Source organism: Vibrio sp. 10N.247.311.14 (genome assembly GCF_041467715.1).
GTDB lineage: Bacteria > Pseudomonadota > Gammaproteobacteria > Enterobacterales > Vibrionaceae > Vibrio > Vibrio crassostreae_C.
The window spans coordinates 1-47,572 of the sequence record NZ_JBFSVE010000042.1 but is presented as its reverse complement, the minus strand read 5'-3'; the positions used below and the strand labels follow the sequence as shown (position 1 = coordinate 47,572).

At 45.2% G+C, this 47,572-nt stretch carries 25 protein-coding genes and 2 pseudogenes; 14 read left to right on the top strand and 13 right to left on the bottom strand.

Annotated features, from left to right (window positions below):
• Positions 1–40: 40 nt before the first annotated feature.
• Positions 41–466, bottom strand: a complete 426-nt coding sequence (locus tag AB6F11_RS15405) for a hypothetical protein (RefSeq protein WP_102394642.1) — start codon at positions 464–466, stop codon at positions 41–43.
• Positions 467–665: 199 nt separating this feature from the next.
• Between AB6F11_RS15405 and AB6F11_RS15400 the strand changes: the two genes are divergently transcribed.
• On the top strand, positions 666–1,553 hold the full coding sequence (locus AB6F11_RS15400) for a site-specific integrase (RefSeq protein ID WP_017080449.1): 888 nt from the start codon (positions 666–668) through the stop codon (positions 1,551–1,553).
• The gene (locus AB6F11_RS15395; RefSeq protein WP_102394641.1) at positions 1,550–2,602 is read left to right on the top strand and encodes a transposase; all 1,053 of its coding nucleotides are present in this window, start codon (positions 1,550–1,552) and stop codon (positions 2,600–2,602) included. The genes AB6F11_RS15400 and AB6F11_RS15395 overlap by 4 nt, the downstream gene beginning before the upstream one ends.
• A 265-nt stretch (positions 2,603–2,867) precedes the next feature.
• Here AB6F11_RS15395 and AB6F11_RS15390 read toward each other — a convergent pair whose 3' ends face one another.
• A complete protein-coding gene (locus tag AB6F11_RS15390) occupies positions 2,868–3,860 on the bottom strand; it encodes a hypothetical protein (protein ID WP_102394640.1) in 993 nt (330 codons plus the stop codon).
• A 392-nt stretch (positions 3,861–4,252) separates the two neighbouring features.
• Here AB6F11_RS15390 and AB6F11_RS15385 point away from each other — a divergent pair, with 392 nt between their 5' ends.
• Positions 4,253–5,635 carry an MATE family efflux transporter gene (locus tag AB6F11_RS15385; protein WP_102398230.1) on the top strand — a complete coding sequence of 461 codons (1,383 nt, stop codon included), beginning with the start codon at positions 4,253–4,255 and terminating at the stop codon, positions 5,633–5,635.
• 96 nt (positions 5,636–5,731) lie between these two features.
• Here the strand turns inward: AB6F11_RS15385 and AB6F11_RS15380 are convergent, their stop codons facing one another.
• The 6 genes and pseudogenes from AB6F11_RS15380 to AB6F11_RS15355 form a co-directional block, all read right to left on the bottom strand.
• The gene (locus tag AB6F11_RS15380; RefSeq protein WP_061031336.1) at positions 5,732–6,274 is read right to left on the bottom strand and encodes a hypothetical protein; all 543 of its coding nucleotides are present in this window, start codon (positions 6,272–6,274) and stop codon (positions 5,732–5,734) included.
• 390 nt (positions 6,275–6,664) lie between these two features.
• Entirely contained in the window at positions 6,665–7,291 is a 627-nt protein-coding gene (locus tag AB6F11_RS15375; protein ID WP_102394638.1) for a LysE family translocator, read from the bottom strand.
• A 253-nt stretch (positions 7,292–7,544) separates the two neighbouring features.
• The gene (locus AB6F11_RS15370) at positions 7,545–8,405 is read right to left on the bottom strand and encodes a delta-class carbonic anhydrase (RefSeq protein ID WP_102394637.1); all 861 of its coding nucleotides are present in this window, start codon (positions 8,403–8,405) and stop codon (positions 7,545–7,547) included.
• A gap of 357 nt (positions 8,406–8,762) precedes the next feature.
• On the bottom strand, positions 8,763–9,224 hold the full coding sequence (locus AB6F11_RS15365) for a hypothetical protein (RefSeq protein WP_102394636.1): 462 nt from the start codon (positions 9,222–9,224) through the stop codon (positions 8,763–8,765).
• 226 nt (positions 9,225–9,450) lie between these two features.
• Entirely contained in the window at positions 9,451–10,251 is an 801-nt protein-coding gene (locus AB6F11_RS15360; protein WP_065583740.1) for a hypothetical protein, read from the bottom strand.
• Between the two features lie 209 nt (positions 10,252–10,460).
• Positions 10,461–11,090: pseudogene (locus AB6F11_RS15355) on the bottom strand (D-serine ammonia-lyase); the annotation flags it as partial.
• A 133-nt stretch (positions 11,091–11,223) separates the two neighbouring features.
• On the opposite strand from AB6F11_RS15355, the gene AB6F11_RS15350 reads away from it, so the two are divergent.
• Positions 11,224–12,417: a CynX/NimT family MFS transporter gene (locus AB6F11_RS15350; protein ID WP_102394635.1), complete on the top strand. Its 1,194-nt coding sequence runs from the start codon at positions 11,224–11,226 to the stop codon at positions 12,415–12,417.
• A gap of 30 nt (positions 12,418–12,447) precedes the next feature.
• On the opposite strand, the gene AB6F11_RS15345 is transcribed toward AB6F11_RS15350, so the two are convergent.
• A complete protein-coding gene (locus AB6F11_RS15345; protein WP_102331900.1) occupies positions 12,448–13,245 on the bottom strand; it encodes a helix-turn-helix transcriptional regulator in 798 nt (265 codons plus the stop codon).
• Between the two features lie 56 nt (positions 13,246–13,301).
• Positions 13,302–13,835, bottom strand: coding sequence for a YbhB/YbcL family Raf kinase inhibitor-like protein (locus tag AB6F11_RS15340; protein ID WP_102394633.1), 534 nt, complete (start codon positions 13,833–13,835; stop codon positions 13,302–13,304).
• Between the two features lie 243 nt (positions 13,836–14,078).
• Between AB6F11_RS15340 and AB6F11_RS15335 the strand changes: the two genes are divergently transcribed.
• From AB6F11_RS15335 to AB6F11_RS15315, 5 genes and pseudogenes are all read left to right on the top strand, one after another.
• Positions 14,079–15,488 (top strand): DUF3404 domain-containing protein, encoded by a 1,410-nt coding sequence (locus tag AB6F11_RS15335; RefSeq protein ID WP_102394632.1) that lies wholly within the window; start codon positions 14,079–14,081, stop codon positions 15,486–15,488.
• The gene (locus AB6F11_RS15330) at positions 15,466–16,113 is read left to right on the top strand and encodes a response regulator transcription factor (protein ID WP_081229763.1); all 648 of its coding nucleotides are present in this window, start codon (positions 15,466–15,468) and stop codon (positions 16,111–16,113) included. The genes AB6F11_RS15335 and AB6F11_RS15330 overlap by 23 nt, the downstream gene beginning before the upstream one ends.
• Positions 16,113–16,925, top strand: a complete 813-nt coding sequence (locus AB6F11_RS15325; RefSeq protein WP_102394631.1) for a DUF2861 family protein — start codon at positions 16,113–16,115, stop codon at positions 16,923–16,925. Before AB6F11_RS15330 ends, AB6F11_RS15325 begins: the two co-directional genes overlap by 1 nt.
• A 103-nt stretch (positions 16,926–17,028) precedes the next feature.
• Positions 17,029–19,440: pseudogene (locus AB6F11_RS15320) on the top strand (glycoside hydrolase).
• Positions 19,441–19,687: 247 nt separating this feature from the next.
• Entirely contained in the window at positions 19,688–20,545 is an 858-nt protein-coding gene (locus AB6F11_RS15315) for a polysaccharide lyase family 7 protein (RefSeq protein WP_017060503.1), read from the top strand.
• A gap of 160 nt (positions 20,546–20,705) precedes the next feature.
• Here the strand turns inward: AB6F11_RS15315 and AB6F11_RS15310 are convergent, their stop codons facing one another.
• Positions 20,706–21,617, bottom strand: a complete 912-nt coding sequence (locus tag AB6F11_RS15310) for a LysR family transcriptional regulator (RefSeq protein WP_102320423.1) — start codon at positions 21,615–21,617, stop codon at positions 20,706–20,708.
• A 128-nt stretch (positions 21,618–21,745) separates the two neighbouring features.
• Here AB6F11_RS15310 and AB6F11_RS15305 point away from each other — a divergent pair, with 128 nt between their 5' ends.
• The 5 genes from AB6F11_RS15305 (at position 21,746) to AB6F11_RS15285 (ending at position 27,879) form a co-directional block, all read left to right on the top strand.
• A complete protein-coding gene (locus AB6F11_RS15305) occupies positions 21,746–22,810 on the top strand; it encodes an HlyD family secretion protein (RefSeq protein WP_102394630.1) in 1,065 nt (354 codons plus the stop codon).
• 3 nt (positions 22,811–22,813) lie between these two features.
• Entirely contained in the window at positions 22,814–24,364 is a 1,551-nt protein-coding gene (locus AB6F11_RS15300; RefSeq protein WP_102394629.1) for a DHA2 family efflux MFS transporter permease subunit, read from the top strand.
• Between the two features lie 289 nt (positions 24,365–24,653).
• Positions 24,654–26,243, top strand: coding sequence for a response regulator (locus tag AB6F11_RS15295; protein WP_102394628.1), 1,590 nt, complete (start codon positions 24,654–24,656; stop codon positions 26,241–26,243).
• A complete protein-coding gene (locus AB6F11_RS15290) occupies positions 26,237–26,569 on the top strand; it encodes an Hpt domain-containing protein (RefSeq protein WP_017060508.1) in 333 nt (110 codons plus the stop codon). Before AB6F11_RS15295 ends, AB6F11_RS15290 begins: the two co-directional genes overlap by 7 nt.
• Before the next feature lie 413 nt (positions 26,570–26,982).
• On the top strand, positions 26,983–27,879 hold the full coding sequence (locus AB6F11_RS15285; protein WP_102394627.1) for an RNA polymerase sigma factor RpoD/SigA: 897 nt from the start codon (positions 26,983–26,985) through the stop codon (positions 27,877–27,879).
• 182 nt (positions 27,880–28,061) lie between these two features.
• On the opposite strand, the gene AB6F11_RS15280 is transcribed toward AB6F11_RS15285, so the two are convergent.
• Positions 28,062–28,415: a hypothetical protein gene (locus tag AB6F11_RS15280; RefSeq protein WP_017072193.1), complete on the bottom strand. Its 354-nt coding sequence runs from the start codon at positions 28,413–28,415 to the stop codon at positions 28,062–28,064.
• A gap of 206 nt (positions 28,416–28,621) precedes the next feature.
• A partial coding sequence (locus tag AB6F11_RS15275) for a tandem-95 repeat protein (RefSeq protein ID WP_372130431.1) occupies positions 28,622–47,572 on the bottom strand: 18,951 nt, incomplete at its 5' end.

Genomic DNA, 47,572 nt, shown 5'->3' with positions numbered 1-47,572 from the left:
TGCCTTGGAACTTCAAACACTGACAAGTCGCCCCGTGGGTTCATGGGGCGGATACTTTCGAACCAGCATCTTTTGCACCTTGGTTTATGGTATCTACAAGCTTGTCCCCTAGATTTTGACTAACTTCTAAAGAATTCGGAACTAACTTGAGAAGCTCCAATCCTTTTGGAGAAAGAGTTATATCAATACATTTCTTCGATGTATAAAACCCAGCCACTTCATTTTCTATTTTCCCGTATAAAAAGCCTGAATCAATTAGCCAAAGGGCTGTATCAAGTAAAAAATCAACCTCTTGGCATTTATTTGCATATTCTTCATATCCCTCATTATCCTCAAGGAATGAATGATGCTCATAGTTGATCCCAAGAAACTCAAAAGCATCAATTTCTGTTCTTCGAGGAAAGTTTTCATACAGATGAGCTAGTAGCATTGCCACCAACTCGTCGAACTTTTGAATGTTGTTCATATTTTATCAACTCGTGTAACGCCGAATTAAGCGGACTATAATTGTTGGCTATAAACTGGAGTAAGGCGAAACTGAGCCAACTGTTATAGTTCCGTTTAAAGCGCTTGTTGAACGAAGCCGCTACGCGGCAGAGTAAAACGAGTGCGAACCATACTCTTGTAACACCATCACCCTGATGGTCGTTCACAGGAGTAACCCCATGAAACCCGATGACTTAAAACGTTACAACACCCTTTATGAACAACACCTTACCAACCTAAAGCTGCAAGGTAAACGACCCGCGACCATTGATGCCTATTCCCGTGCGGTTCGTCGGATCACCGCTCATTTCGACCGAGCCCCTGATACATTAACGACCTCTGACCTCAAACAGTTCTTCGCGTCTCTTATTCAAACCCACTCGTGGAGCACCATAAAACTCGATCGTAATGGCTTGCAGTTTTTCTATCGCTACACGCTCGATAAACAGTGGGAGTGGCTCAATATCGTCAAGCCGCCACAAGTAAAACGACTGCCCGACATACTGACACCACAGCAAGTCAGCTCGCTGATTACTCACACTCGACAAGCACGTTATCAGGTGTTTTTTCTTACTCTGTACAGCATGGGGTTACGACTCAGTGAGGGATTAAATCTTACGGTTCATGATATCGACAGCCAAACAATGCGCGTTCACATACGGGAAGGAAAAGGCGGAAAAGACCGAATGGTGCCGCTTCCGCAGCGAACGCTTAAGGCACTCCGCACGCACTGGCTTACCCATAAGCATCCTTGCTACTTATTTCCTGGACTTGGTACATGTCACGACACCCCCATGGATCGTGGCGGAATTCAAAAGACGATGAAACTTGTACTTAAAGAGTGTGGTATCAAAAAGCATGCGAGTCCTCATTCACTCAGACATTGCTTCGCAACGCACTTACTTGAGCAAGGAGTCGACCTGCGTTCACTGCAATCACTGCTCGGTCATGCAAGCCTCAACACCACGGCACGATACACCCGAATGACTCAGATAAAGCAGCGTGATGCGGCAATGGCCATCAACCAATTAACGGATGATCTAGACTTAACATGGAGCATAAAATGAGTACTTTCATTGAACTGCTTCGCCAGCATCATCGTGCGCTTAAGCATCACTATCATGCGCAGATAAATGGCGATATGCATCGAGCTATTGGGGCGATGCTCCGTTGCAAAACAGAGCAACAAGGACGCTCACAATGGTTCTGCAGTCACTGCCATCACGATGACCGATTGCCTCTTTCTTGTGGTCATCGCCATTGCCCTCAATGCCAACAACGCACCACTTCTGACTGGCTACAGCGTCAACAGCAAAAACGGTTACCTGTTCACTATTTCATGGTGACCTTCACTTTACCGTATCAATTGAGAGTGCTGGCAAGACATCAACCTAAAGCGATATATAACGGTATGTTTAAGGTGGCATCAGGGGTATTAAAGGATTTTGCCAACCGACAACGGCAAGGTGAACTTGGTTTTACCGCCGTGTTGCATACTCACAGCCGACAACGAAACTTGCACCCACATCTGCACATTATCGTGGCGGCAGGCCAATACGACGCGTCGAGGCAAACGTGGCACAAAGGCAACAAGCATTACCTCTTCAACGCGTTTGCTTTGGCCAAAGTATGGCGAGCAAGAATGCTAGAGGCCATTAATCAACACCCAACGTTGTGGCTGCCGAGTGGCATACCCAAACAATGGGTGGTCGATTGCAGACAAGTAGGATACGGTCAGGCTGCACTCAACTATTTGGCGCGCTATCTCTATCGCGGTGTGCTGCCTGATGAAGACATCATCAGTATCACAGATGATACTGTCACCTTCCGCTATAAAGAGAGTCAGACCAATGCATGGCGAACGCGCACCTTGCCCATTCTGAAGTTTTTGCTGCTCATTTTGCAACACGTGCTGCCCAAAGGGTTGCAGAGAGTACGAGACTACGGATTTTTACGTGGTCAAGCTCACGCCTTAAGAGCCCGCATTCAACTGCTGTTATTGAACTTGGTCTATATGATGATGCCGCTAACGGCACCGATAAGGAGCAAAGCGATAAGAATCTGCCCTTGCTGTGAGCATGAGATGGCGTGTGTTGGAGTGAGCCGACCCATGTAGCCGAAAGGCATTTGATAATAAGGAGAATGGCATTGACGAAATCAAAGGAGATGTAACGACGAAAGAAACGAAAAATAGCTAACTGATTGATATGATTGCTATCGCAACCTTATCTTAGCTTCGCTCGCTTTGAGAAAAGCCTCAAAGCGATGTGCCCTTCAAGTTCAATCGTACAATTTACTTAATAAAGTGGCTTCGGGCTTGTTCAACACTCGGGATTTAGTGTTGGCTGCGCAACACCTTAATCCTTATTTGTTATAACCTATTACAGTAAAGCCTGAAGTTTGGTTAAAATGGACTCGGAATATAGCCCAGCTAAAACACCTATAATTAACCCTCCTGTAAGGTCCTCTACAGTAATAGCTTTAGTTGCCTCAGGTTTTCTGGACGCAAGCAGACTGATCACTAACCCCAACGCTATACTTCCACCTAAAACACCCCAATTAATTAGCGCTCCGTCAGAAGTTGATATAAGCGTATTTTTTATAATATACCCTACCGTAGCTCCGATCATTCCACCTGTAGGTACGGCAAAAGCAGAAGGAAAAATAGAAACCCTTGAAGTTGCTGTACGAGTGTGCACAACATCATCATTTAATTTATAAGTTGCTTTAAATGAAACATCCATTTTCTTTGATTTTAAGAGGTGAGGTGCTCTGTATGAAAACGGAAAAGTAATCGTGCTTCCAACAGGTAGAGAGATCCCTTTTGAAAACTGTTTACCTTGAACCTTTTCAAGACGATCCATCACTCTTTTTAATTTATCTTTATTTATAGAAAACGCTTTGGGTAAAAAGGATTCCTCAGGCTCAAAGCTTATTACTTCTTTCTCAAGTCGTTCTACATCTTCCCATTCATCGATTTTTAAGGCTTCTTCTGCCCAATAAGGAGTTGTTGGCTGTGTTTTCTTTTTAGAAAAAATAGAAGCATATCCATCTACAAGTTCGACAATGGCTAATGCAATAGCCTCAGTGAATGTAAGCTTCTTTCTACGTTTTCTCGCATAAGCACTTTCCACCCCTCTTTCTAACTCCCTGATTAAACGCCTTTTCTTATCTTCAAGCTCTGTTAAATTAGTCGCATCAAGGTCATCATTTATTGATAGCTCTCGACCAGCCGAAAGAGTGTTAAAAACCTGCAAATCAGATATAGGTTGACCAGAAATATTCGTAACATTTAAGCTCACTGAATACTCTTGGCTACCTGCAATATACTCTTGGGACACCAAATTAATGGCGATACTTTCTGAATCTTTCACCACTTCTCCTTGAGGTCATAGCAGCTATTCGATAGAAAACTCTGCATCTAAATACAGAATTTTTCATCTAGATTGTTATGCACCCGATTGTACTAGCCTTTGCCTTTTCATTACAATCACTTACACCGTAACCTTAGTGATAAGCGTAGCAAATACAGAAATTACCTAACCAATATAACGCCCAAAAAAATCATAAACTTATGCGCTTTTCAACTGTGTTTTAACCATCAGAACCCTTCCCTATTTCAGAGCTAATTGAACTCTATAGATCCAATGCTTGACCCTATACGGTAAGGTGTTTATATTGTCGCCCGTCCAACGGGGCACATCCTAAAATGCACACCGGCCATCCTGCCATCACTGGTGCATTTATATTGGTGTTTTGAACTTCCATGCTAACGAAACTTCGTCCTTTTACTCGTGAATCGGGTGCGCTTATGCATCTTTCGATTCCAATCATTTTGACTCAAATAGCTACCCAAGCGATGGGATTTGTCGATACGACAATGGCTGGCCAAGTAAGCCCTGCTGATCTTGCCGCTATTGCACTCGGCACCAGCCTTTGGATTCCTGTGTTGCTGTTGCTGCGTGGTGTGATTATGGCGTTAACGCCTGTAGTCGCTTATCACCGAGGCGCTCGCGACTTCCAAAGTATCTCTGTTGAATTCTTCCAGATGGTTTGGTTGGCATTAATTGCTAGCGTACTACTCATCGCTTACCTCGTAAGTGCCAAACCGATCTTGGAATGGATTGGGGTTGCCGCTGAAATCATCCCTATCGGCAGTGACTATGCCTTTGCCCTCGCCTTCGGTGTGCCGGGTATTGCCCTGTTCTACACCTTGAACGGTTTCTGTGAAGGTATGAACAACACCAAAGTGCCAATGATCATTTCTGTGGTTGGTTTATTGGTCAATATTCCGGTCAACTACGTGCTTATCTACGGTAAGTTCGGCTTCCCTGAAATGGGCGCTGTAGGTTGTGGTTGGGCGACAAGCTTGGTGTACTGGTTAATGTCGGGAATGCTGTATTCCTACATTAAAGGTCATCACCACTACAAGACCATCATCAAGTTTTCAGATGCGAAGCCAAAAGCAAAAGAGATGCTTCACCTTCTAAGATTAGGTTTACCCATCGGGATGAACATTGCAGTGTGTGGCAGCATCTTTGCGGTAATCGCACTGATGATTGGTCGTATTGGCGCTGAGAACGTAGCAGCCGCGCAAATTGCACTTAACATTTCGAGCCTAACTTATGTGATCCCGATGAGTATCTCGTTTGGCATTACGATTCGTGTTGGGCACGCTCTAGGTGAAAAAGACGAACTCGGTGCGATTGAACGCAGCAAAGTCGGTATCTTGGTTGCGGCGTTGATTTCATTACTTTCGGTTGCGATGTTCCTTCTGTTCCCTGAGTGGATCATTAGGCTTTACACAACCGACCCTACAATAAGCGCGACAGCAGCAGTATTGTTGACCTTTACCGCTATGTACCAATTCAGTGATGCATTGCAAACCTCTGCTAACGGCGCACTGCGTGGTTATAAAGATACTAAGATCCCGATGATCTTAGCTATCGCTTCATACTGGGGCTTAGCGTTACCACTGGGTATGGTGTTGGGCTTAACAGACCACATTGTTCCAGCAATGGGTGAAGAAGGCTTTTGGATTGGTATTCTAACGGGCTTGAGTGTTTCAGCAGCTCTGATGCTACTTCGCTTACGATACGTGATTAAGAAGCGTGACTTGCCGCCAGCAGATGCAGCAATAGCAAACTAAGAAAAATCATCAAACTAATACAAAAAAAGCGCGTTATTGCTACTCGGCAATAACGCGCTTTTTTATTCTGTCTCTAAAATCTAATGATGAGTTCGCTTAACAGTTGTTGTTCACAATACGAACTGTACACTCACATCCTTCATCAGGACATTGGCTGCCATTTGTTCGGCCAAAAGAGTCATAAAGAACAAAGCAACCTTGGCGCGTCTCTAGATCCGCATCCGTTATGTTCGTACTATCTAATTCAGCTTGGGTAAAGTCGTATTCATACCCGATCACAGTGTGTCGATTACCAAAATCAGAAGTTAAGCTGTCATCATCTGATAAGGTCATAAAATCGATCATCGTCAATTTGTCGCCCGACTCCCCTCGGCTTTCCGGACAAAGTGTGCCCCAGTCAACCTCAACACTGCCGATACCAAAATCGATCACGTAGTTGCTCTGATCTCCTGGGTTTGATGCATCAGGGTTAAGCCCAGCGATAATAGCTTTAGACGTTACCTGTGTGATTACTCCTTCCATTGCACCCGCAACCCCCTCAAGTACCGCTTCTCTCGCCGACTCTTGGATATTAAGAAACCTCGGCGCTGCTGTTACAGCAATAATACCGATTATCACGATCACAACGATTAATTCCATTAACGTAAAGCCGTTTTTCTTCATAACACCCACATCATGCGACACCTTAAAGATTCGATAGCTCAATCATTCAATAACTTAATGAATTATCATTAACTATACATCCTGAATAGCGCACTTAAAACTCGACTTAGAGCGTGATAACACAGTCAACCTCAAATCATTTTATATACATTAAGTTGATATAATTCTTTGAAGCGTTATCACACAAGGGTTAAATCGGTTTTCTACATGTAGTTCTGTTGAGTTAGCTGAGGCTAAACAGGGATCGATTTTAATCCAAATATTTGAGCTAGCGCATGAACGACTAAATAGAGAATGCATACAGATAACGCAAAGGCGAACCAATTGGTCCGCCTTTTTTAAAGATTTGAGCTTAACAAGACATGTTTATCGATTAATCGCCAGATATGAGCCTGCAGCAATCATTATTCCACCAGCACTTTGATTTAAGCGTTTATGCGCGCGCGGCGTTTTAAGCAAAGTCACCATGCGTCCCGCTCCCATCGCAATCAGCATTAAGCCAGCCATTAGTGCAATAGAAGCTAATACAGAAACTAAGACAATATCCTGTGAGCGTAAAACCGTCAGATCAACAAACGTGGGTAAAAAGGAAATATAAAACAGAATCACTTTAGGGTTTGACGCTGAGATCAGAAAACCTTGCGCGAAGCTAGTAAGTTCTGATTTCTGACTTTTTCTGGCTGCATGCTCTGCCTTACCTTGCACTTCAGGTAAGGCCTTAAACATTTTGTACCCGAGGTAAATAAGGTAAGCTGCGCCGACATAACGAATGACCTCGAAAGCAAATGACCAGTTCTCCGCAATGGTTGCTAAACCAAAACAAGCAAGCGCTAGATAAATAAGATCACTGCATATCATGCCTAAAGAAAGGGAAATGCACTTTCGCCATCCATCGACCATTCCACGAGCCAAAATCGCAAACACACCGGGCCCTGGAGTAATGCCAAATATAAACATGGCAATAAAGAATGTAACCGCACCTTCAAACGACATTGGCTTGTCCTTATTCATAGCTCAACATGATATTTGCTGAACGTAACATGCGTCCTTAAAGGGAGTAAAGAAACTATTCACCGATCCTTTACTTGCGGTATCAAGGCGTTTAAATCTGCTTTTATTACTCGCTTAGAATATTCACCTAATGACAGTCGCTCGCTAATTAAAAACGTTCAAAACCTTTAACACTAAAAAAGCGAACCGTATGGCTCGCTCTTTATACTTCAGCTTCAGTTGAAAAGAAACTTATCTAGTTCGCGATTGGCGACAGTAACTTAGGGTTTACGACTAAGTTTCTCACACCGTGTGCGTGGTCTTCATTAAAGTCGTTCCCCTCACACCAGCTACCAACCGTTGCGATGTTCACTTTCGCCACTTGTGGTCTCACGCTCCATGTGACTTGGAACGGTGAACCTTGTTCGTTGTAACCTGGGCCCGTAGTCGAGCCTGCATATTGAATGGCAGAACCTGTATTTTGTGGAATGTTCGTCGCTTGGTGCAAACCATTCACTTTAGAGTGCTTAGCTAGCTCTTCAAAATCGAGCGCTTTGTTATCATTCACTAAGACGTAGACTTGGGTTTCTACACGTAGCTGAGGGTTAGTAATTGCATCATTGAAACACGCCCCTAATGTTTCACCCGGCTCCACTTGCGCCGTTGAGTACACATAATGCACTTCAATAGTATCACCGGAATGAAGCGAACCATGATCGCTCGGACAAACCTTACCCTCAAATGGTTTTAGTTCAGCCTCGCTTAGCTTACCTGTGTATTTGAATCCACTTTGGAAACCTTTGCCGTCACCATTACCCGCATACTGGGTAAACTCACCGCCTTTGTGCTCTGCATTTTTATGAAAGTGAATATTACATAAGTTCATCGCGGTTGAATCAAGGGCATCCGAGAACAGCCTAGTATTTGTACCTTCTAATGAACCCAAATCTCTTGGAGCTTGCGGTCCAAAACCTTGTCCTTGGGTATTTTCAGAAAGCTTTGCTCTTTGTTCTGCGATAACACCATCTGATACAGACTCATGGTTCGCGTCTGATGCACTTGCATGACCTGACAACATCACCAATGCGGCACTTAAAAACACACTCTTATTCTTCATTTTTCTTCCCTAGAATATTGATAACTAAACCCAAACCGACTTAACAGCAAACATCTTACTATGCTCATAAGTGAATATAAGGCTTGTCTTTGTAAGATTAGATTTCATTGCTTACTTTGGGATGAGTATTAGAACCCTTGATGCATATAACAAGTCAAACAGGGTAAATTCGGCGAGTCCCTTCCAGAACGAATAATTTCCTATTTACGTTAACCGTCGCCTGACTCAGCGCTCAGATAAGTGAGCACGATTCTTAGGAAGAACGGTGGCCAGATTTAGAAGATCAAAAAAGGCGAACCATCTGGCTCGCCTTCACGTTTCATTCTATCTATTAGGTTGTGGTTCTAAGTTAACGATTTAACCGTTACCGGTGGCAAATATCCCAAACGTCATGACGTTCAATGCATCTGTCACGCCCTCTAGTGATTTAATCACCGTCTTAGTCGGTTTATTATGACGAATAAAATAGCTTCCGATGCCTTTTTCACCGCCACTCTTAGCATCGCTTTCAGTTGTTTCTGTCGCTTCTATTTGAGAAGGCTCCACTGATTCTGGCTCTGCATTGGCGTGAGCTATCGTGTCTTTATTTGAATCAAGGTTAGTGAGTGGTTGATGATCAACGATTGAATCATGGGAAGAATCAACGCTGGTCTCAGCGTTTGTATCCTTTGAAGTCTCGAGATTACTCTCTCCCTCTATACTTTTCGACATAGCGTCTTCGTTGCTCAATGTCTCGTCGTCTAGCTGATGATTACTCGTTGAAGAACAGGCTGTTAAGAAGAACAGGCTAACGATGAATATGAGTAAGTTTCTCATCATAATGATAAAGCACGAATTAATAAAACATTGTTCGATTGTATTTTATTTGGCTGACGACATCCAGTGATAAACGGAGTAAACACGAACAGTCACGGTCTTGAAGAGTAAACAAAAGCGTACGGGTTTAGTGCTTAAGAATAATAATTCGAGAGCTCAATTAGGTTGCCCGCCGCTTATCATCTGAAAGGTGGTGTCAGTTAGGCTTGGGGATTCACACGCTATAAGCTTAATCTTTACTGGAACACAGTTCAGAGATTCGGTCACACATGGCTTGGTTGACTGCGAAGTGGGTGTTGAGGAATGCTAGTTGGGCAAGTGCCGATTCAGCGGTGCGCTCGTAGCCTTGGGTAAAGGTTGGTAGCAATTGGGCAAACTTAGGGAAGCGTGCTTCTAGCCTTCTATCCGACATAAATTCATCAACGAATTCAGGCTCAGACTGTTCAGTTTGATCCACAAGATCGATCAAACGATCGAGTGCGTAAGATTGAACGAACCGACTGCCCGACAGCTTTTCGCCTCGGTTATAACGAGACATACCCACATAAAGATTGGTTAGAGCCTCACCAATGATCCAATCTTGGGAATTAGTGTCTGTCTCCCCTTTTATTGGTGAAACACAACACTGTGTATCAAATTCATGTTGCTGCCAAACAATACGCCCTTCAGCAAACGGAATGTGCGCTAACTCGTGGGGTTCAAACACTGCAAACTCACAAAAGATTCCGTCAGCGTACAGAACTTTATAGCCATCGACGGTATTTCTCACTGCGTAGTCGATTGAGTGAATATCAGATAGCCAATGCAAACTGTCTAAGAAATACTGCTTGTGCCCTGTTTGCACTATTGCGAAAAAATCGACATCTGAATACTGATCAAGTCGTTCTGTTTCAATACCTACTGAGCCCAATCCCAGCAAAGCATGAGCCTTACCCGATGCTTCCAAAGACTCCCCAATCGCATCTAAACGCTGGAGTAATTTTTCTGGTGTGTTTATGTGTCTTGTCTGTATCACTTTGTCCGTCTGCATTGCTCAATCCCTATCAAGTTGAATGCCACTCAACCTAACTGATAGTTAGAACATCTAAGAAGCTTAATTTATAAAATGTGTGTTTTGGATAACGATCTGTGCAAGTTATTGTTTGAATTAAGGTGGGATTTAGAGGTGAGAAAGAGTGTGTACAAGCTATAAACAACACTCTTCTATCATGACTTATCTTTTTAGCAGCTCATATTTGCAACAACGTTGACGCCATGCTCACGAAGTTTGCTTTTCTTCCAAGATCTCGCGTCTGCCGACATATGAACAGAGACCGTAAAACCCAATTTGGCACTCATGATACCGATCGACATGCCTAGATTACCCGTGGATCCTACCGCAATGCTGTATTGTTGGAAGAAGTTACGAAACTCAGGTTCGAGCAGCTTGCTGTAGTCATCGCTCTCACACAGTAACCCCGCTTCAATCGCAAGCTTCTCGGCATGTGTTAGTACTTCATAAATACCACCACGCGCTTTGATTGAACCTGAAATCGGCAAATGGCTGTCTTTCTTAATCATCAAACGCCCTTTTATTGGCTGCTGATAATGTGCTCCCAATGCTGATTTCATAGATGGAATGTCAACAAGCTCAGACTCGATGATGCCATTGGTCGCTTGAGTTTCAGGAAACGCCTTGGCTAGATAAGGAGCAAACCTTTGCAGCCTCATGCTCGCATCGTGAATATCTTTTTCGCCTAATCCCACATAGGGTAAACCTTGCTCCAAAGTCGTGATGTTTGGGTTAAACCAAGTCACTTCTTCGAGACTCACTAATTGTTGTAGCAGTGGGAAGTCTGAGATGAGCTTGTCGATATTCAATACAGTCATGGGTGACCTTTTCTGGCTAAGCGCGTACTGCGCAGGTTCAATCATTAGTAAACCTATTTAAACGGTATTTGTGTAATCATTCAATGATCTGTAGGCTAGCCTGTCTTCTCATAAGCAAACAGTAGAACAACCTATGAGCGCCTCTCTTCGTAATAGCATTTTCGTCATGTTAGGGATTCTATTCCTAGCACTTAACCTTCGTGGGCCTTTTACGAGCTTGGCTCCTGTACTTTCTCAGGTTATGGAAGGCCTCAACCTTACGTCATCGGCTGCTGGCTTCTTAACAGCTTTACCACTGTTAACTTTTGCCTTGTTCTCACCATTAGTCACCAAGATATCCCAACGAATTGGTCTAGAGCCTAGCCTACTATTAGGCTTAGTCCTGATCACGTCCGGGATTACACTGCGCTCTGCTGGGTTAATCCCAACTTTGTATATCGGCACGGTGATGATCGGGCTTGGTATCGCAATTGGTAATGTGTTGTTACCCGTTGTAGTGAAAATTAGCTTCCCGACACGCATCGCTACTGTGACTTCTTTGTACATCTTTACGATGGGCATCGGGTCGACGTTAGGCTCAAGTTTGATGGTGCCATTTTCAGAACTCACCTTGTTCACTATGACAGGTTGGCAATTAGCGCTGTTAATGAACTTGGTATTTCCAATATTAGCTTTACTGATCTGGTTACCTAAAATCAGAAAACGTTCATCTTCTGCTAACGATAACAAGCAACAAGACAGACCTCTGCCGATGAAGAAGATGATTAAAAGCGGCGTTGCGTGGCAAGTAACGTTAGCGCTTGGGCTTAACTCATTTACCTTCTACTCTTTGGCTGGCTGGTTGCCACAGATCTTGAGCGACCTTGGCTACAGCGAAATAGATGCAGGCTACATTTATGGATTTTTGCAGTTTTCGACTATGGTTCCGGGGCTGCTGTTACTGCCGTTCTTAGCCAAAAGTGACAATCAACAATGGCTCATCACTCTGTGTGCATCGAGTGTATTTGTTGGATTGATTGGCCTATTGTATTTGCCTGAGTTTGCGATTTTTTGGGTGGGACTGTTTGGATTAGCCAACTGCTCGACGTTTATTATCGCGCTCTCTTTTGTTGGCTTGCGAACATCGAATAGCAGCCAAGCCGCATCATTGTCGGGTATGGCTCAGGGAATCGGCTATGCGTTGGCAGCCACTGGTCCAACGCTGGTGGGTAAGCTTCACGCTCAGACAGATTCTTGGAGTGTGCCGATTCTGTTGGTCGCATCTGTTGCCTTTGCGTGCACGATTTTCGCGGCATTGGCAGCACGTGATAAGAAAGTGAGCGTTTAGGCCAAACAGAATGATTATGGCGTCGCGACTTTATTTGCTCGCGACTCTATGGCTGACGACGGTTTTGATGTATTCACTTGGCGACAAACCAAACTTCCCTTTGAAGCGCTGACTAAAACGCCCTTCCGATTGGTAACCGCAAGACTGAGCCAACATCGCCACATTCTGTTGTCCGTTTTGCATCAGATAAAGCGCGTGACTTAACCGAACTTCAGCTAATACCTCTCGATATTGCATACCTTCCAGTTTGAGCTTCCGAATCAATGTCCCTCGGCTCATCGCAAAACGCTCCGCCACCGACTCTAATGGATGCTTCTCGTCTGGTGAATGTGAAAGATAATGGCTGAGCTTTTGGCTAAACGAGACGTTGGCACTGGTAAACAGCCGATGCAATACTCCTTTTTCGGCCAATTGCTGGTACAAGCCCTGCAACCAAAACTGCTGAGTCTCTTTGCTCATGCTCTGTGTATCAAACGAAAACAGCGCATTAAGTGAGTCTTGTAAGTTTCGCTCCGCTTTTACTGTAGGCAGTCCCAGATCATTCGACCGTTCCTCACTTAAATCAAGCATCGCCTGAGAAGGTTGGAATTGAAAGCTGAACACTCGCGACAAGAAGCGCCCTTTGTGGGGCATGTTCTCAAAACTTAGTGAAGCTGATGCCTCACACAATAACAGCTCAGAATGTGAGAGCTCTGCCGCTGAATCTTTCCAAAACAGGCGCTTACTGCCTGTAATGATCTGAATGATACTAGGGGATAGAATCCTCACATTACGCAGTTTTTGTAACTGCTCTGCACGAAAGATCGTCACTTGATATTGATGATTCATCTCATCCCCTTGTTTACTTATTATGTACGTGTATAAGCTTTAACGTACATAAGCTATTAACGTGTATAAGTTGCGGTCAGTTTAGCTTTGTCTAAAGCCATGATGTTCAACGTGAATCCAACCACAGCCGACGGCGTATTTTCGTCGAGGTTAAGTTTGTCCGTTGGTAATGCCCAAACCGTGAACTGGTAACGGTGCATACCATCTTTTTCTGGAGGACAAACGCCACCGTAGCCAACTGTACCGTAATCAATGCGACCTTCTTTGCCACCGACTTTAGAGATGTCGACACCGCGAGGTAGCTCGTTCACAGTTGCAGGGATATCAAACGCAACCCAATGCCAGAAGCCACTTTCAGTCGGTGCATCTGGATCATAAGCTGTGATAGCAAAGCTTTTGGTACCTGCTGGTGCATCTTTCCACATCAATTGTGGTGATTGATTATCGCCGTCACAACCCCAACTAGAGTATTCAAAAGTCTTTGCCATTGGGTGACCTTCTTGAATATCGTTGCTGGTTAATTCGAACGCATGAGCAGAGCCTGCAGCCAAAATACTGATTGCCAATACTGATTTGATGATGAGTTTCATAATGGTTCCTCTTATTAGGTATGAGCCCAGTATAGTCCCCTCAACCTGTCCAATAATGACAGTAAGTACACAATTATCTAGTTTATTTCAAACAAATGATACTTACTGTATTTGTACTTTATTATTTAAAAGCATGACCCACTCGACAATTTGTTGTTAAAAGAACACTTGTTGACATTCAGGTTACAAATCTAATCCAAAAGTCTTTAGACTCGCCTCACGACTTTTAATGAGAATGATTGGATGCGCAGGTTTACCTTAGCCCTTTGCTTGATCTTTTGGCTCCCAACTCTCGCCAATGCCCAAAGTTTGCAAGATAAGTGGCAAACCCTGTATCAACTGAGCTGGCAATCATCTCCAATCTTAGTATCTCAACAAGAGTTGGCTCAATATCCGAAAGTTCTGCTCCATGAACGTAGCCGCTATCCTGATTTCAACCAATTCAGTTGGGACGACATCGCTGCATTAGCATCAATACAAGATCACTGCCAAGCGATTGAAAACAGTAACCCTTCATTACATGACGCCATCGAGTTTGAGCTCGCTTTGTGTCAGCAACAAGCATTGGATTCGATTTGGTTTGCAGCACACTCCAAACGTCACCCTGCTGGTGGCAGCTTTGCTGATCGTTATTTGGCAGCTTACCCAGACGTAAGCGAGCAAATACGCCCGTTTTTGAGTATTACCAACCCACAGCACCCTTTATATACCAAGCTAGAAGCACTCACGGCACAAGGCAGAGAAGCACTGCTCAATGGATACCGCGCTTGGCAACAAGATGATGTGCTTTGGTTAAGTGGCGAACAAGGCTGGAAAGCCATTCCCTTAGATGTTTGGCAACCTATCGCAGAGCAACAAGAGGTATCTTTGGCAGGTGAAACCTGTACTTTTCGTTACAGCAACGTTTGCTTAAGCGAGCCTAGCAATGACAATCTGATCATGAAAACCTTGATATTTTCATTGCTGTTAACGTTGCTTTCCGGCCTCGCTAGAGTCTTATACCTAAGAACAAAACAACGAAAAGAGAGGCAGTTCGTTTTACAGCTTCTTACTCATGAACTGCGCACGCCCATTACTAGCCTAGGTCTAACCGTCGAGATGTTCAGAAATCGCTACGATGACTTTTCGGATGAAACTCAAAGTGCGGTTTGGCGTTTAATATCTGACTATCAAAGGCTTTCTCAGCTCACCGAAAACAGCAAAGTGTACCTAAGTTCGGATCAGTCAGAGCCTTTGTTAAAGCAAAACGCATCATTAGAAGAGTGGCTTGATCATGTATGTGAAAAGCACAATATTTCTTATCAATGTGAAGCGCGTGAAGTTGAACTGAACCTTCCCTATTACTGGCTAACCATCTGCTTGGATAATCTAATCAAGAATGCCAAACAACACGGTAAAGGTGAGGTTTTGGTAAAGGTCGAACTCGAAGACAAGCTGACGATTGAGGTACAAGACGAGGGGCACTTCCCTTCGCCGATACAACGACTCATGTCTCGTTTCACGCCAAGTGAAACGCACAAACTGGATAACATGGGCATTGGCCTGACTATTGTCGAGCACTTGATGAAGCAAGCGAATGGCCGCCTTATTATTCTTCGTAACCCAACCCGATGTATTCTGGAAATTGCTTATGAACACCCTACTGCTGATTGAAGACGACCAACTGCTTGGACAAGGCCTCGTCAGCTTCTTTGAATCCAATGGTTACCAATGCCTTTGGGCGAAGGATTCAGAGAGTGCCAGTAAGCAATGGTTTCGAGCCGATCTTGTGATACTGGATCGACAGCTTGAAGATGGTGACAGCTTGCAACACCTTCCAAACTGGTTACTCCTCAAAGCGCTGCCTGTGATTGTGCTGACCGCTAAAGTAGAAGTTCAACAACGTGTTGAAGGATTAATGGCGGGTGCCAAAGATTACGTGACTAAGCCATTTTCTAACGACGAATTGCTCGCTCGAGTCATTACCCAGCTTCGTCCGTTAGGTGTGAGCCTCTTAAATTACGCGAATATCCAAATCAACTTGTCGGAACGGATCGCTTATCTGGATGAAAGCCCAATCACGTTGAAACCTAAGGAATTTCAGCTATTGGTACTGTTTGTTCAGAACCAAAGCCGTGTGTTTCACCGAGATGAGTTACTCAATAAGATTTGGGGTTATCAGGCCTTTCCTAGTACCCGAACTATTGATAATCACATACTGCGCTTACGCCAGAAGCTGCCCACATTGAATATCGAAACGCATCGCGGCGTTGGTTACCGCTTGGCCGGGGAATCATAATGAAAGTTACTTCGTTAACCGCACTGCTCTGCACATTGCCGCTCACAAGTCATGCGGCTTGGTTTACTGACACGCCATTGCAACACACCTATCAATCGTTGCTTGATGGTCAACCTCAAGTTGCGTGGCAAGAGCTGCAAATCGCACTCGATCAACAAACACTCAATAGTGAGCTTTGGCTGCCAATCAAACAAGAGATATTAAGCCAGACTCAATGTGGAACCTCACTAAAACAAAGTGCTGAGCCAAAACACCACATTCAAGTCAGCTTCATTCGACGCTATGGCCTGTCGTCGCACGGTTATCAAATCAAATTCTCTGCCGAGCAACTCAGCAAAGGCTTAGCAACTCAAACTCTTTCTTTGGTATCGCCTAAAGGTAAAGCCCTTCTCGATGGGCAACTCACTTCCAACAATGAGTATCAAGAGATTGAAACCAATGAAATGTTCATCAAACCCGAATCTGGTGTTTATCAACTAAAGATAGGTTCAAATCACTACCCTATTATTGTCGCTTTAGACAGCAGTAATCGATGGCTTACGCTCGAAAGTAAACTCAGCAAACCACATATCGTGCTCTCGCCTCCAAAGGTGATCGACAACTGCCCCGACGCTAACATGAGTTGGCAATGGTTTGATGAAAACTACAACCTGCTGGGTAACAAAATGCCAATCAAAACAGCGCAAGCACCCGTTCCCACAGAAAGTCCGCTAGGAACCAAAGCCAAGCACTTGAGTGCTTCGGTTGAAATGTTTGAATACCAAGGCGCTATTGAAGTCCAATATGTGCAACGCGTCGCCGTGCCTTTCTAATGGAACACCACTAAAGCCAAACAGAAAATAGAGACATATAGGTGACAAAGCACTAGCGCTACTTAGGTGTAATAACCGTACTTACCCTTTACGGAATCTAAATATGCTCAGCGTACGTTACCCACTCAATATTTGCACTTGTGCCATTGTGGCTTTAACAACAGCTTGTCTGTTTTCATCCAATGCACAAGCGAGCCAAATAACGCTCACCAGTAATAGCAGCGTCAGCGGCAGCAGTATTCGCGACAATGCTAACGCCACTACCAGCAATACCGTCTCTATATCATCGAATACTCTAGAGATAGATTGGAACGGCTTAAGCGTTAACAGCGCTGCTCTCACCGTTGATAGAAAACCACAGAAAGCGACCAATCTGGTTATTGGCTTTTCCGATAAAGCTGACTCAGTAAAAATCTCCACTTGGACCTTAGTACCCAGTGGGATAAACGTTGAGGCCGAACTTAATCAAGACCAGCTCACTTTTCAGTTCAGCTTACCTTCAAATATACAGGTAAAACGAAACGAACCCATCGAATTGGCGTGGTTTGATCTTGCAGAACAACAAACTCAGACACTATTGCTACCGTTTAGTGAAGGCATGCGCGTACCTACTGATAACAAGCTTTGGGCAAGTTATCTCGTCGGCAACCATTCTGGAAGCAACACTACTCAAGACTTAAAGATGCCTTTTTGGACGGTGCAACAAAACAATCATTTCATTAGCTATCAAATGGTTAATGCAACCAACAATCAACTGCTCTTTTCAGATGCATCCTCTAATGCTTCCTCAAATACAAAGACCAAAATTGATATGAAGGCATCACACCAATTTACGATGCTCAATCAATCATAGCCTTTTATTGTTCGTATCACCCTTGGAAACTCGTGGTTAGATGGAGCGAAACACTATCGCGATTGGCGCATCGAAAATGACCGTTCTGAAACACTGATTGCTAAACAAAAGCGTAATCCGGATGTGAGTAAGCTGATTGGCGCAAGCCACGTTTACCTATTTGGCAAAGACCCATTGAGCATCCAAGATGTAAGCGACTGGTGGGGATTAAAAACATGGTATCTAAAGAGCTCTAAACTCCGCGTTTCTGCGGAAGCGAAAAGAGAGCTGTCGTCACTATCTAAGGGTAAAGATTGGTTCAGTCAGTATCAAAAACAACTATTGTTGGACTCTATTAGCCAGTCATTGCTGGTGTTATATCCTGTTGGTAATCCGACACTCGAAAACAACACGATTAAAGCGCAATATAAAGCAGCACAGGATAAGAAGAACTGGTTGCTAAAGCACGCTTCCCCGTACCTAAACTCGTCAGAGACTTGGGGACAAGCGTTGTCTTCAGACATGCTCACCAACCTAAATAAGGCAGGCTTAAACAAACTGTGGCTCGGATTCGACAATTGGATGCCAGCATTCTATCAACCTAACGCCGTGGCTCTGGCAAAACAGTCCGGATATCTGGTCGGCACCTACGATTCCTACAACACAGCCATTCCTGCGAAACTCAATGACAACTGGCTAACCGCTCAATTACCAGAGCCGATGCGTCAGAGTTGTGCCATTGAACTAGCGGATGGGAGTTTGAAAAAAGGGTTTCGAGGTAACGGATTCTATCTAAATCCGAACTGCCATTTAGAATACGTAAAACAGCGTGCTCAAGACATTATGAGATTCGGCAACTTCAACAGCTTGTTCTTAGATGTTGATGCAACCGCCATGGCACGTGAAGATTACAGCGGCTCTATAGACAGTCATAGCAACAGTAATGGCAATGGCAATACAAACGAGTCGGACATGCTTTCAGGCTTCAACAACCGAATGCAGTGGCTTAGCGAGCAACCATCGTTAGTATTAGGCTCTGAAGACGGCAACAGCCTAACAACAAAAGGCATCGCGTTTGCACACGGCTTAGAAACGGTTGGTTTTGGTTGGACAGACAAAGACATGAAAGAGAACCACCAATCTCCCTATTACTTAGGTCGTTGGTACCCAGACCACAAGCCTGACTTCTTCTTTAAGCCGGCCGAGGTTAAAGAGCCCTACAAGTCGCTACTATTTTCGCCACAATATCGAATTCCACTTTACCAAGCCGTTTTCCATGATGAAGTAATCAATACGCACCATTGGCATTCAGACAGCCTCAAGTTCACTAATGTACAAGCAGAACGTGACTTAACCGCCATGCTATACAACACACCACCGATGGTTCACTTGACCAGAGATGAAGCTTTATCAAGTTCAAGCCCGAGAATCAAAGCACTCAAACACTATCAAGATGGCTTTGAACCAATGCACGAACAGTTATGGGATAAACAGTTAGTCGATTCCGAATGGTTAGATAAGAGCGGCGATGTTCAACAAACTGAGTTCAGTGACGGGAGTAAGATCATTGCCAATTTTTCAGATCAAACCTTTCATCAGAGAGGCCTTAAAGTCTCGCCGAGCGCTATAAAAGCCGTATTGAGCAACGGACAAACGTTAGAGTGGAAATCAGAGCCTAACTAGTTTGAACGTGCCGTTTTTAAGCCTCACCTTATTCACTATTACGGGTTAGCAGGTAGTGTTGTTAACGAGCAAAAATCCACACCTTTGACACTCAGGTACCAATCCCAATCGACACCTAATTCTCTCTATTTTTGTACAAGAAAATTGGGTGCCGACCACAATTTCAAACACAGATGTTTTCACATAAATCTCAAAAGTGATATCAATGCTTATATTGAATGATAATAATACAAAAGAGATATTTTTGATGAAAAAGACCCTACTCACTTGCTGTGCCCTTCTTGCCTTTTCTTCTTCGGCAATCGCTAATGTTCAGTTTTCGAATCCAGAAGGAGCTTTAGGCGAACCTTCTAATTACTCTCAATACCAAAATGTTTTGTCAGTTTCTGAACTTCAAATTTCAGATCCAAACGGAAAGAAAGGCAACAAAGACTATTTTGCGCTCGATAATAACTACGACGGCATTGTGAACAACAACTTCTATGTCGACAAAGAAAGTGAAGCGCTAGTCTTTACCATGAAGAATGACCACCTGCGCAACGAGCTACGCGTTCAGGAAAACTTCCGCACAGACTTAACAAATGAAACATACACATTAAGTTCGGAGGTGGAGATCATAAAACCTGAAGAGTCGATGAAGAACTCAGACTCTAAGCAAGACGAGATTACATTCCTACAAGTACATAACAAAGGCTTAGATGATCTTGGTACTCACAATGTCCCTCACCCTTTGCTTCGTGTTGTATGGAAACGTGACAATAATGGTATTGAAGGGCATTTCTGGGCAATCATTAAAAACAACGCTGTAATTTGTAAAGGATCGTTCGGCAAGAAAAACCAAGACAAGGAAATGTGCAAATCAGACGTAGCATATTCTCAGTATGATTTAGGCAAAGCACCACAAGGCAAACCAACAGCATTTGATTTAATCGTGGGTGATAAGAAACTTATTGTTGACGTAAACGGTGAACGTAAAGTTGAGCAGGATATTGACTACTGGCGTCACCTATTAAGCTACTTCAAAGCTGGCGTATACAACCAATTTACGAATGGACAAAGTGAAGCTCACTTCTACAAGCTAGAGTACACAGAGAAAAAGAGCTAGTTCGGTACTTAGCCTACAACTACATTAGCAATCAGAAAAAAACGAACTTGTTAACAAGTTCGTTTTTCTCTTTTCAATGTTATTGGTCATTGTCAATGAATTACAACTAATCAACAGTTAGGCAGCCGATTCCTTCTGTTGCTCCCAATACAATATGCCTTTATTTCGTTATTTGATTGGCTCTATTTTGAAAAGCAGTCAGTAGATAGTCGATAAAGACCTTCTTACGTTTCGGCATCAACTGCCTGTCTGCATACACTAGGCTTACTGAAACTTCCGGCATCTCATATTCAGGTAGCAAACGAATCAACTTGCCTGTCTTGAAGTGCTCACGACAAATGAATTCAGGAAGCACCGCCAAGCCGAGCCCATCCACACACGCTCTTAGGCATGCCGTGATGGTATTCACCCGTAACTGACACGGCAGATCGATCAAAATCGACTCACCGCCTTCTAATTGTAAATGCCACTTGGGTAGACGCGCGGCCTTGTTCACCACCTCAATCATTCTGAATGGCGGTTCAAGATCATCGGGTGAAGAGACGTCATCGAACTGCTCTAAATACTCAGGGCTGGCTGCCAATACACGCTTTGATGTTGTGAGGTAGCGAGAAACCAAGCTCGAGTCCACTAGCTCACCAATTTGTGCGTAAAGATCGATACCCTCCGCAATGATGTCGACTTCTCGATTCGACAGTTCTAAGTTCAAAGTCACGTTTGGGTGCTCTTTTAGGAAGCTGTGGATGTATTTGGCTAATACTTGATGCCCCAATTCGACAGGCAACACAACATTCAACTGCCCTCGGATCAAATCCTGATTGGCTGAAACCTCTAGCTCAGCTTGGTTCATGATCTCTTGCATCTGCATGCTCGACTGATAAAAGCGCTCACCCTCTGGCGTTAAGACTAAACTTCGTGTCGAACGAGTGATCAACCTCACACCTAGATGCTGTTCCAGCTCGTCTAGCTTTCGGCTGACGGTCGACTTGGTCATGTTCAATGCTTCAGCTGCGTGCGTGAAACTCCCACAATCAACAACTTGTGTAAAAACAGTCACAGCATTTAAGTCCATCGTACTTCTCCCAAAGCGCCATTAGTTAGATTTTTGCAACAGTGTTTCCCTTTTTTCCTATCTTATCAATCAATCGAATTCATTTACAATTCGTTACATCTAAATAAAAACAAAATGAGAAAGATAAAATGACAGAGAACAACAACGCTTCGCAAACAGTAAGCACAAAAAAACGTAAAAAAGCTCCGCTTATTGCTACTGCGATCATGCTGTCATTGGGTTTAGCCGGTGCTGGATACTGGTACGGCTATGGCCAGTACTTTGAATCTACCGACAATGCCTACCTACAAGGCGACATCACGAATATTAGCCCTAAGGTCTCTGGCTATATTGTTAAGTCTTATGTGAGTGATAACCAATCGGTTAAAGAAGGTGATTTGCTGGTTCAAATCGATGACCGTGATTACCAGTCAGCACTCGCTCAAGCAAACGCCCATTTATGCGTCGTGCAATCAGACGTCAAAAATCTAGTGGCACAACAAACGTTACAACGTAGCAAGATCAATCAAGCAGAAAGCCGCGTTGATTCTGCACAAGCTGAATACGAACGCGCGATTCAACAAGTGGTACGTTCTCGTAGCTTACTAAAGCGTAACTACGCGTCTCAAGATGAAGTCGATAGCATGGTTGCACAACAAAAAGTAACTCAGGCAGATTTAGAAGAAGCAAAAGCAAACCTCGTTGCAACCAATGACCAATTAACCGTTATCGCTAGTGAGATTGAGCAAGCAAATGCATCCGTGACCGAAGCTCAAGCCCAGAGAGATCAAGCACAGCTTAACCTTGATTACACCAAAGTTTACGCGCCAGCAGATGGCCTGATTGGTAAACGCAGCGTACGTGAAGGCTTGCTGATTCAAGCAGGCGCACCACTGATGAGCTTGGTACCAAACAACCAAGTGTGGATTGAAGCCAACTTCAAAGAGACACAGCTAAGTGGTATTCACAAAGGTCAGACGGTTGAAGTAGAGCTGGATGCGTTCCCGGGGCAGCCTCTTGAAGGTGTGGTAGACAGTTTCTCCCCTGCGACTGGCGCTAAATTTGCGCTCCTACCACCAGAAAACGCGACCGGTAACTTCACTAAAATCGTTCAACGTGTACCGGTTAAAATTACTATTCCAGATCAGCAAGAGTTGAAAGGTCGACTGCTTCCTGGTTTGTCTGTGGTAGCGACCATCGATAAACGAGGCTAGACCATGAGTAACGCTGGTGTTGTCACCCAAACAAATGATGATGACGAGGTTTCGAGACGCCATTGGATCGCCCTATTTGGCGGCTTGATTGGCGCGTTTATGGCGATCTTGGATATTCAGATCACCAACTCGTCTCTCAAAGATATTCAAGGTGCGCTATCAGCCACCTTGGATGAAAGCTCGTGGATCTCTACGTCTTACCTAGTCGCAGAGATGATCGCTATCCCACTCAGTGGTTGGCTTTCTAAAGCGCTCGGTAAACGCCGTTATATCACGTGGACGACAGCCATTTTCACCATTTCATCTTTGTTGTGTTCGTTCTCTTGGAACATGACCTCGATGATCGTTTTCCGCGCGATGCAAGGCTTCAGTGGTGGTGCTCTAATCCCGCTTGCTTTCTCGCTGGTGATTCAGTTATTGCCGGTCAACAAGCGTGCTGTGGGTATGGCACTGTTTGGTGTAACCGCGACCTTTGCTCCATCGATTGGCCCTACCTTTGGTGGCTGGCTGACGGAGAACTTCTCGTGGCACTATATTTTCTACATCAATATTCCGCCAGCTTTGCTTGTGATCACCATGATCCGATATGGCTTGGACGATGAAAAGCTCGACCTTGGTACGCTGAAAAAAGCCGATTGGTTTGGTATCGCCACCATGGCATTAGGGCTAGGTTGTTTGGAATTGGTGTTAGAAGAAGGTAACCGTGAAGAGTGGTTCAGTTCGAGCTTTATTATTGGCTTGAGTATCGTGTCGGCGGTGAGTTTGGTTTACTTCGTGATAAACGAACTCCAACACAAGAAGCCATTGGTTAACCTGCGGCTATTGCGGGATGGGCAATTTGCGATGTCTTGTATCGCCTATTTGATTCTAGGAATGGCATTGCTCGGCTCTATCTATGTTCTACCGATGTATCTCACTCAAATTCAGCAATATAACGCGATGGAAATTGGTGAAGTGCTAATGTGGATGGGTTTCCCACAGCTTCTGATATTCCCAATTGTGCCAAAGCTAACACAGATCATTAAGCCTAAGTACTTGGTTACCTTTGGCTTCGCGATGTTCGGTTTTAGTTGTTACGTAAATACACACATGACAATCGATTTTGGCGGGCAACAGCTGATTTTATCTATGGTTCTGCGTGCTATTGGTAGTCCGTTCATCATGGTTCCGCTGTCTTTGGTTGCCATGAAGAACATCAGCAAAATGGACACGCCAGACGCATCAACGTTAACCAACGTAATGCGGAACTTAGGGGGCGCTTTCAGCATCGCGATTATCGCTACGCTATTGGATAACAAAACCCGTGAGCACTTAGCACACATCAAGGAGTCGCTACCTTCAGTGAGTCAACTTGGTTGGCAGACGCTTCAGCAACAACAAGCGTTTTTCATTCAGTCAGGAAGTGATGCCGCAACTGCGATGCAACAAGCACAAGCAAGTTTGCTCGGCACAATGCAACGTGACGCAGCCATCATGGCTTACAACGATGTGTTCTTAATGATGACGGCGTTCTTGGCTCTAGCGGCAGTATTGATTCTAAACATGCGTGATTAACGCTAGAGTTTCGGTAAATAAAACTTCAAGCAAAGAACAACATTTCGAATAAAAACTCGAACAATAAAACAGATAGGTGAGCTTATCGGCTTGCCTCTTTTTTATTTCTAAAACACGTATAACCCCACTAAAATCAGGTAAAAGTCACCTGCGTTTGAAGGCTTTCATAAATGTTATCTAATACTCTTTAATTACCAATAGTTTATTGAGTGTTTGTATGTGATATAGGCACCTTGACAATGTGCAACTTGACACCTAAATTAAAAAATAACATTTGGTATTAAGGAAAATGGATTTGACCTTACCAACAGACCTTCGAATTTTGATCGTCGACGACTCTAAAAGCGCAACAATACTTATTAAGCAGCAACTGGCTAGTTTGGGAGTTTCGCGCGACTGTATTTTTATTGCGACCGACTATCGAAAAGCCATTAAAGCGGTAGAGACACACTCTTTTCATGTACTCCTCATTGACTACCACTTAGAACAGTCTTTTACTGGCTTTGAGCTGTTGGGCATTCTGTATCGAAACCGCCTCATCGATCATACTGTGGCGACAATCTTGCTCTCTGGGGATATGCGTCAGGAAACAGTATTAACCGCCCTTTCAGGTGAAGCACACCACTTCGTTTCTAAACCGATTAATACTCAAACTTTGGGTAAAAAGATCCAAAGTGCCGTGTCCGTTTCGAAGAAGCTCACGCAACTGAATGATTTATATCCCATTGCCAGTCAAGAGAGATTAGCTCAAGCTTTGGCGATCTCCCCTAATGGTACTAGCGTGCAGTTCGAAGCGACATTGATTGAACATTTAATTGCAGGTAAAAAATGGCAGTTACTCGCTAGCGTCATTAACAACTCGAAAACCAACATGCACCCAACAAAATTGGTGGCTGAGGCACTCATTCTCGACAGCTTAGGCAAGCCAAATTTAGCCATAGATAAGCTCCACAATTTTCTAATAGCACAGCCACTCTCATTGAGCGTGATTGACTGCTTAAGCTGTATCTATGAAAAACATAAAATGCTGCTGCCTGCTCTTAAATTAGCGATTCGTGCATTTGAGATGACTCCCAGCATCAGCCATCGTGCAATCAGGGCCATCGACTTAGCTGAGAACGCAGATAACACACATATGATCATAAAGTTAGGTGAGATGTATGCAACCCACATTTCAGCTGCTGACATTGATGTCATCCATTCCATTGGTGCGCACTTTAATTCCTTAAAAGCAACGTATCAGCGCGAGACGCAACTAAAGTACAAACGTATTTTGCTTGAGCACGCCAACCAATTCACCGAGTTGGTAAACCTGAAACTTCCGGTAAAACAACAGCAGCAAGTTTTGGCCAGCCTTGCCCTATTTCAGAGCAGCATATTGCTCATCGAAAATAGCCCTCAGATTGCCCACAAAAAAGTGATTAGAGCTTCGACACTGTTAGCGAACAATTTCCACAGCCAACCGACTTATTTGCTCACTCAGTTATTACCCATGCTCGCCCACTTTGGTGAGTACTCTCTTTATCATTTAACAGTGGAATGTCTCAAATCTCGTGGAGAAGCCATAAATCACCAACTTGAGTCCAAAAATGTCGACCCTTCAACGTGTATAAACATTGAAAATTTGGGTTCGATCCAAGAAATAAAGGACTACATTCACAGTTACCCATATTCAGTTGCCGCCAAACTTGACTATATATACGCCGTCAATAAAGCTCATATAGATGAGAAACTTAGCGACGACTATCTAGAAGAAATCTTACAGTTAGAACTTCCTCCAAAATGGAATCAATGGATTAGTGATTCATCAAGGTATGGTTTTTCCACTAAGCCGCCTAGCCCATTTTCAACATTCAGCCGACAGGAGTCCACATGCTAGACTTTGATGCTTTAAACGCCTATTTAGACAATGACAGAGACGTCATTTACGCCGTTTTGTCTACATATCAAGAAGACCATGGCAATTCGCTACAAGAGATCGAAGAGTTGGTTCAACAACAAGATTGGGGCAAGCTTCATTTTACCGTGCACACCTTAAAAGGCATTTTAGCCAGCTTTGGTGAAGAAACGGCCACAGTTGCATTGGAAAGAGTAGAACAAAACACACTCAATAAGCTTGCGCCGCAAGATGATGATCTTTCGGTTATCTACAGCGAAATGAAGATCATTAATCAGCAAATCGATGAGGTTCTTAGCACTTATTAGTCGATAGAATTAAAACGTGCATGGCGATACTTAACAGCCGACACAGCTAAAAGAGTTGAGGTGCTTGGAAACATTGAACCTCGACTCTTAACATTTTTCTCATCATTTCTCCTCTCAATTATAGTTCTAACCCACACCTATAAATTCACGTCATTTATCTAGATAAAACGATGTATAACACATGCTTTATGAACTATCCGTCTTAATGTTTTAAACGAAAAACCAACACACTTGATGAGATGCAAAATAGTTAAATATTTGTAGATCTTTTTGTGACATAAACATACGAAATTGCATTTTATTTATTGGTAAAGAAGAAATTGTTATCTACACTCTAATGAAACCAAGCGTTAATCACTTGGTGGCATAATAAAAAAACTAAAACGTTCAGTCGGCTAGATAAGGACAAGGAAATGAACAACGATAGTTTTGCTGCGTTTCAGGGGCTCACGGATGAAACACCCATTACCGAATCATTTTCTACCAGTGCAGACCCTTATGCTCATTATCTGAAAGATATTGTTGGCATTGATCTGCTGTCGCGTGAAGATGAGGTGTATTACGCAAAATTGAATCGCGCGGGTGATAAAAAAGCGCGTGATGTCATGATCGAATCAAACCTGCGCCTTGTTGTGAAAATCGCAAAGAGTTACCTAAAACGTAAAGGCAATAATTTCACCCTGCTCGACCTGATCGAGGAAGGCAACATTGGCTTGATTAAGGCCATCGACAAATACGATCCAGAACCAGGCTATCGTTTTTCAACCTATGCTGTTTGGTGGATCCGCGAAAACATTGAAGCCGCACTCATGAACACGGGTCGAACCGTTCGATTGCCAGCCCACGTGTGTAAAGAAATAAACAGCCTCGCCTCAAAAAAGCTCGATGCAAGCAGAAAAATGAGTAAAGAGGTTTCAATTTCTGAGCTATCAGACAGTTCAGGTGTAAAGGCCGAACGCGTCGATCAACTGGTGGCGTTAAGCGGGTTTATTGACGTGACGACAACGGTTGGAACTAGCCATGCGCCTATGGTGCTTGATCAATGCGAAAGTGAATATATCCCAGACCCTCAACAAGATTGTGAGGATCAATCCTTTACCCAAGCTCTAGAACAAATCATCTATACACTTCCTCCAAAATTACAAAAGGTGCTCATCCACCGTTTTGGTTTCTTTGATAACAAGGTGAAAACGCTGTCTGAGGTCGGACAAATGTTGGATGTGAATGTTTCTAATGAACGTGTTAGACAAATGCAGAAAGAAGCGGTCGAAAGAATTCAAAAACGACTCAAATTTGATGGTTGGGTGTAAGTCGTAACCCAGTTGAGAATTAGTTGAAAATAACGTTAAGCCAAAACAAAGACCTTTAGGGGGTGAGCCTCCAAGCTTGCCCTTTTTGTTTGCTGATTCGTTAGAAAAATAAAAAGATCGTAAGCACACGAACCCTAAGTCGCTAATGCCTAATGAAAAATGACAAATGCCACGCCATTAACTTACCTTAAAGAAGTGACTCGCTCACTGCGCAAAATGAGATAATTGATATAAGTGGTTTCAAGACAATCTTGTTCCCACACTGATAAAATCCGTTTAGCCGCAAAATAATAATCTTTGTTTCTCAACAACATCCCAACGGTGCGGCTAAGCTTTTCAAATCGAACGTGATCGCTCGCAGAGATGTAGTCATCTTCACTTTCAATAATGGGCGCTAAACCATCAGCAAACCAATTATTCAATATTTCTCGCATCTCTAATTCAGACTCAGGCACATCCACACTCGACAACTCTCGATGTTGAGGCGGTGGCACTATGTACTTCGACGCTTGCGGTGAACTGACATAACGATACATGTCGTCCCTCCTGTCTAACGGACCCTTCTAATAATTAAGGACATATTTACCTGTTCTCAAGTTTATTTAGCGAAACAAAAAAATAAATAAAAAAAAGCCATGTATCAATAACTCTACATGGCTTTAATGAGGGCAACTTTACGCTGCCCTATCTGCTTGTTGGTTTAGACTAGATGTCGGTTTAGGCTAAAACTAAGCTCTCTCGATTAAATCGAGCTTTGGTCGAAGTCGTTGCCTTGATCCGTTCCAGTTTGAGAATCTGAATCGAAGCTTCCAGAGTCGTCCGTGAAGTCAACACCTTGATCTTGACCACCTGAACTTGTCCAGTCGCTGCCACCAGATTCCATACCCGCCATGTCCGGTTGCTGTTCTTGCGTAGAACCTTGCATGGTGTATTGATCATCGACCTCAACTTCAACAGAACCGCTAGCACCGTCTATTGAGCTACCCAATTCGTCGTAACCTTGGAATTGGATCTCGCTAGTACCTTCGTAACCTTCTGGGAGTTCGACAGATACAGGCTGCTCTAGGTTGCCACTGATTGTGAAGCTACCATCACCGTTATCCAGTGCATTGCTCACAGTAGCGCCCTCAGGTAGACCAGACATATCAGCGTAATCAACCGATTCGTTACCACTCACCTCATCTGGAATCGAGATAGAGATAGTATCGCCCGGTGCCGCGGTTACATCTGCTGTACTGTCTTCAGTTTCAGCATCTTGAGCTTGGTCATCAGCTTGTTGAGCCACTTCCACTTGTTGCTCTTCTGTTGCTTGAGCAGCTTGGACTTGTGGTTCATCACTTTGTACTGAATCATCTTCAACTTGGATGCTTAAGCTGTGACTTGATACTTCACCGCCGTCGTTAACTTCAACATTCATCGCTAAATTGCCATCGAAGTCTTCGTTCGGCCAGTAAGTCCACTCACCTTCACCTGATTCGGCAAAGAAGCCAGCATCGTTCGCGTCTGCAACATCAACAACTTGTGCAGAATCACTGACGCCTAACTCATCCACCAGCTGTGCATCCGTGATAGTTAGTGAACCATCATCAGCTAAGGTATAACCTTCGCTCGCCGCTGCTTCATCGCCACTTTGGATATCCACATTGAAGAAGCTTTCGATGCGATTTTCGCCATCGGTCGCTATAAACCCAACTTGAACATCGCCGGTGTAGTCTTCAGCAGGAGTGAATTGATAGTTACCTTGGTTATCGCTCTCAATTACGCCCTGACCTTCCATCAAGCTTACTGACTCAATGCTCAAGCTGTCGCCTTCTGCATCGCTCAGATTCGCTAACATGTCTTCATCAGTGAACGACAAGGTGGCATCCGCTGCGATTTCCGTCGTTGTGATGCTGTTAACTTCTGGTGCTGCATTCCCTTGCGAGTCACCTTCTTTCACGACTACGCCAGTTTGCTCATCATGAAGCACGCCATCTTTATCAACTACGTACGCAATGTCTGCTTCGCCCGTGAAGCCTGGTGCTGGTGTGAACGTCCAAGTGCCATCGCCATTATCGACAATCTCACCTTGGCTGCGGTCGGCAAGATGAACCAGTTTCACTTCATCATCGCTGTCTGCATCCACATTCTCAGCCAAACCAATTAGGTCGTCCGCCGTTAGGATGATGGAATCACCCGCCACAGTTTCGAAATCACCTGAATCGATACCATCATCAAACGCTTCCGGCTCATCTCCGTAATCAACGGTTGTTGCACTTACGGTTACGAAGAACTCACCATGGAAGTCTTCAGGCGGCGTCATTTGAATGTTTGAGATATCCCAGTCGAACAGATCGATGTATTGACCCGGCTCGGTGATCATCACGGTATTCACACCATCTGTTACCTCGAATCCAACAGGGAAACCTGTCATCACCAAGTTACTTAGTGTTTCTGAATCATCGACTAGGCCAACGTTCAGACCCAAGTGACCCGTTTCATCTTCGCCGAAGACTAATGGACCATCATGGTCGGTTGAAATAACCGCGCCATCTGCGACAGGACGTACGTACACAGGAACATCGAGAACCGTTTCGAACTCACCGTCACTCACGACAACTTGCAGGTCAGAAACACCCGCAAAGTCGCCTGTTGGTGTGAATGTCCAAGTACCATCACCGTTGTCTGTTACTTCTCCGCCATCTTCACCGTCTGCGGTGATAATGCGAGAAACAACAAGGTCCGCGGTATCAATGTCACCGAACAAGTTCATCAAGTCGCCAGCATCGAAGGTGAACGCGCCATCTTCGTCTGTGGTCATCATTGCGTTGCCGACATTGAATGGTGCGTCGTTAACCGGAATGACATCCACATTCAGCGAGCCATCAACCACTTCTTCACCGTCAGTCGCTTGATAACCGAGTTCTACTAAGCCATTGAAGTCTTGAGTAGTCACTAAGTGATACATACCGTCTGGTTGCTGAGTTAAGGTCGCGTTCGCTGGAGCTCGAACTGTGATGCTCTCAATGCTGATCTCGTCGCCATCAAGGTCTGTCACTTGATCCGCGATGTAAGCCGGGTCAATCACCATGACCACATCTTCTTCGCCTTGCATCTCAATCATTGGCGCTTCAGGTGCATCATTCACTGGCGTAACATCGATGTTGCCGTCGACTGAAATTGTCTCTTGGCCATCGCTAACGTTAAACGTCATTGGCACATCGCCATTGAAGTTTTCGTTTGGTGTAAATGACCAAGTACCATCTTCGTTATCTAGCAACTCACCCAAGCTAGGGTCGATTTGTAGACCAGAAGCCGACAGCTCGTCTGCGGTGTTATCGATGTCGGTAGCTTGAGCTAACAACATGTCTTGTGTGATAAGAATGGTGCTGTCTTCGGCTGTGGTTAGTTTCACATCCTCAGATTCAGGTCCATCGTTCACAGCCAGAACTTCGATTCCAGCCGTTGTTGTTGCAGTTGCACCGTCATCATCGGTCACAACCACATCTAGGCTGATATCACCATTAAAGTTCTCGTTTGGAGTGAAGGTCACAGACCCATTATCGTTTTGAACCAAGGTGCCGTCAGAGCCTGAGTAAGTCACGCTTTCAAGCGACACTTCACCATCAACGTCAGAGCTATTAGCAATTAACTGCTCAGGGCTGATTGTGATGGTGCCATCTTCGTTCATTTGGTAAGACGTAGAACCCGCTACCGGCGCATCGTTAACATCCGTTACCGTCACACCAATATTGGCATCGACTGTCTCAGTGCCATCAGTCACTGTGAAGCCAAGATTTACATCGCCATTGAAGTTCTCGTTCGGAGCAAAGCTGTAAGTGCCATCACCGTTATCAGTGAACACACCTTCTGCGCCCGTGTAAGACACATCCATGATAGACAAGTCATCACCGTCAATGTCTGCAGCACCTGCAAGTAGGTCTGCATCCGTGAAGATTAGCGTTCCATCTTCCTCAACGGTAAAGTTTTGGTCTTCTGCTGTTGGTAGGTCATTGACTGGGTTAACCGTTAGGTCGACGCCAGCTTGAACAGTTTCAAGGCCATCTGACACATCGAAGCTCAAATCAATGTCACCGTTGAAATCAGCATCCGGCATGATAGTAAATGAACCATCTTCATTTGCTGTTACGGTTGCATTGTCACCCGCAGATAGGTTGCTTGCGGTCAGTGCATCACCATCAACATCCGATGCGTTCGCCAACAACTGCTCTTGAGATAGCGTAATTGAACCATCTTCATCAACCGAGTAAGCCACGTTTCCGGCCACTGGTGCGTCGTTAACTGCAATAACTTCAATACCAGCGGTGGTTTGAGCGGTAGCACCGTCGTCATCAATAACCGTCACATCAAGGTTGATGTCGCCGTTAAAGTTTTCGTTTGGTGCGAACGTTACCGAACCATCTTCATTTTGAACCAAGATACCGTCTGCACCTGAGTAGCTCACGCTATCAAGCGACACTTCACCGTCCACATCGGAGCTGTTAGCAATCAACTGCTCAGGGCTCAATGTGATGGTGCCATCTTCGTTCATTTGGTAAGACGTTGCGCCTGCTACAGGTGCATCGTTAACGTCTGTTACCGTTACGTCGATGTTTGCATCGACCGTCTCTGTACCATCAGATACTGAGAAGTCCAGACTTACGTCACCGTTAAAGTTCTCGTTCGGTGCAAAGGTGTAAGTGCCATCGCCATTGTCGGTGAACACACCCTCTGCGCCAGTGTAAGACACGTCGGCAACTGAAAGCTCATCACCATCAATATCAGAAGCACCCGCTAGCAGTTGCTCGTCTGTAAAGGTAAGTGAACCGTCTTCTTCAATGGTGTAAGCGACATCTTCAACAACTGCGATGTCATTCACTGGATTCACAGTAAGGTCGGCTGTTGCAACAACCGTTTCAGTACCATCAGAAAGGTCGAAGCTTAGGTCAATATCGCCATTGAAATCGGCATCCGGGGTAATGGTAAATGAACCATCATCGTTTGCCGTAACCGTCGCGTTATCACCTGCGGTTAGGTTGGCAGCGGTAAGATCATCACCGTCCACATCTGATGCTTGAGCAAGCAGTTGCTCTTGGCTTAGCGTGATTGAACCATCTTCATCCACTGAGTAAGCCAAGTCACCTGACACTGGTGCATCGTTGACTGCGATAACATCTATACCCGCAGTCGTTTGAGCGGTTGCACCGTCTTCATCTGCAACGGTTACATCTAGGCTGACATTGCCGTTGAAGTTTTCATTTGGTGCGAAGCTGTAAGTACCATCACCATTGTCAGTAAAGATACCGTCTGCGCCTGAGTAGGAAACATCGCTAACGGATACATCACCTTCAATGTCTGAGCTGTTCGCAAGGAGTTGCGCTTCAGAGATGGTAATCACATTATCTTCGTCAACGCTGTAGGTCGTTGAACCTGCAACCGGCAAGTCATTAACAGCAATGACGTCGATACCTGCGGTTGTTTCAGCGGTTGCGCCATCTTCATCCATAACAGATACATCAAGACTGATGTCACCGTTAAAGTTTTCGTTTGGAGCAAAGGTGTAAGTACCATCACCATTATCAGTGAATACACCATCAGGGCCGCTGTAGCTTACATCGCTGACAAACACTTCCCCTTCAACATCCGAGCTATTCGCTAGAAGTTGTGCATCGCTTAGGGTGATACTGCCGTCTTCTTCAACACTGTAAGTCGTAGAACCCGCTACCGGTACGTCGTTGATTGGAACCACTTGAACATCAATATTCGCCGATACAACATCTGTACCATCACTCACATCGTAGGTTAGGTCGACATTACCATTGAAGTTCTCGTTTGGAGCAAAGGTATAAGTACCGTCGCCGTTATCCGTGAACACACCGTCTGTACCTTCGTAGTTAACCGACTCGACAGAAAGGTCATCGCCATCAATATCCGTTGCACCAGCCAATAGCTGTTCATCGGTAAAGGTCAGCGAACCATCTTCATTAATGGTGTAGTCGTGGTCGTAAATTACAGAAAGGTCGTTAACTGCTGTTACGGTCACGTCTAGTTCCGCTGGAGTAACCCCACCGTTGCCATCGTCTACGTTGTAGCTAATCGAGAATTCACCATTGAAGTTCTCTTCCGGTGTAATGGTGTAAGTACCATCACCATTGTCAGTGATAAGAGCGTTCTCAATGGAAACATCTCCAACACTTGGTTCGTTACCACCCGTTTCACCAGAATCATCACCTTCCTCGCCGGTTAGCAATTCAGAGATATCAATGCCGTTTTCATTCGCGAGCGCTTCTTCTGCCGCTGGTAAATCAAACGCATTCTCGCTGCCTACATCTTGGCTTGGAACAATAACGCCGTTCACGATATCAAATACATGCCAGTGGTCACCCGATGTGCTTTCAGATAAATCAGGGCTAAAGGTTTCAACCAATGTATCGCCAACAAATACCTGAACCTGTACATCTTCAACACCATCTACATCCCAACTTCTGCTGGTGTAGTTGTGTACTGAATAGTGCATGTCAGCATCTTGATAATTTGGAATAGTGATGGTTTCAGGACCACCGCCATTCGTGTCATCTACATCTTGCTGAACGACATTACCTTCACCCAAATCATGGCTCATGTCGCGATAGTAAATATGGTCTAGCTCACTGCCATTCTCTGTATCGTAGAGCCATAGGTGGTTGTCCATATCACGTGGACTGTCACCCCATGTGACCACGATACGCATATCTGTTTCTTCAAGGACTTCAGATATTGCAGTCACGCCACCATTGGTATCTTCGCCTGCTGGAACTAGGAAGCTGCTAGTAATTGAGCCTTCTTGTTCAATCGTAACGGTACCTTGGTCAACAACTGGACCGCTCACAGAGTAGTTACCGGATTGATCCGTCTCCGCCGTGTAAGAATGACCTGCGTTGTCGGTTAGCGTAACATCCGCACCTGCGATTGGATTGCCAGTTTCAGCATCCAACACTGTACCGGTTACGGTTGTTTCATCGCCCTGCTCTCCGATAATTGCGGTCATGTCATCGTCTTCGATGTCAGTCGCGAATTGTAGGAGCTCTTCTTGAGTAATGGTGTATGAACCGTCTTCTTCAATGGTTATCGCCACATCAGCAGAAACAATTGGCGCGTCGTTAACTGGGTCAACGGTTAAGCCTAAGTTAGCGGCAATTGGTGTGTCGCCATCGCTGATGCTGTAGGCAACATCGATGTAGCCATTGAAGTTTTCGCTTGGAGTGATTGAGAACGTGCCATCGCCATTGTCGACAATCGTTGCATCGTCGCCCACTAAGGTTAAGTCGGAAGCGACAAGGTCATCGCCCTCAATATCAGCGGCATTCGCAAGTAACTGCTCCTGCGTGATAGTGATGACATTATCTTCATCAACGTTCGCATAAACATCAGATGTCGTTGGCAAGTCGTTGACTGGGTTTACCGTCAGATCGGCGTTCGCCACAATCGACTCGGTGCCGTCCGAAATATCAAAGCTTAGGTCGATATCGCCATTGAAGTTCGCATCTGGCGTTACCGTAAAGGTGCCATCGCCATTATCAACAACGGTTGCATTATCGCCTGCGCTTAAGTTGCTTGCGGTCAGATCATCGCCATCCACATCAGATGCTTGAGACAGCAACTGCTCTTGAGTCAGAGTAATGGAACCATCTTCATCAATGCTGTATGCCAAGTCACCCGATACTGGTGGATCATTAATTGGAAGAACATCAATACTTGCGCTGGTGGCTACTGTCGCACCGTCTTCATCTGTCACCACTACATCGAGGCTAACATCGCCATCGAAGTTTGCGTTCGGTGCAAAGCTGAATGTGCCGTTGCCGTTGTCAGTAAAGATACCGTCAGCGCCTGTGTAAGTAACACTATCAATCGCCACTTCACCTTCAATATCAGAAGAGTTCGCCAACAGTTGCTCTGCACTGATGGTGATAACTTCATCTTCGTTGACTGAGTAGCTGGTTGAGCCTGCGATTGGCGGATCGTTCACCTCAAGTACGGTGATTCCCGCGGTGGTCGCTTCTGTTGCCCCTTCTTCATCGGTAACAACAACCGCTAAGCTCACATCACCATTGAAGTTCTCGTTTGGCGAGAAGGTGTAAGTGCCGTCACCGTTGTCTTCGAACACACCGTCACTGCCAGTGTAAGTCACGCTATCAATCGCAACCTCACCTTCAATATCTGAAGAATTGGCTAATAGCTGTTCGTTACTGATCGTGATTGAGTTGTCTTCATGCACAGTGTAAGACGTGCTACCCGCCACTGGTGGATCGTTCTCAGGCGTCACGCTCACATCAATGTTGGCTTGAACCGTATCCGTGCCATCTGACACATCAAAGCTGAAGTTCACATCACCATTGAAGTTCTCGTTTGGCGCAAAGCTGTAGCTTCCGTCACCATTGTCGGTAAGCACACCATCAGCACCAGTGTATGTCACACCTTCGACTGTTAGGTCATCACCTTCAACATCCGTCGCACCCGTTAACAGGTCAGCGTCAGTGAAGTTAAGAACCCCATCTTCACCAATAGTGAATGCTTGGTCTTGTGGCTCTGGCGCATCATTGACAGGTGTTACCGTCAAGTCTAGGCCAGCCGCGACCATGTCTTCTCCATCGGTTACATCGTAACTAAATTCGATATTACCGTTGAAGTTTTCACTCGGTGTAATGGTGAAGCTGCCATCGTCGTTCATTTGAACGGTCGCATTTTCATCATTGGTAGTTAGGTTGATTGCTGATAAATCATCACCATCAATGTCAACAGCGTGCTCTAGCAACTGCTCTTGAGTTAGCGTGATGCTGTTGTCTTCGGCTGTCACAGCACTGATGTCACCATCAACTTCTGGAGCATCATTCGCTGGCGAGATATGAATCGTCACATCTTGGGTTGCCGTCGCGGTGGTGCCCGTATCAACATCAGTCGATGTCGCATTTACAGTTAGAACCACATCACCATTGAAGTCACCTGAAGGGATAAACTCTAGCCCTTCTAGCTCGCCTGGTTGCAATGACCAAGTGCCATCACCGTTATCGGTACCTGCAGAAAGCGAACTTCCCTCTGGTACATCTTCAATCAAGATAGCGAGATTTTCTGAACCATCGGTATCGGTTAACGCCGCATCAATATCCAGTGGTACTGGCGTATCTTCGGTACCAATAATTTGGTAATCCGCATCAGACACTGTGATTTCAATGTTATCGATGCCAAACGACTCATCACTCACACCTTGGTTCAAGGTTGAACCGAAGCCTAACTCAAGTTGGCCGTCTTCAACGGGTACCGTTAGGTTGATTTGGTGCGCTTGGTCGTTCCAACCACTGAAACCTTCACCTTGCGATACGCCATGAACGACTTCACCGACTTCATTACCCGCTGAGTCGTACAACGTTGTCGTGCCATCTTCGGTACGGAAGGCTGAGTTATCTAACGAGGTAAGCTCTTCGCCGCCGACAAAGATTTGGAATGACTCACCATCCCAAGAATCAATTTCGTAGAAACTGAACGAGATATTAACTTCGCTCACATCACTTGGAATGTCGTAAGTTTTGCTGACAGCTTCATCGCCACCAGTGCCACCAATACGACCTAGCATGTCACCTGATTCGAACCCTTGTGAGCTTTCAGTACCGGTATTCCAACCGTTTGAGCCAGACTCGAAGTTGTCTGAAGCAATCACTAGGTCAGACGCAATCGACAGCTCAGGCATATCAACCACAGATTGAACATCAATCGTCGCTTCTGCTGGTACTGTCGCTGTACCGTCATTCACGTCGAACGTCACATTCACATTGCCGTCGAAGTTTTCATTCGGTGCGAATGTGTAAGTACCGTCGCCGTTATCAACCAAAGTACCGCTATCTGAAGCCACATTTTCAATCGATAGGTTATCGCCATCAATGTCGCCCGCATTTTGCAGCAGTTGCTCTTCTGTAAAGGTAAAGCTGGTGTCTTCTTGAGTCACAAACTGTGGCTCACCGACCGTTGGCAAGTCATTGACAGGGTTAACGGTAAGATCAGCCGTTGCTTGAAGCGTCGCATCACCATCGGTAATGTCGAAGTTCAAATCAATGTCGCCATTGAAGTTCGCATCTGGTGTGATAGTAAAGCTACCGTCATCGTTTGCAGTGACGGTCGCATCACCACCAACGGTCAGGTTAGCCGCTGTTAAGTCATCGCCGTCAACATCACTCGCTTGAGCAAGTAATTGCTCTTGGCTCAAGGTAATTGAACCATCTTCGTCCACGCTGTACGCCAAGTCACCCGATACTGGAGCATCATTAACAGGCAGAACATCAATGCTTGCGTTGGTTGCTACGGTTGCGCCTTCTTCATCAGTAACGACAACATCAAGGCTTACATCGCCATCGAAGTTAGCGTTTGGTGCGAAGCTGAATGTTCCGTCACCATTGTCGGTAAAGATACCGTCTGAACCTGTGTAGTTAACGCTATCAATCGCCACTTCACCTTCGATATCAGAAGCGTTTGCCAACAGTTGCTCTGAACTGATGGTGATAACTTCGTCCTCGTTGACTGAGTAGCTGGTTGAGCCTGCGATTGGTGGATCGTTCACCTCAAGTACAGTAATACCCGCGGTGGTCGCTTCAGTTGCGCCCTCTTCATCAGTTACGACAACATCAAGGCTAACTTCGCCGTTGAAGTTTTCGTTTGGTGAGAAGGTGTAAGTACCGTCACCGTTGTCTTCAAAGACACCGTCAGCGCCAGTGTAAGTCACGCTATCGACTGCCACATCACCTTCAATGTCAGAAGAGTTAGCAAGTAACTGTTCGTCACTGATGGTAATTGAGTTGTCTTCATGAACGGTGTAAGACGTGCTACCTGCAACCGGTGGATCGTTCTCTGGTGTCACGCTGACATCAATGTTGGCTTGAACTGTATCCGTGCCATCTGACACATCAAAACTGAAGTTCACATCACCATTGAAGTTCTCGTTTGGCGCAAAGCTGTAGCTTCCATCGCCATTATCAGTAAGAACACCATCCGCACCTGTGTAAGTAACGCCTTCAACCGACAGGTCATCCCCATCAATGTCAGTCGCACCTGTCAGCAAGTCTTCATCAGTCAAGTTCAAGATGCCGTCTTCGCCGATGCTGAACGTTTGATCTTGTGGTTGTGGAAGGTCATTGACTGGGTTAACGGTTAGGTCAGCCGTCGCAACCAGCGTATCTGTACCATCGCTAATGTCGAACGTTAGGTCAATGTCACCATTGAAGTTCGCATCTGGCGTAACGGTAAAGCTGCCGTCATCGTTAGCAACAACCGTCGCGTCTCCATCAACAATCAAGTTAGAAGCAGTAAGGTCGTCGCCATCTACATCACTCGCTTGCGAAAGAAGTTGCTCTTGGCTCAAGGTAATCGAACCGTCTTCCTCAACACTGTATGCAAGGTCGCCTGATACTGGTACGTCGTTGATTGGTAATACATCAACCGTAATAAACGTATCAACTTGAGCGCCGTCTTCATCTTGAATGGTCACATCCAACTGCACTTGGCCGTTGAAGTTTTCATTCGGAGCGAAGCTACATGTACCGTCACCATTGATAGAGAAGATACCGTCTGGACCGTCGTAGTTGATCTCAACAAGCTCAACATCACCTTCAATATCAGAAGCGTTCAACAGAACTTGAGACTCATTGAAAGTCAGTACTGAATCTTCATCGATGGTGTATGACGTTGGGCCAGCAACTGGCGGATCGTTCACCTCAAGGACTGTAATACCCGCCGTTGTTGCTTCAGTCGCGCCATCTTCATCCGTCACGACAACATCTAGGCTAACTTCGCCATTGAAGTTCTCGTTTGGCGAGAAGGTGTATGTACCGTCACCGTTGATTTCCAGAACACCGTCGCTACCACTGTAAGTCACGTTATCAATTGCGACTTCGCCTTCGATATCCGAAGAGTTCGCTAGCAGTTGTTCGTTACTGATTGTAATAGAGTTGTCTTCATGAACCGTGTAAGACGTACTACCCGCAACCGGAGGGTCATTCTCTGGCGTCACGCTCACATCAATGTTAGCGGTTACCGTATCGGTACCATCTGATACATTGAACGAGAAGTTCACATCGCCATTGAAGTTTTCGTTTGGCGCGAAGCTGTATGTGCCATCGCCATTGTCGGTTAGGACACCGTCTGTGCCAGTGTACGTTACACCTTCAACACTTAGGTCGTCCCCTTCAATGTCCGTCGCACCTGTTAATAGGTCTTGGTCATTGAACGTTAACACGCCATCTTCGCCGACTGTGAATGTCTGGTCTTGTGCTTCTGGACCATCGTTCACTGGTGAAACCGTTAGCTCTAGGTTGGTAGAGACAACATCATCACCATCAGACACATCAAACGTAAAGTTAACATCGCCATTGAAATCAGCTTCTGGCGTTAATGTGTACGTTCCATCACCGTTATCGGTAATCGTAACGCTCTCATCATCGGTTGCTAAATTCAGAGCCGTCAACTGATCGCCATCTAAATCACGCGCATTAGCCAATAAGTCTTCTTGCGTAATGATGATTGAACCATCTTCTTCAACCGTTGCAGAAACCGGAAGTGCTTCAGGTGCGTGCTCAATGTGCGCGCCTGTCGCGTTAATGTAGATGGTTTGAGATACCGTTTCAGAATCATCATTCGATAACTCTGTCGCAGTTGCGGTTACATGAACTTCAAGCTGCTCATTGAAGTCTTCTGGTAACTGGATTTGTAACGCATTTTCGATAGCCGTTGTTGGTAAGTTCACCGTACCATCAGGGCCAACCGTTACTTCACCGCTGTAGATTTGGCTGTTCACTTCACCGACATCGATTGTGAAGTTGAAGTCAGAATAGTCAGCATCACCGCCGCCATACAAATCTTCAAATCCGTAAACCAGCTCGCCGTCTTCATTAACCGTAGTACGAGTATGTTCGATACCATCTTGGTTTAGCTGAGAGCTTGAACCACCATGGAAGATCGCGTCACCATTTTGGCCTTGAATCACTGTCTCGGTTCCATCAGCAGCCACAAAGACAAGTTGAGGATCAACCGTATCCATGTTCGCAGGCGAACCATCCTCAGCACGGAACTCGTACTGACCGTCTTGCATCGCATCAAAGTCGTTGTGCTGATGTCCGTTTGGAATTAAGAACAGGTTAAAGCTTTCGCCTTCCTCGACTTGGAAGCTGAATTGATCTTGCCCTGGAACAAGGTCGCCGCCACCACCAACTTGTGATGCGTTTTCGTAAACAACTTCAACACCTGTGATGTTGCCGTCTTCGTCTACTTTGTAGTAACCCGCAGCGTTTTGGTAGCCAGCCGTCTCACCTTCAAACGTTACTGTGATTTCAGTGTCGTTGTAACTGGTGATACCGTTCTCTTGGTCATTCAGAACGCCTTCGTTATCGTATTGAATAACCGAACCTTCTGGCACACCATCTACTGTAACAGTGAGTGTTTCAGACAAGTCTTGGTCGACAAGTGCCGCAGCAATGTTCAGTTCAACAATACCGCCTGGCTCAACCAAAATCGCCTGGTCGTCGACGTTAACACCATCACCATCCGTGATAACTAAGTCAGGCGCATCAGCAACTGCTTCAATGTGAACATTAATGTCTTGTTCAACTTCATCCGTACCGTCTGTCACAGTAAAGCTGAACTGCAGATCACCACTGAAGTGCTCTTCAGGAACGAAGCTGAACGTGCCATCGCCGTTGTCGGTTACTGTGCCTTCATCACCAGAGTAATTGATGCTGGTAACGCTTAGGTCGTCGCCATCAATATCAATTGCAGCACTCAATAGATCTTCTTGAGTGAACAGGATGCTGCCATCCTCTTCGATGTGGTACATTCCTGGAGCAACAATTGGAATGTCATTCACCGGATTAACGGTCAATGTCATATCATTAGACGTGCTCAGCTCACCGTCGCTCACCTCATAAGTGAATGCAATATCGCCATTGAAGTTCTCTGAAGGTGTCACTGTGTACGTGCCATCACCATTGTCTACAATGCTGGCATTTGGATCGTTAGTTTCAAGCGCGCTTGCAAACAACTCATCGCCATCTTGGTCGCTCGCGTTCTCCAACAACATTTCTTGTGTAACGAGGATTGAACCATCTTCGTCGACATCTGCCACCATTGGCGTCGCTTCTGGCGCATCGTTGACGAACTCAACTTTTAGGTCGATGTTTGCGGCAACCACATCAGTGCCATCGCTCACATCAAACGCTAAGTCAACGTTACCGAAGAAGCCCTGCTCTGGTGTTAATGTGTATGTTCCATCGCCATTGTCTGTGACTTCTACCGTGTCGCTTGCACTCGTCACATTCACAACTGACAGTTCGTCGCCTTCAATGTCTGTCGCTTGTGCTAATAGTTCAGCTTCGGTAATGGTAATCGCTTGACCGTCTTCCGTAGTGAAAGACATGTCAGGCACGTCTGGAGCATCGTTGATAGGGTTTACGGTTAGGTTGAGGTCAGCCGCAACAGTTTCGATCGCGTCAGTGACATCATAAGTAAACTCAATCTCACCAAAGAAATCTGCACTTGGTGTAATAGTGAAGCTACCGTCTGGGTTTTCTACAACAACCGCATTTGGATCGTTGGTCGCTAAGTTAACGGCTTCAAGGTTGTCGCCATCGACATCCGTCGCATTCGCTAACAGATCCTCTTGAGTGATAGTGATTGAACCATCTTCATCAACAGCGGCTTCAATTGGACCACCAACCTCTGGGCCTTCATTGACAATTTCAACGTCAACTCTTGCTGTACTTGGTGCGCTTGCTTGGCCATCACTGATATCGAAAGTCAGATTCACTTCACCGTAGAAGTCTTCTGCAGGTTCGAAGGTAAAGGTATTATCACCGTTATCCGTTAACGTACCTTGCGTTTGGTCTGCAAGTAATAGGTTTTCGACATGAAGAATGTCGCCATCAACATCGGTAGCACCAGACAATAGGTCTTTCGCTTCGATGATCATGGAGCCGTTTTCAAGCATTTGGGTGTGCAATGGTTCACCCGGAACCGGCACATCATTGACTGGTACGACCGTTAGGTCTAGATGCGTTGCAACTTCATCAGTTCCATCAAACACCTTGTAGTCGATGTCGATTTCACCATTGAAGTTTTCATTCGGCATGAAGGTAAACGTACCATCGCCGTTATCAACTAGCTCACCGTTATCACCACCGTAAGTGATGTCAGAAATAGACAGCGTATCGCCTTCCACATCTGTGGTGTTCGCTAGCAAGTCATCTGCACTGAACGTGATACCTTCATCTTCATCTGTCGATAGAACAATCGGGCCAGAAACGATTGGCGCATCATTTACTGATTCGAAATTGATATTGATGATATTGCTGTCTGTCAGCTCACCATCGGTAACTTGGTAACCAAGTTCGATTTCACCATGGAAGTTTTCATCCGGTGTTACCGTCCAAGTGCCATCACCATTATCGGTGAGTGTTGCATGCTCTGAGTTTTCACCCACTAGCTCTAGATTTTCAATATCAAGGTCGTCGCCATCAATATCAGATGCTTGCGCCAGTAGTTGCTCTTCGGTAATCACAACCGAAGCAAACTGGGCAGAACCATCGGTATCGACAGTAATATTCGGAAGATCAGCCGTTAACTCGATTTCGTTGTCACCCGCATGGATATTCAACTCAACCGTTTCAGTAATCTCTGAACCATCTACACCAATCGATGTAAACACCGCTTCATCATGACAAGTTTGTGACACTGTCATGTTTTGAACGACGTAAGTACCATTACCTTGCACGGTACCAAGCTCAAAGTAGGACACTGGTTGATCAACCGTTAGCGTGTAATCTGTCTCGAAAGTACCACGGTCTTCTTTGTGGTAAGTCATCGAGTCAATTAGGTCGCCATCCTCATTGAACGCTTTGATTTCTACTTCTGTAAAGTGACGAGACTCTTCCATGAACCAGCCACCCAAACCATCTAGGTGGAAACTGATTTCATTGATGTCTTGACCTTCAACTGAAACCGTCAGTTTCTCATCACCACTTAAGCCTTGGCGGTCAGTATCACCGATACCATGACCAATGTGGGTGTTGCCATTCCAGGCACCAAGAGGGTCATCGTTACTTTGAACAGTTACCGTTAAGTCACCATCTGAGAACTCACGCGTATAAGGGTCAACTTCTGTACCCCAATCATCCACACTCGCGTTATCGTCAAACGTACCGATTTGTGTGGTGTGTGTACCTTCAGCAAGAGCATCTTCACTTGGAACAAAGCGCACTTCGGTATCTGCAGGAACTTCTTGTCCTACTTCCAGTACCACCCATTCGTCATTCACATTTGCTTCAATGATGCCGTTTTCTGGCGCTTGGTCTAAACGTAGTGCTGGTTCTTCACGAAGTGTCACACCAACTGTTTGGTCTTCTTGCGCTTGGATGAAGATTTCATCGCCCGCTTCTGGCGCATCGTTGACAGGGTTAACCGTCAAGTCGAGTGTCGTCAGAACTTCATTCTCACCATCACTGATGCTGTATGTGAAGTCCAACTCGCCATTGAAGTTTTCTGTGTGCGTAATAGTGAATGAACCATCGTCATTAGTAACAATTGTCGCATCTGGATCGTTGGTTTGTAGGTTAGATGCCGTTAACTCATCACCTTCAACATCGGTCGCATTAGCGAGTAACTGCTCTTGAGTAATGGTGATTGAATTATCTTCATCGACTTCAGCCTGAATGCCCGAAGTTTCAGGTCCGTCATTCACAGCGATAACATCGATGCCAGCGGTTGTGGTTGCGGTTGCACCGTCTTCGTCAACGACAACAACGTCTAGTGAAATATCACCATCGAAGTTTTCATTTGGCGTAAAGGTGTAAGTACCATTGCCATTATCAACAAAAGAGCCGTCATCACCGGAGTACGATACTCCAGACAGTGAAACATCACCTTCTACATCGGAAGAGTTTGCCAATAATTGCTCATCACTGATCGTGATTTGGCCATCTTCTTGAACTGTGTACGATGTTGAGCCCGCTACTGGTGGGTCATTCTCAGGCGTTACGCTGACATCAATAACAGCTGATGTTGAATCAGTACCGTCAGAGACATCGAATGAGAATTGAACATCACCATTGAAGTTCTCGTTTGGAGCAAAGCTATATGTGCCGTCGCCATTATCGCTAAGAACACCATCTGCACCAGTGTAGAGCACGTTTTCAATCGACAGTTCATCACCATCAATATCCGACGCACCTGCAAGCAGGTCAGCATCGGTGAAGAGTAACGTACCGTCTTCTTCAATCGTGAACTGTTGATCTTGCGCTTGTGGCAAGTCATTAACCGGATTCACGGTAATGTCTAGGCCAACTTGAACTGAACCACCATCGTTATCGATGATATCGAAGTTCAGATCTAGGTCACCGTTGTAATCTGCGTTCGGTGTGATGGTGTAGCTGCCATCATCATTGTGTTGGATGGTCGCATTTTCATCAGTAGATAGATTGATAGCTTCTAAGTTATCGCTATCGATATCACCTGCTCTTGCTAGCAATTGCTCTTGGCTTAGCGTGATGGAGCTATCTTCATTGATGGTGTAAGCCAAATCGCCCGATACTGGCGCATCATTGATTGGCAATACATCAACGTTAATGTGTGTTTCAACCGTTGCGCCATCTTCATCTTGAATGGTCACACCCAGTTGAACCTGACCATTGAAGTTTTCGTTGGGTGCAAAGCTGCATGTACCATCACCATTTACAGTGAAGATACCGTCAGAGCCATCGTAGTTAATGCCAACAAGTTCTACATCGCCTTCGATATCCGAAGCATTCACAAGAATCTGAGATTCACTGAACGTCAGAACCGAATCTTCGTCAATGGTGTATGACGTTGGACCCGCAACTGGTGGATCGTTCACTTCAAGAACGGTAATACCTGCTGTGGTTTCATCAATTGCACCTTCTTCATCTGCAACAATCACATCAAGGCTGATATCACCGCTGAAGTTTTCATTAGGAAGGAAGGTATAGCTGCCATCGCCGTTATCTTGGAACACACCATCAGTGCCACTGTAAGTCACAGTATCAACCGACACCGCACCTTCAATATCCGAAGAGTTAGCTAGCAACTGTTCATCAGAAATTGTGATGGCATTGTCTTCATTGACCATGTATGAGGTTGAACCCGCAACTGGCGGATCGTTCTCAGGAGTCACACTCACATCAATGTTAGCGCTGACTGTTTCTGTGCCATCAGACACATCGAAACTGAAGTTCACATCGCCATTGAAGTTCTCGTTTGGCGCAAAGGTATAAGTACCATCACCGTGGTCGGTCAGTACGCCATCACCACCTGTATAGCTAATACCTTCAACGGTTAAGTCGTCGCCATCAATATCGGTGGCACCGGTAAGTAAGTCGGCGTCTGTAAATTGAAGCGTACCGTCTTCTGCGATACTGAATTGTTGGTCTTGAGGAACCGGCAAGTCATTAACTGGGTTAACAGTAAGATCGGCGGTTGCTTGAACCGTGTCAGTACCGTCAGTGATGTTGAATTGAATATCAATGTCACCATTGAAGTTCGCATCTGGTGTGATGGTGAAACTGCCGTCATCGTTAGCTACAACCGTCGCATCACCACCAACTGTTAAGTCACTTGCGGTTAGATCTTCGCCTTCTACATCGGACGCTTGAGACAACAGCTGATCTTGGCTCAGTGTGATTGAACCATCTTCGTTAACGTTGTAAGCCAAATCACCAGACACTGGCGCATCATTGATTGGTAATACGTCAACATTGATGACGGTTTCCACTTCTGCACCATCTTCATCACGAATGGTGACATCAAGCTGAACTTGGCCATTAAAGTTCTCATTTGGAGCGAAGCTGCAAGTGCCGTCACCATTTACTGAGAAGATACCCTCAGGGCCATCGTAGCTAATACCAACAAGCTCAACATCCCCTTCTACATCTGAGGCGTTAAGCAACACTTGAGACTCACTGAAGGTAAGTACTGAGTCTTCATCAATGGTGTAAGACGTAGGGCCTGCAACCGGCGGATCGTTCACTTCAAGAACATTGATGCCCGCGGTCGTTGAGTCGGTCGCACCATCTTCATCAGCAACAACCACATCCAGTGCAATTTCACCGCTGAAGTTCTCATTTGGCGAGAAGGTGTAAGTGCCGTTACCATTGATTTCGAGGACACCGTCGCTACCAGAGTAAGTCACGCTGTCTATCGATACATCACCTTCAATATCTGAAGATGTTGCCAATAGTTGTGCATCAGAAATGGTAATCGAATTATCTTCATTCACCGTGTAGGACGTTGAGCCCGCAACAGGCGGATCGTTCTCAGGAGTCACGCTAACATCAATGTTTGCTGACACCGTATCGGTTCCGTCTGACACATCGAAGCTAAAGCTCACATCACCATTGAAGTTTTCGTTTGGAGCAAAGCTATATGATCCCTCACCCAAGTCAGTCAGTACGCCATCAGTGCCTTCATAAGTGATGCCCTCAACCGTCAGGTTATCACCTTCAACGTCTGTCGCGCCTGTAAGCAGATCCGCGTCTGTGAACTGTAAAGTACCGTCTTCTGCAATACTGAACTGTTGGTCTTGAGGGACTGGTAAATCATTTACAGGATTAACTGTAAGGTCAGCCGAAGCTTGAACGGTATTGGTACCATCTGAGATATCGAAGCTGATATCAATGTCGCCATTGAAGTTCTC

Coding starts and splice junctions, on each gene's coding strand:
- AB6F11_RS15405 (WP_102394642.1), bottom strand. CDS start 466: ATGAACAACATTCAAAAGTTCGACGAGTTGGTGGCAATGCTACTAGCT.
- AB6F11_RS15400 (WP_017080449.1), top strand. CDS start 666: ATGAAACCCGATGACTTAAAACGTTACAACACCCTTTATGAACAACAC.
- AB6F11_RS15395 (WP_102394641.1), top strand. CDS start 1,550: ATGAGTACTTTCATTGAACTGCTTCGCCAGCATCATCGTGCGCTTAAG.
- AB6F11_RS15385 (WP_102398230.1), top strand. CDS start 4,253: ATGCTAACGAAACTTCGTCCTTTTACTCGTGAATCGGGTGCGCTTATG.
- AB6F11_RS15380 (WP_061031336.1), bottom strand. CDS start 6,274: ATGGAATTAATCGTTGTGATCGTGATAATCGGTATTATTGCTGTAACA.
- AB6F11_RS15375 (WP_102394638.1), bottom strand. CDS start 7,291: ATGTCGTTTGAAGGTGCGGTTACATTCTTTATTGCCATGTTTATATTT.
- AB6F11_RS15370 (WP_102394637.1), bottom strand. CDS start 8,405: ATGAAGAATAAGAGTGTGTTTTTAAGTGCCGCATTGGTGATGTTGTCA.
- AB6F11_RS15365 (WP_102394636.1), bottom strand. CDS start 9,224: ATGATGAGAAACTTACTCATATTCATCGTTAGCCTGTTCTTCTTAACA.
- AB6F11_RS15360 (WP_065583740.1), bottom strand. CDS start 10,251: ATGCAGACGGACAAAGTGATACAGACAAGACACATAAACACACCAGAA.
- AB6F11_RS15350 (WP_102394635.1), top strand. CDS start 11,224: ATGAGCGCCTCTCTTCGTAATAGCATTTTCGTCATGTTAGGGATTCTA.
- AB6F11_RS15345 (WP_102331900.1), bottom strand. CDS start 13,245: ATGAATCATCAATATCAAGTGACGATCTTTCGTGCAGAGCAGTTACAA.
- AB6F11_RS15340 (WP_102394633.1), bottom strand. CDS start 13,835: ATGAAACTCATCATCAAATCAGTATTGGCAATCAGTATTTTGGCTGCA.
- AB6F11_RS15335 (WP_102394632.1), top strand. CDS start 14,079: ATGCGCAGGTTTACCTTAGCCCTTTGCTTGATCTTTTGGCTCCCAACT.
- AB6F11_RS15330 (WP_081229763.1), top strand. CDS start 15,466: ATGAACACCCTACTGCTGATTGAAGACGACCAACTGCTTGGACAAGGC.
- AB6F11_RS15325 (WP_102394631.1), top strand. CDS start 16,113: ATGAAAGTTACTTCGTTAACCGCACTGCTCTGCACATTGCCGCTCACA.
- AB6F11_RS15315 (WP_017060503.1), top strand. CDS start 19,688: ATGAAAAAGACCCTACTCACTTGCTGTGCCCTTCTTGCCTTTTCTTCT.
- AB6F11_RS15310 (WP_102320423.1), bottom strand. CDS start 21,617: ATGGACTTAAATGCTGTGACTGTTTTTACACAAGTTGTTGATTGTGGG.
- AB6F11_RS15305 (WP_102394630.1), top strand. CDS start 21,746: ATGACAGAGAACAACAACGCTTCGCAAACAGTAAGCACAAAAAAACGT.
- AB6F11_RS15300 (WP_102394629.1), top strand. CDS start 22,814: ATGAGTAACGCTGGTGTTGTCACCCAAACAAATGATGATGACGAGGTT.
- AB6F11_RS15295 (WP_102394628.1), top strand. CDS start 24,654: ATGGATTTGACCTTACCAACAGACCTTCGAATTTTGATCGTCGACGAC.
- AB6F11_RS15290 (WP_017060508.1), top strand. CDS start 26,237: ATGCTAGACTTTGATGCTTTAAACGCCTATTTAGACAATGACAGAGAC.
- AB6F11_RS15285 (WP_102394627.1), top strand. CDS start 26,983: ATGAACAACGATAGTTTTGCTGCGTTTCAGGGGCTCACGGATGAAACA.
- AB6F11_RS15280 (WP_017072193.1), bottom strand. CDS start 28,415: ATGTATCGTTATGTCAGTTCACCGCAAGCGTCGAAGTACATAGTGCCA.